Genomic DNA, 57,671 nt, shown 5'->3' with positions numbered 1-57,671 from the left:
ACGTTAATCATTTCTTTAATGCTGGCTCGCTGCCCAGTATCAGTACGCCCAATCGTGGTGAATTGGTATACAGTCAGCAGCAGTTACAGAAATGGCATATCACCTTGCCGAGCACGCTTGAAAGCCGAGCGAAAATCGTCCCTTAATCTTAATCGGTTTGTTTGTCACTAGTAATTAGACATACCTTTTTACACAATCTCACTTTAACAATCGCCACAATTCGATAACATGACAAGCTAACTATTCTTTCGCCTATATGCAGCTGGCCCATACTGGCCGCTGTTAGCTTCAAAAAGAGGACCTATTTGTGGCTACTCGTAAACAGATGATCTTACCTTTTGTGGTACTTGCCGTTGGGATCGGCGGTTTTATCGCAATTTCTTCGATGAAAAAACCACCTGCAGAAAAAGAAGAGGTCGACAATACCCCTATCGTGGCGGTTACTGAGATCAGTAAAGCACCGATGAATTACTCAGTGAGTTCTTACGGTTTAGTTAAAGCCAAGTACGAAACAGAGCTAGTCTCGCAAGTTAATGGTGAGATCCTATTCCTAGCTGAAGAGTTTGTTCGCGGTGGGTTTGTTAAAAAAGGCGCTATTCTAGCGAAAATCGACCCAAGTGATTACGAAGCCAATCTGCTAGATGCCGAAGCGGCCTTAGCCTCTGCCAAAGCCACATTAGTACAAGAACGTGCCTTTGGTAAAGTCGCAGAAGAAGAGTGGAAGCGTATCGAAAATGGCGTGCCAACTGAATTAAGTTTACGTAAACCACAATTAGCACAAGAACTCGCCAAGTTGAATTCTGCAGAAGCTGGTTTAAAGCGTGCTAAACGCGACTTAGAGCGAACCTTTATCCGCGCCCCCTATGATGCCTTAATTGAGTCGCGTCACATTGGGCTCGGATCATACGTGTCTAAAGGCAGTATGTTAGGCAAAGTATACAGTACCGATGATGCAGAAATTCGCTTACCTATTGGCGATAAAGAATTACGTTACTTGGATAACCGCGGTCAAAACGCCACGGTGACCATTAGCGGTGAATACTCTGGTGAGCAACATCAATGGCAAGCCACAATCGTCCGAAGTGAAGGCGTGATTGATGACAACAGTCGCATGACTTATCTGGTTGCTGATGTCAAAGATCCCTATGCCCTGCTAAGTGATAAAAAACAGCTGCGGTTTGGTACTTACGTAACAGCACAAATTAAGGGCTCACAAGCCGGTTCTGTTACCCGTATTCCTCGCCATTTGGTTGTTGCTGATAAAGTGGCTATCGTCAGTAGCGACAACAAGCTTAAGTATCAAACGGTCGATGTATTAAGACAAGTCGGTTCTGAAGTCATCATCGCTGATGGGCTAGAGCCTGGCATGAAAATCATCACCTCTGCATTGGACTATCCCGTTGAAGGTATGGCGGTAGCCTTGATGGGTGAAAAAGATAGCCTAATTGAGGATAAAAATACTGACACACAACTTGCCATGGACGATAAGGAGTAGTGCCAGTGAGTGATACTAATAAAGGCATCATCGCTTGGTTTGCTCGCAATAGCGTAGCTGCCAATCTGTTGATGATCATTATCATTGTGGGTGGCTTACTGACAGCTAATACCATAAGAAAACAGTTCTTTCCGCAAGTTGATATTAACTGGGTCGAATTTAGCGCCTTTTACCCCGGGGCGGCCCCCCAAGAGGTAGAAGAAGGCATCACTATTAAGGTCGAAGAAGCGCTAGAAAGTGTCCAAGGCCTTAAACGTGTCATCACCTATTCAGACCGCAACGCAGCCCGAGGCTATTTTCGCATAGAAGACTCCTATGATCCTCAGGTCGTACTGGATGAAATCAAGTCTGAAATTGATTCGATATCAAGTTTCCCTGATGGGATGGAGCGCCCGCGGGTAGAGCGAATTAAGATCCGTCAGGAAGTCTTCTATATTAGCCTCTATGGCGATTTGACCCACAAACAACTTAAACAATTGGGCGAAAACATTCATGACGAGCTAATGCAGTTACCGTCTGTGAATATTACCGATTTTTATGGTGGTTTGGGCCATGAAATAGGCATTGAGGTCAGTAAAGATAAACTACGAGAATATGGGCTTAACTTTAATGATGTGGCTAACGCCGTTCGTGGTTATTCTCGCAATATGTCTGCGGGGCAGATCCGCGCAGAAAATGGTTACATTAATTTACGTGTGCAAAACCAAGCCTATGTGGGTTATGAGTTTGAGAACCTTCCGCTGATAACCTTACAAGACGGTACCAATTTACTGTTAGGTGATGTTGCCACCGTGATTGATGGTTTCGAAGAAGGTATTCAATACTCTAAGTTTAATGGCAAAAACTCGGTGACCTTTTTTGTTGGTGCTGCCAAAGATCAAAGCATGACAGATGTCGCTGATATCGTTAATCGCTACATCGAAGGTAAACAAGCTGAATTACCTGAAGGCTTAAAACTAGAGACCTGGGTTGATATGACCTATTACCTTGAAGGTCGCCTAAACCTAATGCTCGACAGTATGAAGAGTGGTGCAGTATTGGTCTTCTTGATGCTGGCACTATTCCTACGTGTAAGGTTGGCTTTTTGGGTGATGATGGGCTTACCCGTCTGCTTCTTAGGTACGCTATTGTTCATGCCGATGTCGATGATTGGCGTCACCATTAACGTCATCAGCTTGTTCGCCTTTATTTTGGTATTGGGTATTGTGGTCGATGATGCCATCGTAATGGGAGAAAGCGCCCATAGCGAATGCGAAGACAAAGGGCAAAATATTGATAACGTCATCCGCGGTGTTCAGCGGGTCGCTATGCCAGCAACTTTTGGTGTATTAACTACGATTGCGGCATTCTTGCCACTGACACTTGGCGATGGTCCCTCCTCCGCTTTTGGTAAGGCTATTGGTTGTGTGGTTATTCTGTGTCTGTTGTTCTCTTTGGTTGAATCTAAGCTCATCCTACCCGCGCATTTGGCCAGAATGAAGCAAAGAACCATAGTGCAACCCGGTTCTAAGAATCCACTCGACTGGTTGCGTCTTGGGGTAAACTTTTTACAAACCAAAGTCGACAAAGGCTTGCAGCATGTTATCCAAAACATCTATCGACCAAGTTTGGCGGCAGGTGTTAAATACCGTTATACCGTCATCATGGTGTTTTTTGCCTTAATTTTATTGTGTGCCGGCATGTACAACGGCGGCATTATCCGCTATATCGGCCAACCGAAAATCCCCCATGATTTTCCTCGGGTTAATCTCGAAATGAATGTCGATGCCTCGGAGCGCGCCACACTTTCTGGTGCACTTGCCATTGAGAAAGCACTAATGAAAGTCGATAGCGATTTAGAAGCCCAGTATGGTCAGAAAATGATTTCTGACATCCAGGTTGATCTACGTGGACGCACCAATGCTGAGGTCATGACTAAGCTAGTTGACCCAGAATTAAGACCAATTGACACTTTCGAGCTGGCGGAGCTTTGGCGCCGCGCCATGCCGCTGATCCCGGGAATGAAGTCATTCACTATTCAAGATGATCTTTTTGGCGGCGGCAGAGACGATGGCGATATTAGCTTTAGATTGGAAGGTAAAAACGATATCCAACTCGTCGCAGCAGCCAAAGAGTTAAAAGATAAACTCAACACCCTGCAAGGTGTCGGTGATGTGAACGACAGCCGTCAGTCTAGCGCCAAAGAAGTGCAGTTTGAGCTTAAACCTCTAGCACATGGTCTCGGCCTTACGCTGGCAAATATTGCTTCTCAAGTTAGCCATAGTTTTTATGGTCTTGAGGCCCAGCGCATCATACGCAACGGCGAAGAGATCAAAGTGATGTTACGTTACCCCGAGGAGCAACGTAATTCTATCGCGCAAGTCCATGAGGTGATGATTCAAACGCCACTAGGCGCTGAAGTACCGCTGTCTGAAGTAGCGGAAATTCATGTCACTCAAGGCGTCAGTGGTATTCGCCGTGAAAATGGCAACCGCACCATCAATGTATGGGCATCGGTGGATGCCGATCAAGCTGAACCCTTTAAGTTGGCCCAGGAAATTCGAGATAATTTCATTCCGGATCTACTTAAGCGTTACCCCACAGTGAAAAGTGAAGTGGCTGGTAACATTCAAGAGCAAATGGAAAGCGCGAGCACCCAACTTCGCGACTTCTTTATCTCGTTAATGGTAATTTACAGCTTACTAGCAGTACCTCTACGGTCTTACTCGCAACCACTGATGATTATGGCTGTTATTCCTTTTGGGGTGATAGGATCAGTCATGGGGCATAAGATTTTAGGTATTGATTTAAGTGCCCTATCGCTATTTGGTATTATCGCCGCAGCAGGCGTAGTAGTTAACGACTCGCTGGTGATGGTTGATCATATCAACAAAGCCAGAGCCAGTGGCGTAGCGATGAAGCAAGCGGTACTTGATGCGGGTTGCCGAAGATTTAGAGCTATCTTACTGACGTCACTAACCACATTTATTGGTTTAGTGCCTATCATGACCGAAACCAGTATGCAGGCTAAGATGGTTATTCCAATGGCTGTGTCACTGGCGTTTGGTGTATTGTTTGCGACAGTCGTGACCTTAATGCTCATCCCTTGCTTATATCTGTTTATTGAAGATATTAAGCGTCAAATGGGCAGAATTGCTGATTTGTACCGTACAACGCCAAAGCATGCATTAGACAACCAATAGCGTCTAAGCATCTAATTTAGCGATGCTGTTTGCTAAACATTAAAGGGCGACTCCATTGAGTCGCCCTTTTTGTTCAAGTCAAAAATAGAAGTCCGCTTTATAACCAAGAGAACCCTAGGGTTCAATACCGCTAGAATGAAAAAAACCGCTACCTATCGATAAAGGGGTTATCTTAATATGGCGACGAGATACCCGACCTTGAACAATCGCAAACCTAGGGTTCATCGCTGTAGAACGAAAAAAGGCTACTCTTTCGAGTAGCCTTTTTTCTTAATATGGCGGAGAGATAGGGATTTGAACCCTAGATGGGCTATAAACCCATGCCGGTTTTCAAGACCGGTGCATTCGACCACTCTGCCATCTCTCCGAACGCGGCGAATAATATAAGCCTTACTCGCCATTGTAAAGCATTTATTTAAGCGATAGGTTTGAGTGGTTAACTTGCAATCAATCGCCTTTATTAACTTGATCTGACAGCGCAATTCTAGCCGGATCCGGTTTACAAAAATTCTGCTTAAGTTGTTGCCAGTGTTCGAGTTGGCTTACCTTAAATCCAAGTAGAACACCGATAGAACAGATAACTATGCCCACACCTATCGCGACCGTTGTATGTTCGGCAAACATAGCCACCACGCTTGATGCGCCAAAAGCGATGCTTATTTGTAAAAAGTTCTGTAACCCTGCTGCCTTAGTCGCATCATCCTTAAAGGTCTGCAGCGCATTATTAACAACGATTGGATAAATTGCACCGTTCGCCGCGGCCAATAGCGCAAAAATCACTAGCAAAGGCATCAAAGTAGCAACGGGCAACAGTAAGGTTACGCTGGCAATAGCAGCAACACACAAGAAAAACACGCCAAGCAACGCTTTTAACGCTACGCTCGCCCCGAGTTTTCTGATCAACAACTTACCACTGTAACCACCAACAATGAACATCACCGTTTGCGGAATAAAACTTAAGCCAATTTCGCTGGCACTGTAACCGTAATGCTCCATAGCAATGGGCCATACCGTTAAGTAAGAGAAAAAAGCACCGGAACAAGCACCAAAAATAATGACATTACCCAAGTAGCGTGGCGACTGCAGTAATTGTCGGTAGCTTTTACCTTTTTCACTGACCTTACTCGGATTAGGCTTTTCTTGACTGACAAAGCCGACTGTCGCTAATACCAATACCAAAGCCAATACCGCTAAAATCAAAAAGATAGTTTGCCAACCAGCGATGCCCAGAACAAATGCACCTAAAAGTGGCGCCAATGCAGGAGACAGTGCTACCAAAGGCATAATATTGGAAAACACCTTTTGGGCTTTATCTGCATCATATTTCTCAATGACGATCGCTTGCCAAATCACCCCTGCACTGCAGGCACCAATGGCTTGCACAAAACGAGCAAGGTTAAACACAAATATCGATTCAGCATCTGCAAGTATCACACTTGCGACAGCAAACAAAACCATGCCAACGATTAAACTGTAACGTTTACCTATTTTGGCAACTAACGGGCCATATAATAGCTGACCTATTGCAAGTCCGGCTAAGAAGGCAGTTAACGAACCGGCAACCTGTGCTGCACTAGCTTGCAACGAGACCTCAATAGATTTGAATGCAGGTAGGTACATGTCTGTCGCAACAAATCCCAACATGCTAAGTAATGCCAAATAGGCTAAAAACACGTAATATTGCGTTTTGGGGAACACTTTCATTGATTAAATACACTAACTAAAAAAACAGAACGCGCAGTCTAAAGACTTGATATATGAATGTGAAACGTTTATTTTTGCTTATAGCGTTCAAATATTCTCACAGCAAAAGGGATGATGCATATGTTCACCGAACAAACAATGCAACTAATTGATATGGTTGCCAGAGTCGGAAGTTTTACCGCCGCAGCTAATAAATTGCATAAAGTGCCCTCAGCAGTTAGTTACGCAGTAAAACAAGTAGAAGAAGAGCTTGGAGTCGTGTTGTTTGAGCGGCACCACCGCAGTGTCAGCCTCACCCCCGCGGGCGAACACTTTGTACAACAAAGTCGAACCATGCTCACCAATATGGCCAAGCTGAGAGAAAATACTCAACGCGTTGCCAATGGCTGGCAGCCTACTCTCTCCATCGCCCTAGATAACATAGTTAGAGCAGACAGGCTTAGCGCGCTAATTGCTAACTTCTATCGCAATTTTGATAATGTGGAACTGATCATTCGAATAGAAGTTTTCAATGGCGTATGGGAAGCCATCGCATCCGGGCGCAGTGATATTGCCATTGGTGCCACCACTGCAATCCCTGTTGGTGGTGATTATCACTTTAGAGACATGGGTGAAATTGAGTGGGCGTTTTTGGTCAGTAAAAACCACCCATTAGCGGCAATAGATACGCCACTAGAAGATGAACAGCTTAAGCAATATCCATCTATTTGCTTAGAAGATACTTCTAGAGAGATCCCCAAACGTATGACTTGGCTACTAGAAAACCAACGCCGACTTGTGGTACCGGATTGGATTAGAGCGATTAACTGTTTTAGAGAAGGCTTAGGCATAGGTTATATGCCGATGCATTTCGCAGCGCCATTTATTCAAAACGGCACCTTGATCCAAAAGCAACTTGTTCGCCCGAAAGCCCCTAGCCCCTGTTGTTTAGCCTGGAACAGCGCCAACCAATCTCCGGCTATGCAATGGGTCCTTGAGTATCTGGGCGATACCGAAAAACTGCAGCGAGATTGGTTTAACTAGTATTATGCTGGTTAGGCACTTTAAGTCATTGGGCAGCTAAGGTATGATTTAGCTAATCAATTGCATTTTGCTTACTTAACTAAACGATTGAGTTTGCACAGCATCGTCCGGTTTATGGAGACCACAATGAGACAAGAAACACTTCACGCTAGCCAAAGTTCAACAATGGAAGTGAACAAGCTGCTAAAAAACACCTACATGTTGCTGTCTATGACTTTGGCGTTTTCTGCAGTTTGCGCTGCATTAGCCATGGCGATGCAGATTGGGCCTATTATGTCGATTGGTCTATCGCTAGGCAGCCTAGTATTGTTGTTTGTGACACTTAAGAAAGCAGAAGGCGCATCAGGTCTAATCTGGATTTTCGCTTTCACCGGTATGCAAGGAGCATCACTCGGTTACATACTCAATCATTACGCAGGCTTGGCAAATGGCCCGCAGTTAATTATGCAAGCGTTTGGTCTAACATCAGTCGTTTTTGTCACCCTATCAGCCTATGCCATTACCACTAAGAAAGATTTCTCTTTCATGCGTGGCTTTTTACTTGCTGGTTTAGTTATCGCCATCGTAGCGGGTATCGCCAACATCTTCATCGGCAGCGGTGTGGTGTTTATGGCACTTAATGCAGGTATAGCACTTTTGATGACCGGTTTTATTTTGTACGATACCAGTCGCATTGTGAATGGCGGTGAAACTAACTATATCCGTGCAACCATCGCACTATTCCTAGATTTCTTAAACTTATTTGTTTCTATCTTGCATTTAATGGGTATGGGTAACGACGATTAATCCCAATTTTAAAAAGAGATAGTATAAAATGGCTCCCTTCGGAGCCATTTTTCATTACAGATACCTAAAGCTATATAAGTGACAATGAGTAAACTCATCATTCAAGTTAATCAACCCGCTTATGGCAAACAAACCAGCTATACAGCGTATAAATATACTGAAGCAGCGCTCAAGCAGGGCCATGAAGTGATTTGCGTGTTCTTTTATCTAGACGGCGTACACAACAGCTCAGCCTTACACCTACCCGCATCGGATGAATTTGATTTGGCAGGCGCCTGGCAGGAACTTAGCGAACGACACAATGTTAAACTAGTCAATTGTGCATCCGCTGCCCTACGCCGTGGGATAATTTCGCAAGCCGAAGCACAAGATAACCAGCTACCTCACTGGAACCTTCACAGCCGATTTACTATGGGCGGTTTAGGTGAGCTTGTCACTGGCATTGAGCATGCCGATCGTTTAATCAGTTTTTAAAGTAGGTTAACTTAGATGAAGAAGTTGCTAATCATTTTTAGACACAGCCCCCAAGGCAGCAGTGCCAGTCGTGAAGGGTTAGATGTCGCTTTATTGAGCGCGACATTTGAGCAGCAAGTCACTATTTTATTTTGTGATGAAGGGGTCTATAACTTACCCAAACAACAAGCTGCCTTAACGGGCAACCGTGATTTTTTATCTACTTTTAAAGCGTTACCTATGTATGATATTGACGACGTATACGCTTGCCAATCAAGCTTAAAGCGTTATGGCGTTGATGCGGCTCAAAGCCCCTTTTCTGTGGACGTTATCGATGAAGCGGCCATTAAACAGCAAATTAATCTGGCAGATGAGGTATTAGTATTTTGAATGTACTACATCATATCTCAACATCAACAAACCAAGACAATGCGTTAGCGGTTTGCCTTGCTTATGTTCAGCAAGATGACACCATTGTATTAAGTGGAGATGCAGTGTACCCATTAGCACAGGGTCTTCAACAGCATGACTCTCTGCATGAATATAGCGTCAAATTACTTGAAAATGATGTTGTGGCCCGCGGGCTTAGCGAACATTACCAAAACCATCAGCTTATTAGCTATGATGAGTTTGTATCATTAACCCTAGCTCATAAGAAGGTCATTAGCTGGTGAAGCATATCGAAGTTGCAGGACAACACCTAGCCACAGATAAACAAGGATACTTGCTTGATAGCCAGGTTTGGACTGAACAAGCCGCGCAAGTTATCGCTGCGAAAGAAAATATCACCCTAACGGAAGCTCACTGGGAAGTCGTTAATTTTGTACGGGAGTTTTATCTTGAATACAATACCAGCCCGGCAATTAGAGTGCTGGTTAAAGCGATGAAGCAGTCGTTCGGAGAAGAGAAAGGCAACTCCAAGTATCTTTATAAATTGTTTCCTGTTGGCCCTGCCAAGCAAGCGACCAAAATTGCTGGCTTACCTAAACCGGCTAAATGTATATAGCCAAGATATAAAAAAACCTAGCTATGGCTAGGTTTTTTATTAGGCACTTATGCCAGATTTTGTAATACCACCCATAAGGCTTCGCCAAAGGTGGCAAACATGATTCCGCCAAAGACACAAATGACCGCTACATAAGCAAGCCACTGAAAATAGCGACTTCCCTTATTCATCATTCATTCCACAACTACTCGACTAACACTGCCCCGATAGACCGTGATACATCACTTAACTGCCTTGTGATATATCACGAAGCTGGTTTTAACCAATAACGTCTGTACCGCCCATATAAGGACGTAACACTTCCGGTACTGTGATTGAGCCGTCTGCGTTTTGGTAGTTTTCTAATACCGCAACTAAGGTACGACCTACCGCCAAGCCTGATCCATTCAGTGTATGCAGCAAAGCAGGCTTCTTAGCTGATTTCGCTTTGTATCTTGCTTGCATACGGCGCGCTTGGAAATCTTGCATATTACTGCAAGAAGAGATCTCACGGTAAGTTTTTTGTGCTGGCAACCAAACTTCAATATCAAAAGTCTTAGCAGCACCAAAGCCCATATCACCGGTACATAACACCACTGTACGGTAAGGCAAGCCTAATTTTTGTAGTACGGTTTCTGCATGACCAGTCAGTGATTCAAGTGCAGCCATTGAGTCTTCTGGCTTAACCAACTGAACCAATTCAACCTTATCAAACTGATGCTGGCGAATTAGACCGCGGGTATCACGTCCATAAGAGCCGGCTTCACTACGAAAACAAGGAGTGTGCGCAGTGAGTTTTACCGGTAAATCTGCTTCATCGATAATCGTATCGCGAGCAATATTGGTCAGTGGGACTTCAGCTGTTGGGATCAGGCTTAGACCCTGCCCCTCTTCTGTTGCAGGCTGGGTATGAAACAGATCTTCACCAAATTTTGGTAGCTGGCCAGTACCCAGTAAGCTGTCTTCATTAACAAGCAAAGGCACATAAGTTTCAGTGTATCCATGCTCTGTGGTGTGCAGATCTAACATAAACTGGGCCAATGCACGATGTAGTCGCGCGATCTGCCCTTTCATGATAATAAAACGAGAGCCCGTTAATTTAACCGCATTCTTAAAATCTAACCCCTGCAGTGCTTCACCTAAATCAACATGATCTTTAACTTCAAAATCAAACTGTTTTGGCTCACCCCATTTGCGGATTTCCACATTGTCATTTTCATCAGCACCGTGTGGCGCCGACTCATCTGGAATATTAGGCACACTCATGGCAATGGCATTTAGCTCTTCTAGCAGCGTGGCTAATTCAGATTTTTTCGCATCAAGCTGCGCACCTAAATCACCCACCTGAGCCATGATCGGCGCAACGTCTTCGCCTTTAGCTTTTGCTTGGCCAATAGATTTTGAAATGGCATTACGTGAAGCTTGTAGCTCTTCGGTAGCAACTTGCAAAGACTTACGCTTCTCTTCAAGTTTGCTTAATTTGTCTACGTCTAAAATGAAGCCACGAGTTGCTAGACGTTCCGCTGTTGTAGCAAGTTCAGTTCTTAAGAATTTTGGATCTAACATGTTATTGTTTCTTATCTATTTAAATACGTGAAAATACTAATTGCTGACCGAGGTATACCATAAAAATACACAGGCTCAAATTCAGCGCAATGTTCAAAAATGCTTTTATCCACTGTGCCGATTGAATCAACAACAGCGTTTCATTCGAAAAAGTTGAAAACGTGGTTAGCGCACCTAACAGTCCAACTCCAATCATGGCTTTTATTTCAGGACTGACTTCGCTGACCTGACCAAGCGCATAGATGAGCCCCATCATAAAGGACCCTAAGACATTGACGATAAGTGTACCAAAAGGGAAACCAGAGCCAAATAGCGAAATCGCCAAAATTGAAATTAGATACCGAAAAACCGCACCTATCGCACCACCCATCGCCACATAGAGAACATTAATCATACCGTTTACGCTCACTAAGTTGATCTAACTCATCCAGTTGCGCCAATTTAGCACGAATACGTTTTTCAAACCCGTGCTCAGTTGGATGATAATATTGCGACGATTGGATCTCTTTTGGAAAGTAATTTTCACCTGCCGCATAGTGATTAGCTTCATCATGGGCATAGCGATAGCCTTCACCATAACCTAACTCGGCCATCAATTTAGTTGGCGCATTGCGTAAATGGTGAGGAACAGGTAGGTGCCCTGTTTCTTTAGCGGCCGCCCTAGCCGCCTTAAATGCACTGTAAACGGCGTTGCTTTTTGGGGCACTGGCCAGGTAAATGACTGCTTGTGCCAAAGCTCGCTCGCCCTCTGCGGGTCCAACCCGATGAAAACACTCCCAAGCATTAAGAGCTACAGTCATAGCAGTGGGATCGGCATTACCGATATCCTCTGACGCTATCGCTAATAATCGCCTACCGATGTAAAGCGGATCGCAGCCACCTTCTAACATACGGCAATACCAATAAAGGGCCGCATCGGGCGCCGAGCCACGAATCGACTTATGCACCGCGGAGATCAGGTCATAATATTGATCGCCGCTTTTATCAAAACTCGCCAACGATTCGCCGGCAACTTCTGCTACTAACTCTGCGGACAAGTTTTGGCCATCATCGACCATATCACTCATTAATTCGAGTAAGTTAAGCGCTCGGCGTGCATCACCATTGCAAGCATTTGCGAGCAACTCAGCGACATCATCAGCTAAAACTAAGCCCCTTTTGCCCAGTCCCCGCTCAGCATCATTGAGCGCTTGGTGCAAGATTTGGATAATCTCAGATTGCTGCAGGCTTTTAATAATGTAGGTACGCGCCCGTGACAATAATGCATTATTGATTTCAAACGAGGGATTTTCAGTGGTGGCACCGATAAAAATCACCGTGCCATCTTCAATGAAGGGTAAAAAAGCATCTTGCTGGCTTTTATTGAAGCGGTGGACTTCATCAACAAACAGCAAGGTACGTTGACCTCGAGATTGCGCTACACTTTTAGCGTGCTCAATCGCGGCTCTGATCTCTTTTACACCCGAACTTACAGCAGAAATCCTTTCAACATGGGCGTTGGTGTAGTGTGCTACCAGTTCGGCTAACGTGGTTTTTCCGGTGCCCGGCGGCCCCCAAAACATCATCGAGTGAGCACGACCAGACTCCAATGCCCGCCTTAGTGGCTTACCTTCAGCTAACAGGTGCGACTGACCAATATATTGCTCAAGTGTAAGCGGCCGCATTCTTGCCGCTAGCGGCCTAAAATCAGGTGCGAAGTCAAAACTTAGACTAGACAAGGCTTAATTAGTCCACTGACTTTAGACGTTGATCGTCAATATCTACGCCCTCTGGTACAGTAAAATGAAACAGCGAGCGATCATCATCGGCTAACGCTTGTTGTTCAGTTAAAGTAAACTGACTTAAGTTCCCTTGCTGATCTTCCAGCTCCATACTCGTAAGTGTCGTGTCGTTAAAACAGACAGAGACCTTAACTACGCTTGCGTCTAGCGATTTTGGCTTAATATCAAAACAATCATCACGTTGTACCACTTGATAAGCTTGCCATGTTTGCTCATCACGATGCACTAACAGAGCAATAGGCGATGCGTTGATGGCATCATTTAAATCAAGCACAGAGACTTCTTCGGCAAACGGGTTATAAATCCAAACATCGGTTCCGTCAGCAACGATGAGTGACTCGTCCGGTTGCTGCAAGTGCCAGTAAAATTGGTTAGGCACTGCGAGTGCAAACACGCCGCTGCCCTGTTGGATCAGTTTATCATTGACGTCAGTCACGATTTGTTGAAACTGAGACTGCAGGGTATCCAATGCAGCCAACTTATCTTTTAACGCTTGTGCATCTTCGGCAACAACCTGGCTAGCCCAAAGTACGGGCAATAATACACAGCAGGTTTTTACAAAATTACTCATGTTGGTTCCTTGGTAGCACTGAGTGCCGTTTAAATTCATTAGAAGTCTTTTGGTGGCGGAGGCGCGAGTACCTCTCGGTTACCGTTATGCCCTTGAGGACTTACCACACCCGCAGCTTCCATTTGCTCTATGATCCGCGCCGCGCGGTTATAACCAATCTTGAACTTACGTTGCACACTAGAAATCGAACCTCGACGGGTTTCGGTAACAAATGCCACCGCTTCATCATAGAGCGCGTCGGTGTCTTCATCTGATACTGGCGCCTCACCGGGTAGCAGCACTTGCTCACCTTCTGCACTACCTTGCAAAATCTCATCGATATACTGCGGTTTGCCACGTGCATGCCAATCAGCGACAACGGCATGTACTTCATGGTCATCAATAAATGCGCCATGGACACGGATAGGAACGCTAGTTCCCGGTGGCAAATAAAGCATATCACCCATACCTAACAAGGTTTCTGCACCTTGTTGATCTAAAATAGTTCTAGAGTCAATACGAGAGGATACTTGAAACGCCATACGTGTAGGAATATTGGCTTTAATCAAACCGGTAATCACGTCAACAGAGGGACGCTGGGTCGCCAAGATAAGATGTATGCCTGCCGCACGGGCTTTCTGGGCTATACGTGCAATAAGCTCTTCTACCTTCTTACCCACAATCATCATCATGTCGGCAAACTCATCAACAATTACCACAATTGATGGCAGCTTATCTAACTCTGGTGCGGTTTCTTCCATACCATCGCTAGCTCGCCAAAGCGGATCGGTGATCACTTCGCCATTATCTTTAGCTTGCTTAATTTTGGCGTTATAGCCTTTAAGATTACGCACACCTAGCGCCGACATTAGCTTGTAACGCCGTTCCATCTCACCCACACACCAACGCAGCGAGTTCGCCGCTTCTTTCATGTCGGTCACCACTTCACATAATAGGTGCGGTATCCCTTCATAAACCGATAATTCAAGCATCTTGGGATCGATCATGATAAATCGAACATCATCGGGTCCGGACTTATACAACAAACTGGTGATCATGACATTGACGCCCACGGATTTACCCGAGCCAGTAGTACCGGCTACCAGTAAATGTGGCATTTTGCCCAGATCGACCACTACCGGCTCACCGGCGATATCTTGTCCCAATACCATACTTAAGTGTGAGGGATGATCAGCGAATGCCTGGCTATCTAAAACATCGCGCATAAATACCGTTTCTCGGAATTTATTGGGTAACTCTAAACCGACGTATGCCTTACCGGGAATCACTTCAACCACGCGCACGCTTTCTGCTAGCAGTGAGCGGGCGAGATCTTTTGATAAATTGGTGATTTTTGAGGCCTTAACACCTGGCGCGAGTTCTAGCTCAAAGCGGGTTACCACCGGACCTGGAAATACCCCCACCACTTTGGCCACAATATTGAAGTCTGCCAGTTTGACTTCGACTAACCGCGCGACTTGATCCAACTCTTCTTGGCTAATCGGATTACTCTTACGATTAGGCACATCTAAAAGCGATATTTCTGGTAGAGGCGTAACGGGCTTAACTGGCACTTCACTGTCGCTACCTGGCAGCACGACAATGCCGTCGACTATTTTTGCACTGTCATTTTGCTTATCTTTTGCCGGTTTAGCGACGCTAAGTGCCCCACTTGATTGCTGCGAGTCAAAATCGATGGTGTCATCGTCTGTATCGGTAGTAACCGCAACCTGAGTTTCTACGCTTTCAGCGTCAGGCTCATTGGCGCTAAAAGGCACAATATCGTCATGATTAAGGGTAGGCTCTGCACGTCGACCCCGAGTGAAGTTGTCAACATCCACGGCATTTTCGCCGTTAATGTCGCCATGTTCTTGCTCGTCACGCGCTTGTTCATCATCTTGCTCTGAATAGTCGAGCTCGGCTGCCGCTTTTTCTAGTTTGCGTTGTTCGCGTTTTTCTTTGAACTTATCGACTACAGACATAAATCCGCGAGTATCTTCCGTTTCCTCGTCGTGATTTAACTTCTTAGGTAATGCAATAATGGATTTAATAAGCCATATGGTGCCAAAGCCGGTAAGTTCTACCACAGTTAGCCAGCTCACACCGGTTAATAAAGTGAAGCCTGCTCCGACAAAACACAGCAGCAATAAAGTTGTCCCTAGCTGGTTAAAATACGGCAGCATGGCCTTGCCTATGACATCACCACACACACCACCGGCTGAAAATGCGTATATATCATTGGCATTCATACTGGCAAGCGCCGCAAGGCTGAAAATGATGAGCAAGAAACCAATAAGCCTTAAGCCCACTGAAAAATAATCAATTTCCAATAACTTATGAGTACGTTTAAACAGTAACCAACCCGTAAGCGCCATAATGACTGGAATGATATAAGCGGTATAGCCAAACATGTAAAATAGTACGTCTGCCATCCATGCACCCACCGCACCTGTGACATTTTGTATGTCCCCATCAAAATTAGACTGACTCCAGCCTGGGTCTGACGAATGGAAACTACTTAATGCCAACAAAACATAGGTCGCGAGCATGCAGCACAGAATAAGGCCGCCTTCGAGTAGGCGTTGCACTCCGCTCAAGGTTTTAACACTATTTCCCTTAGACAAACGAAAACCATAGTAAATAAATGACAGGTAGGCTAAAGATACCAAAAAAGCCTTAAGATGTGCAGCGATTTAGCTTTTGTTAATCACAATTAATGGCTATTTTTAGGCAGTTGCAGATAAAACACACAATGTAAGCAAGCTACTGACAGGCATAAAAAAAGGAACCCTATAGGTTCCTTTTATTACTACAAAAGAAAGTTAAGATTCTAAGGTCACATTGATCGCGACTTTATTAGTTTGCTTAACTTCCTCCATTACCACGTAGGTACGGGTATCGGAGACAGAAGGTAATTTTAGTAACGTTTCACCCAAAAGGCGACGGTATGCTGACATGTCAGATACTCGAGTCTTCAACAAGTAGTCGAAGTCGCCTGATACAAGATGACACTCTTGAATGTCATCAAGTAACTGAACTGCGCGATTGAACTTATCAAACACTTCTGATGTATCACGATTAAGCGTAATTTCAACAAATACTAACAGTGAAGCGCCAAGAAAATGCGGATTCACTAGTGCAGTATAACCGTTGATATACCCTTGTTTTTCAAGTCTTTTAACCCTTTCCAAACAAGGTGTAGGACTAAGACCTACACGCTTTGAAAGTTCAACATTTGAAATGCGACCATCAATTTGCAATTCATTAAGTATGTTACGATCTATACGATCTAAGTCTTTTATAGGACTCTTTTTATTATTAACCATATTATTAACCTTGTTTTATCACTAAAACAATATTTATTGCTACGTATGTCAAAACTTCAGCAGCATTAACTGCTGAACTGATACTATACTAGATTTCCCTGAAACAATCACGTTCAGGACACGACAAAATAACAATTTGACCCACAAATCATGGGTTTTTATGCAATTTGAGGCTTGAAGATGATAATTGGTGTACCTAAAGAAATCAAAAACCACGAATATCGTGTTGGCATGGTTCCATCAAGCGTACGTGAACTGACCGCCAAGGGTCATGACGTGTTTGTAGAAACCAGTGCAGGTTCAGGCATCGGATTTAGTGACCAAGATTATATCAATGTCGGTGCAGTGATTTTAGATACGGCCGCTGAAGTATTCGCTAAATCAGAAATGATCGTAAAGGTAAAAGAACCTCAAGCAGTTGAACGTGCTATGTTGCGTGAAGACCAACTGTTATTTACCTACCTTCATTTAGCGCCTGATCTACCTCAAACAGAAGATTTGATTAAAAGCGGTGCAGTGTGTATCGCTTATGAAACAGTAACAGACGACCGTGGTGCCCTTCCCCTACTTGCACCTATGTCTGAAGTTGCCGGCCGCATGTCTATTCAAGCTGGTGCCATGGCACTAGAAAAGTCTGTTGGCGGACGCGGCATGCTACTAGGTGGCGTACCGGGTGTTGAACCTGCAAAAGTTGTCATCATTGGTGGCGGTATGGTGGGCACAAACGCCGCACAAATGGCAGTAGGCCTTGGCGCTGATGTTGTTATCCTAGATCGCAGCATTGACGCGTTACGTCGTTTGAACGCCCAGTTCGACAACAAAGTAAAAGCGATTTATTCAACTGCTGATGCTATTGAGAAACATGTACTTGAAGCTGACTTGGTCATTGGCGGTGTATTAGTTCCAGGTGCAGCAGCGCCTAAACTGGTAACCAAACAGCATATTGCTAGCATGAAGCCAGGCTCTGCGATTGTCGATGTGGCAATCGATCAAGGTGGTTGTATTGAAACCTCACATGCAACGACTCACCAAGACCCAACTTATATTGTTGATGATGTTGTTCACTATTGTGTTGCTAACATGCCAGGTGCAGTAGCACGTACCTCAACATTTGCACTAAACAATGCCACCCTACCTTATATCATTAAGTTAGCGGATCTTGGTTACCGTAAAGCACTATTGGCTGACAAGCACCTGCTAAATGGCTTGAACGTCATGCACGGTAAAGTAACCTGTAAAGAAGTTGCTGAAGCACTAGACTTTGAATTTGTTGAGCCAACAGTCTTGCTAAACTAATGCAATAATAATTCAGATTTAAAGGGAGCATCATGCTCCCTTTTTTCGATTAGCTTAATCTAAAAGAATCTAAAGCCAAGTCTTTACCGTTCCAGCTAAATTTCCTACAATCGCTGCAATTCGCTAAAGGCACGGAGAAAATAATGAGCCAAGCAAGACATTGTAATTTACTAATTTTGGGCTCTGGCCCAGCAGGTTATACTGCTGCGGTCTATGCTGCACGAGCCAATTTAAAGCCTGTTTTAATCACAGGTATTCAGCAAGGTGGTCAATTAACTACCACCACTGAAGTAGAAAACTGGCCAGGCGATGCAGAAGATCTTACCGGTCCAGCGCTGATGGAGCGTATGCAAAAGCATGCCGAAAAATTTGAAACTGAGATCTTATTTGACCACATCAATGAAGTTAATCTTCAACAGCGCCCTTTTCAATTGAAAGGCGATAGTGGCGAGTACACTTGCGATGCGCTAATCATTTCAACTGGCGCGTCTGCGATGTATCTTGGCCTAGACTCAGAAGAAGCGTTTAAAGGTAAAGGTGTGTCTGCCTGTGCTACTTGCGACGGTTTCTTTTATCGCAACCAAAAAGTGGCTGTTATTGGTGGTGGTAATACCGCGGTAGAAGAAGCACTTTATTTAAGCAATATCGCTTCAGAAGTTCACCTTATTCACCGTCGTGATACTTTCCGTAGTGAAAAAATCCTCACTAAACGCCTGATGGATAAAGTGGCTAATGGCAATATCATCCTTCACCTAGACAATACCTTAGATGAAGTTGTTGGTGATGACATGGGCGTTACAGGGCTTAAGATGAAGAGCACTAAAGATGACAGCATCAAAGAAATTGATGTAATGGGTGTCTTTGTTGCTATTGGTCATAAACCTAATACACAAATGTTTGAAGGCCAGTTAGAGATGAACCATGGCTACATTAAAGTACAAAGTGGTTTAGACGGTAACGCAACCCAAACAAGCATTGAAGGTGTATTTGCAGCAGGCGATGTAATGGATCAACATTATCGTCAAGCAATTACCTCTGCTGGTACCGGTTGTATGGCAGCGCTTGATGCAGAACGCTTCTTAGACGCGCAATAACTATTGCCAAAATAAAAAAGCAGGCTTAAGGCCTGCTTTTTTTTACCCTGCATTTATTAACGCTATTTATACCAATCAGTATAAACATTTAGTCACTCAGCGAGAGTTTAGCGGTTCTGAGGCAAGGCAACGAGTGAAGAGCATAGTTATTCTACGGTTAAGCTCGTTAACACAGCATCAGAATCGCTAAAACTCGCCATTCTGGCGCGTTTTAGGCTGCCTACTTCTGCGTTGAATAACCTCACAAGGGAGCAACCATTGTTTCAGTTATTCGCCTTGAATTAGTTTGCCAAAAGCGCGCTGAGTAGATCAAATTCTTATACTGATTGGTATTACAGGTATCTGGCACAAAAAAAGGGACCCTGAGGTCCCTTTTTTAAATCAGTCACATTAACTAATTACTTAGCTAGTGCTTCTTTTGCTTTTTCAACTAAAGTTGCAAATACAACTTTGTCGAATACAGCGATATCTGCCAAAATCTTACGATCGATTTCGATAGACGCCTTTTTCAGACCGTTAATGAAACGGCTGTAAGACAGACCATTTTGACGAGAAGCCGCATTGATACGTGCAATCCAAAGTTGACGGAATTGACGTTTCTTCTGACGACGGTCACGGTAAGCATATTGACCAGCTTTAGTTACAGCTTGAACTGCAACGCGGTAAGTACGGCTACGAGCTCCGTAATAACCTTTGGCTAATTTAAGTACTTTCTTGTGACGAGCACGAGCGGTTACACCACGCTTAACTCTAGGCATTGTTCTTTACTCCTCTAATTAAGCGTATGGTAGTTGACGTGCGATTGCTGGCACATCAGACTTTGCAACTAAACATTTAGCACGTAAGTGACGTTTACGCTTAGTGCTCTTCTTGGTCAAAATATGACGTAAATGGGCTTGTTTGCGCTTGAAACCATTAGCGGTTTTCTTAAAACGCTTTTGTACACCCTTGTCTGTTTTCATTTTAGGCATTGCTAAAACTCCGCATTGGGACAATTAATAAAACGCAAGGCGAGCAGAGACCTTAACAGACCCCTGCTACTTTTCTGGTTGCCCTACTATTTCTTTTTCGGCGCAAGAACCATAACAGCTTGGCGACCTTCCATTTTAGGGAAAGACTCCACGACTGCTAACTCAACCAAATCATCTTTAATACGATTCAAAAGATTCATACCAAGACTCTGGTGAGCCATCTCACGACCACGGAAACGCAGCGTTACTTTCGCTTTGTCGCCGTCATCAAGAAAACGCTTCAGGTTGCGTAGTTTTACCTGATAGTCGTTTTCATCAGTACCGGGACGGAATTTAACTTCCTTCACCTGTATCTGTTTCTGCTTCTTCTTTTGTTCCTTTTGGGCTTTAGCCTTATCAAAAAGGAACTTTCCGTAGTCCATTATGCGACATACAGGTGGCTCAGCATTTGGGCTAATCTCAACAAGATCAACACCAGCTTCATCAGCTAGATCTTGTGCTTCCCTAATGCTTAAAATACCAATAGCTTCACCGTCTAAACCGTTCAAACGTACTTCTGATACGCCGGTAATAAGTTCGTTAATTCTATTTGCAGCCGCCTGGCGTCCTGCTGTTTTTTTGATCTTTATGACCTAATCCTCCAACAAATTGAGACTACGGAGCGAAATTTGTTGTTTGACCTTAGCAGCGAAATCATCGATTCCCATCTTGCCTAAGTCAACACCGTCACGAGTTCGCACCGCAACTTCCCTATTTTCCATCTCTTGATCACCTACGACCAATAAATAGGGGACACGCCTTAACGTGTGCTCGCGTATTTTAAAGCCAATCTTCTCATTCCTCAAGTCTTTCGACGCACGAATTCCCTGATCTTTGAATAAATTGACCACTTCGTCTACATAATCAGACTGTTTATCCGTGATATTCATCACAACTGCTTGCATTGGGGCAAGCCAAGTTGGGAATTTACCCGCGTACTCTTCAATTAGAATTCCGAGGAAACGCTCTAATGAACCGAGAATCGCACGGTGAATCATCACAGGTGTCTGACGACTATTGTCTTCAGCAACATAAGTCGCACCAAGACGGCCTGGTAATGCATAATCAAGCTGCACTGTACCACACTGCCACGCTCTATCGAGACAATCATGCAAAGTAAATTCAATCTTAGGGCCATAGAACGCCCCTTCACCTGGCAAGATTTCATATTCGATGTCGTTGGCTTTAAGTGCCTGCATCAATGCTTCTTCTGCTCGATCCCACATCGCATCATCACCAATACGCTTTTCTGGGCGTGTCGACAGTTTGACAACGATATCTTTAAAGCCAAAGGTTTCATAAGTGTCATATACCATCTGGATACACGCACTCACCTCTTGCTGAACCTGATCTTCGGTACAGAATACATGGGCATCATCTTGGGTGAATCCACGTACGCGCATTAGACCATGCAATGAACCTGATGGCTCATTACGGTGACAACAACCGAACTCAGCCATACGTAATGGCAAATCACGATATGATTTGAGGCCTTGGTTAAAGATCTGCACATGACCTGGACAGTTCATCGGCTTAACCGCGTATTCACGGTTTTCTGAATTGGTGGTAAACATCGCTTCTGAATATTTATCCCAATGCCCAGAACGCTCCCAAAGTACACGGTCCATCATTAATGGGCCTTTCACTTCTTGATAAGTGTACTGGCTAAGCTTCTGGCGAATAAACTTCTCAAGCCCTAGGAATAGACTCCAACCGTCATTATGCCAAAACACCATGCCAGGTGCTTCTTCTTGCATATGGTAAAGATCGAGCTGCTTACCAATTTTACGGTGATCGCGCTTAGCGGCTTCTTCTAAACGATTAAGGTGAACCTTAAGTGCTTTCTTATCAGCCCAAGCGGTACCGTACACACGCTGCAACATCTTGTTGTCAGAATTACCGCGCCAATATGCACCTGCAACGCTCATCAACTTAAAGTGGTGACAGAATTTCATGTTAGGTACGTGGGGACCACGGCACATATCAACATATTCTTCATGATGATATAAAGCCGGCTTGTCATCTTGGCTGATGTTTTCATCCAAGATAGCCATCTTGTATGTTTCACCGCGCGCTTCAAATGTGTCGCGCGCTTCTTGCCAGCTCACTACCTTTTTGTCTACTGCGTAATTGGTTTTAGCTAAAGCCAACATACGCTTTTCTAGCGCAACAATATCTTCATCAGTAAGTTTATGATCTAAATCGATATCGTAATAGAAACCATTGTCGATAACAGGTCCAATCGCCATCTTAGTCTCTGGCCATAACTGCTTAATAGCGTGGCCTAATAGATGCGCACAAGAGTGACGAAGGATTTCTCCCCCTTCTTCATCTTTGGCTGTAATGATAGCCAGTTCAGCATCAGTCTCAATGAGATCGCAGGCATCTTTAAGTTCGCCATTAACACGACCGGCAATACAAGCTTTCGCAAGACCCGGACCAATATCAGCAGCAACATCATAAGTAGAAACAGCATCAGCGAATTCGCGCTTACTGCCGTCAGGAAGTGTAATTACAGGCATGAAAATTCCTTTATCCAGTGGTGACCCCTACGTAGGGCCACTTGGTTATGTAGTTAAGTGTGTCGCCTTCCTAGGAGCAAAACATACTGGAGTTTTGATAATCCTAGGAGCGAAGGCAACATTCTAAGGGTCATCATCACAATGCGCAAGGCTTAAGCTAGTTGAACACGGTATTGTGAGTATCTGAATTGCTTAACAACATTGCCCGCGACAACTTGTACTGAAATGCTTTTGTCACATCAGCGTCATTTTGGCGTTATACCCTAAGGCACAACTAGCAAGTTACTTTTATTAGGAGCACTGTAAATGGTCAATGCAATGATACTGACAGGAGCACTGATCCAAGGGTTACCGAGTCATAATGCAGTCATGGACCAGCAAACGATTGACGACTCAGCTTTGGTAGAAACAAATCTAACTGAAACACAAAAAATTGAAACTGCACCTAGCAGTGTAATGTTGGATATTGAAGCGTCTGTTGATCAGCAGTTGAACTCTCTTGTTGATAACCTCTATCCGCTGCCCACCAAAGAAGCGGCTGAAGTATTAGTGATAATGGATTGAAACCCGTCTAATATTCATCAAAGCCAATAACACGGCTGTGCAATCGTAGGCAGTTGCTACTTATTAAGCCCGCTAGCTATGCTAATATCCACCTAATCTACCTATTCGGATATTACACTATGCAAGCTTGGGCACTCATTACCGGCGCGGCGCGGCGTATTGGCAAACAAATTGCCACCCACGCCCACCAAAGTGGCTATAACGTTATTATACATTGCAACAATAACAGCCAAGCCGCTCAGGTATTAGCCCAACAACTTAATGGGCTGCGTGCTTACTCAGCGGTGGTTGAGCAGGCTGACTTATCTGTCGCTGCAGATTTAACAACGCTTATTGATAATGTGGCAAGTCGCTACCCGGCTTTATCGCTTCTGGTAAACAATGCCTCGGTATTCTATCCAACCGCTATTGTTCAAAGTACAACAGACGACATTGACAGTATGTTAGCCGTCAACCTCGTTGCACCTTATCGCTTAGCCACCGGACTGAAGCAAGTATTGGCGTCCAATAGCGGCTGTATTGTTAATTTAATCGATATTCATGCCGACAAACCTTTATCTGGTCATGGACTATACTCAATTTCTAAGGCGGGACTGAAAATGGCCACCTTATCTCTGGCGCAGGAATTAGCGCCTAATGTAAGGGTTAATGGTGTTTCACCTGGTGCCATACTCTGGCCAACAGAGGGCCAACAGTCTCAGATAGATAAAGTCATTGAAGATATCCCTTTACGTCACCCGGGCCGTGCAGAAGATATAGCGGACGCCGTTATGTTTTTAGTTAATGCATCATATATTACCGGTCAAATCATAGCCGTTGATGGCGGCAGAAGTGCTGTGGGGTATCAAGGAGCGGTTGAATGAAACTCATCAATAAATCGATCAGTTGCCCCCACTGCGGCCACAATCAACATATAGAGATAGACACAAGCGGGAACGATCAAGAATATTACCAAGATTGTAAAATATGCTGTAACCCTATCCATTTTCGTACTCAATTAGACAGAGTCCATCAAAAACTGACCGTATTTGTGGATAGCGATGATGAGCAATACTATTGATGGCTAGTCAATATAAAACCATCTAACAGCTCTGTAAAAGTGGGCCGTATTCGTCTTGTCCAGTAAAATACGGCCAACTTTATGCTCGTGACTAAACAGCAATACCAAGCATGTGTTAAATCAAGTTACGTTTAGCCAATACCCGCTCAACGGTGTCGACAATCGCTTGGGTTTGACTATCAATTTCGATGTTAAGTTGATCGCCAACTCGCGCTTCATCTAAATTGGTTAGCAATAAGGTCTCGGGTATTAAATGTAGCCAAAACCCGTTATCTGTCACCTCTCCTACTGTTAAGCTACAACCATTAACGCCAACAAAACCTTTATAGAGTATATAGGCCATCCATTTAGGTGCTACTTCAAGATAAAGATTGTAATGTTGCTCGGTTGCACTCACTTTTACTATCTGTGCTTGGGTATGAATGTGTCCCGATAAAATGTGGCCACCAATCTCGCTACCAAAGCTCAATGAGCGCTCAATGTTTACGGGACTACCAATTGTCAATTTTGAGAGATTGGTCACACTCAGAGTCTCTTCCATTACATCGAAAAACACCCTATCATCTGCGATTGCTGTGACTGTTAAACAAACACCGTTATTAGCCACGCTCGCCCCTGTTTTTAATCCCTCTCTTAATTCAGCTGGCAAGGAAACCTCAATGGTGTTTAGACCGTTTTTCTGTGTAATCGCTGCCACTTGACATGTGGCTTGCACAATACCTGTAAACATAATTTATTAACTCGCTATATAAAGGCGTTACATTCATGAATCAATTCGGCTTTCAAGCCAAAAAATTGGTACAGCTAGCACTACCTGTACTTATTGCCCAAGTCACCCAAACCATGATGGGTTTTATCGATACCGTTATGGCTGGTCGGGTCAGTGCGGTCGATATGGCTGCAGTGGCCATTGGCACCAGTTTATGGCTGCCAGCATTACTTTTTGTCCAGGGGCTACTTATTGCATTTACGCCTGTTTTTGCCCATGAGCACGGTGCAGACAATCAAAAAGCGATTCAACCTTTGGCATTTCAAGCTGCCTATATTGCCATAATTGGTAGCTTAGGTGTGCTCGCATTTCTCACATTTTCTGGCGATATTTTCCGGCTGATGGCTTTAGATGAAGATTTGGCCAATCTTAGCGAACAATACCTTAATGGCTTCATGTGGGGAGTACCTGCTTTTGTGCTTTATCAAGTATTAAGGGGATGTGCCGAAGGTATCTCTTATACTTTGCCGACTATGGTCATCGGGTTTGTTGGCTTAGCCGTCAACATTCCGGCCAACTATATATTTATCAATGGACATTTAGGCGCCCCCGCAATGGGCGGGGCTGGGTGCGGTATTGCAACAGCTTTAGTTTTCTGGGCAATGTTTATCGCCATGGTTATCTATATGCAATGGCATAAGAAATTTGCTGAACTCGCCCCATTTAGTGCGTTCCATAAACCTAAATGGGACACAATGTGGACGATGACAAAACACGGCTTTCCTATCGCTATGGCGCTGTTTTTTGAAGTCAGCTTGTTCGCCATCATCGCGCTATTATTAGCCCCCCTTGGGGCGAATGTCGTTGCTGGTCATCAAATTGCGCTTAACTTCTCCTCCATCGTGTTTATGTTGCCACTATCTATAGGTATTGCGGTTTCAATACGAGTTGGCTATTACTTGGGTCAGGATAAACTGGTGATTGCTAATCTAGTCACTAAGGTTGGATTATTGCTAGCGTTTGGCTTGGCCGCGATTACAGCGATTATCACCGTGATATTCAAAACAGAAATCGCACTATTATACAATGATCACCCAGAGGTCATTACCCTCGCGGGTAGCTTAATGTTCTTAGCTGCGCTATATCAATTGTCTGACTCAATTCAGGTGGTTGCCGCGGGTGCATTACGTGGCTATAAAGATACGCGCAGCGCGTTGTATATCACCTTAGTGTCTTATTGGTTGATTGGTATGACATTAGGCTACATGCTGGCAATGACAGATATTTTAGTTCCCGCCATGGGAGCGCATGGATTTTGGATCGGCTTAATCGCAGGCTTAACCAGCGCCGCCATTATGTTTGCCATTCGGTTACGCTATATCCAAAAGTCTGAAAAGCTTGGCACTCGACTTATCGAAGACTAGCCAGAATAAAATTCGGGCCGCTGATATGGACATCGGCAAACCAATTCGGCTGATTAGAAATCAAGTTGAACATCAAATAGCCATTTGGTTACAAAATTAATATTTTTACTTGCAACGGGCGCTGTATCCCGTAATATAGCGCTCGTTCTCTAGCACAGATGTTAGAAAACAAGATAAAGACAATACAACCGTAGCTCAGTTGGTTAGAGCACCACCTTGACATGGTGGGGGTCGGTGGTTCGAATCCACTCGGTTGTACCATGCTTTATTGTTATGGTTGCTGTCGCTCAGTTGGTTAGAGCACCACCTTGACATGGTGGGGGTCGGTGGTTCGAATCCACTCGGTTGTACCATGCTTTATTGTTATCCGTAGTTTTGCTCAGTTGGTTAGAGCACCACCTTGACATGGTGGGGGTCGGTGGTTCGAATCCACTCGGTTGTACCATGAAATTTTCAGGCCAGCTCACGCTGGTTTTTTTATGCCTGCTATTCCCTCCTCTTGTTATCTATTGGTCGCATATCGGCGCTTTAAAGCACCATTTTGTTTTCCTTTAATGTACACTGACTTAGCCCTGTATTTGATCGGAGTACTTGATGAGCCAGCGAACATTAAACAGCCTGTTTAACCCTAAGTCCATTGCCATCATTGGCGCCTCTAATGCTGATAGGAAGGCCGGCAATGTGATCATGAAAAATCTACTCGCAGGCGGTTTTTCTGGGCCCATTATGCCCGTCACCCCAAAATACCAGGCTGTTCAAGGGGTCCTTGCCTATCAAAACATTGAAGCCCTACCCCTGATACCTGATCTTGCCGTCATTTGTACTGCAGCACATCGCGTTCCCGCCATCGTTGAAACTCTTGCGCAATTTGGTTGTAAAGTGGCTATTATCAACGCCTCTGGTATGGCTCAAGAAATCGATAGCTCAGGTATAGACTGTTTAACCCAAGCCAAACAGTACGCCAAAAAATATGGCATGCGTTTATTAGGGCCTAACAGCTTGGGGATGATTTTACCAACCCTTGGTCTGAATGCGAGCTTAGCCCATACCAGTGCCCTGAGCGGTAAAATTGCCTTTGTGTCCCAATCAGCTGCCATTTGCACCACAGTATTGGATTGGGCCAACAATAAGGGCATCGGCTTTTCATCTTTTATCTCCCTAGGCGATGCCACAGATATCGACTTTGATGAGCTACTTGATTATTTAGGCCGAGACAGCAAAACCAGTGCAATCATGCTGTATATCGACTCCATCAATGAGAAACGCCACTTTCTGTCAGCTGCTCGAGCAGCTGCGCGCAATAAACCTATTTTGGTGATCAAATCGGGCCGCAGTGTTGAGGGCACCACAGCCGCAAAATTACACACAGGCGGCGTCGTGGGCAATGATGCCGTGTATGAAGCGGCATTTCGACGAGCCGGTATGCTAAGAGTCAACGATTTAATTGAGCTGTTTGCGGCAGTTGAAACACTCGCCCATTCATCTGCTTTGCAAGGTGAGCGTCTAGCCATTATGACTAATGGTGGTGGGCCTGCGGTACTAGCGTTGGATGAGCTCATGCTCGGCGGCGGTAAAAGTAGTGAGTTAGATACTCAAACCTATGACAAACTCAATGCCCTATTGCCATCTACTTGGTCTGGGCAAAATCCAATTGATATTGGCGGCGATGCCGATGCCAACCGCTATACCGCCGCACTTAAAATATTGATGGACAGTGATATCGCTGACGCCATATTGGTACTGCACTCACCCTCTGCAATTGGCGACAGTGTCGACATCGCTAAGGCTATGTCAGCCATGATATCAACTCACCCCAATCGAAATCGGGTTAATATTCTTACTAACTGGAGTGGAGAAGATTCATCCTATTTAGCCCGAAAACACTTTAACCAAGCCGGTATCCCCACCTATCGCACACCCGAAGGTGCTGTAGGGGCGTTCATGCATATGGTTGAATACCGCCGAAACCAAAAGCTACTGCAAGAGGTGCCGCAGTCAATCCCGGTCGATATTCCCACTGATAGTCAACGAGCACGAGGGTTACTACAAAAGGCCCATGGCGCAGGAAAACGTATTCTAGAGACCCATGAAGCCAGTCAAATTTTGCATGCTTACGGCCTCAAAACCATTGATACGCACTTTGCCGACAACACGGAAGCCGCCGTCGCCATCGCTAATCGAATTGGTTACCCTGTGGCAATCAAGGTGCAATCGCCGGATATTCACCATAAATCTGATGTCCACGGGGTCATGCTGAACTTAGCCAATGCCGAAGAGGTCGCCAGTGCCACAGATAGAATTATCGATCGCGTCAAAGGCCTTAATGAGCATGCACGTATCGAGGGAGTCATTGTGCAGAAAATGGCATTAACTGCCGGTGCGCAAGAGATTCGGGTGGCAGTGATCAACGATCCAGTTTTTGGCCCAGCAATCTTATTAGGCGAAGGCGGATCAGAATGGGAGCCCACGAAAGATGCGGCGGTTGCCCTGCCCCCGCTAAACATGACCTTGGCTCGTTATATGGTGATCCAAGCGCTAAAAACCAACAAACTTAAGGATAGACATCTGCCCTTAGGCTTAGACATGCATTCGCTGTGCGTGATGCTCACTCAACTTAGTCACTTAGTGATTGATTGCCCCGAAATTGCCAGCCTAGATTTAAACCCTGTACTGTGTGCAGGCGTCGATGTCACCTTACTTGATGTCAATATTCAACTGCATGATTGCCTCGAAGAAAATAACAACCGCTTGGCTATTCAGCCCTACCCAAAAGAACTTGAACAACACGCAGTATTGAAGAATGGTGACCCAATCATGCTGCGGCCAATTCTGCCTGAAGATGAGCCAAAACATCTCGCTTTTGACAACAGTTTAAGCGATGAAGACCGTTATAAGCGCTATTTCGGTGTGCGCTCAAAGATGACCCATGAAGAGATGGCAGTACTCACCCAGATTGATTACGCCAGAGAAATGGCCTTTATTGCTACCGCCAAACAGGACGATGGTGATGAGATCACCTTAGGCGCAATACGGGCTTCCATTGACCCGGACAATACGGAAGCGGAATTCGCTATGGCTGTACGTAGCGATCATCAAGGACAAGGTTTAGGCCGGCTATTGCTGGAGAAACTGATTGCTTATTACAAACAAAATGATACCGAAAGGTTGAGTGGTTTTACGATGTTTGAAAATCGCTCCATGGCCAGCTTGGCAAAACGATTAGGCTTTACCGTCACGTTTGACATGGAAGAGCAACTTATTCGAATGGACATGGACTTAAAGCAGTAACCTAGCTTGCATTGAGCGTATTGCTGTATAGACAAGACGCCCTGTCTATACAGCAAGATTAAATCCCTGCCCCTTAACCCATCACGCAATTTCGCCCTGATGACTTAGCGCGATAAAGCGCTTCATCGGCCCTAACAAAATAGCTATCTTTGTCATCTTCCGCTTTTAAGCTGGCCACACCCACAGATACGGTAATATTGCCCAGTGACAGCTTCTTATCTTTACCTATGGTGAGCTTTTTGTCTGCGATGCGTTGTCGTAGCTGCTCCGCAACCACTAGCGCTCCTGAATGATTGGTGTCTGGTAATAGCAAAACAAATTCTTCACCGCCATAGCGCGCGACAAAATCTTCACCACGTACACCGTGTTTAAGGGCCAGTGCCACATACGCTAACACTTTATCGCCGACCACATGGCCATGGGTGTCATTAAAGGCTTTAAAATGATCTATATCGACAACCAATAAACTGCTATCGACACCTTTTTTCCTAAAGTCTTGTATATGCGATAGAATTTGCTCTTCAAATGCTCGCCGGTTGTGCAACGAAGTTAATTGGTCGGTCATCGCGGCCAAATTGAGATTTTCCATTTCCGATTTAAGCGAGTTAACCTCTTCGTCCATCGCTTTTAAGCTTTGCGCTAATTCGGCATTATTATTAATTACCCCTGTGACTTCTTCGGCTAAGCCGTCAATAAGCCGCATGAGTGTTTCTTCGTCGGGCGATTGTGCTAATTCCTGCTGAACACCCGATAGCGATGCACTCAGGGTTTCTGTACCGTGACTCATTTTGGCAATTTTAGTGATTAGATTATTAATCAATAATTGGGTTTCAATTTGTACATTTTCTATTACTTCAGGGGACTTCTCTTGTACAAAGTTACTATGTAATCCAGCATTGACTTCGGGTGTGAATGTCACCCCATTGGCTAACAACCCATCGATCGCGCGTTTTAGATCTAAATTGACGCCTCGATAATACTCATACCAGACAGAATAATTATCAGGTGTCACCGGAATATTCAGCTCCGACATTTGTGGAACGGCATGTCGTAATATTTTTGCGGATAGTTCTGTATCAGATATGTGCTTAGCCAAATTCATATAGGGTCGCCATGCTCAAGAAGTGATAACTGACGATCATAAAGCTGCGTTATGATCACCCAAAGGTATAGAGTTTATATAAGCATAACAAAAAGTTGCTTGCCAGCACTTTTGATTAATATTTCAGCAAACCGGAGCAAAACATTGTTATCAAGCCATAGGACAATAATAATGTGCTAAAAGATAACCCAAGCACCTAACCCAACAACTAAACCACTGACAATTCACCACAGAACTGACGTATTTTAGCCGCTAGATAAAAAATCGAAATAAAAAAAACCTTTTTAGGATCTCACCCGTTTATATCAGTAAAAGCAGCTTAATTTGACTTTAATAGGAACAAGCAACAATGAAAACACATCACACAGGTAACACCACCATGACTAAATTGGCAATAGCAACATTAATGACCGTCACCCTGGCATCAAGCGTTGTGACTTTTGGCGCAGCAGCGACCTCTCCTAAAAAACCACAGGTAGAGCAAATGATAAGCTTAGATACTTTTCACCCCGATAGTTATGAAAATACCGAACAAACTAAGATGTATCCTGCGCCCGACTCGGGAATGAAACAAGTGGTTATCACTTTACCTAAACATGTAGATGAGCAAGACTATAAACTGGAAATAGAGATTGGCCAGTGGCAACAACAAGATTGTAATAAGCAGCGTTTAGGCGGAGAAATCCAGCAACAAACGGTACAAGGTTGGGGTTATAGCTACTATCAAGTTGATCGCATTAGCGCCGGACCTAGCACATTAATGGCTTGTCCTGACGCTGCGACTACTCGAGAGTTTGTTACTTTGATGAACTCATTAACACTTGATTACGATAGCCGTCTTCCTAAAGTGTTTTACATCCCAGAAAGTGCGCAGTTACGCTATAAAGTTTGGCAGTCTAATAACCAACATCAATATAGCAATTAATTCAGTATACCTCGCCCGGGTCGATTTAAGCCGGGGCGAGACCGTAAGCTATTCACCTTAAAAACGTTTTTCTACCAAGCTGGTTTTTACCTAACCGATGCCCTTTTGCCCCCCCATTTCTGATACAATTTACAGGTCTGTAACCAATATTTCACACTGATGAACCTAACTACAATAATAAACTGGGGTACCCAACAGCAGCCATTTTCATCGGCCAACCGGATTAGAATGACTAATATTATCGGTCTAATCACGGTGTTGATTTCGCTGCTGTACTCTACAAACTATTTACTGATCATTGGTAACTATGCCGTCGGTTTTATCAACCTCATTTTTACCTTTGCTTATATCATCACCAATGTCCTAAACAGGTTCAATCGGCCAAAAGCCGCACGAATTTGGTTTTTTAGCATATTAATGGTCCACCTTTGGGTCTGTACTAACATTTATGTGACCAATGAAAGTGGCTTTCACTTGTATTACTTCCTGGTACCAACCGGTTCGTTTTTGTTGTTCGAGTTAAAAGAGCGCAGAGAGCAATTAATCTTAAGTGGCTTAGCGATCATCCTATTTTTTGTTTGTGAAAATACGCCCAATAATGCCCCCTTGATTCACCTAACCGATGAAATGAACCGGCTGCTTTACCAATCGGTAGTGCTGTTTACTATGTTGGAAGTGATCGTTGTCTTGTATCTATTTGCCAAGCAAGTTGACCACCATGAACAACGTCTTATCAAACAAGCAAGCACGGACTCTTTAACCAAACTTGCCAACCGCCACTGCTTTTTTGATGAAGGCAAAGCATTGTTTTCTCAATCGCGGCAAAACAGCCAGCCGTTTTCTTTGGTGCTACTCGATTTAGATTTTTTCAAAAACATCAATGATGAATACGGCCACCTTATCGGCGACAAATGCTTAATTGGTGTCACTGATACGTTGCGTTCATTATGTCGAGAGCAAGATCTATGCGCTAGAATTGGAGGTGAGGAGTTTGTGATTGCTATGCCCAATACATCGTTATCTGATGCTCGAAATGCGGCAGAGAGAATGCGAAGAGAAATTGCATTACAGCAAATTCCCATCAGTGACAGCGAGTCTCTAGCTTGTACCGCAAGTTTTGGCATAGCCGATAACCAGTCAGAAGACGCTGAGTTACGTGACCTGTTGATACAAGCAGATAAAGCTTTGTACCTAGCGAAAGAAAGTGGCCGCAATTGCGTGAAAGTAGGCTGCAATCAGGCTGCTTAAAGGGCGATACAAAAAAGGCTACCCTTAGGGTAGCCTCAGTTTTTGTCAACAATTTACAACTTAGATACCAGCAATCGCTTCTTTACACAAATCGGTAATACGCTGCCAATCCCCTTGCTCCATCGCATCTGTTGGCGCGATCCAGCTTCCGCCAATACAATCGACATTTTTAAGTGCTAAATACTCTTTATAGCTATTTGGGGTAATACCGCCTGTCGGGCAGAAACGTACGTTTGCTAGCGGACCAGAAAACGCCTTAAGTGCATTTACACCACCTGACGCTTCAGCTGGGAAGAATTTAAAGTTGCTATAACCTAAACTCATGCCTTCCATTACTTCAGAAATACTGGCCACACCAGGTATGAGCGGCACGGTACCTTTCATGGCTGCTTTCAACAAACCCACTGTCGCACCAGGAGTGATAATGAATTGCGCGCCTGCTGCAACGGCTTGATCCAGCTGTTCCTCGTTCAAAATGGTACCTGCACCCACCACTGCCTCTGGCACTTCTTTCGCTATCTTAGTAATAGCCTCTAATGCGCAAGGCGTGCGCAGCGTGACTTCTAACACACTGATCCCGCCGGCAACAAGTGCTCTAGCTAGCGGTACCGCGTCTTCAATTTTATTAATCACCATTACAGGAACAATTGGACTGCGTTTAAAAATATCCTGTGGCTGTATTGACCAGTTATTCTCAACCATTACGTTATTCTTCCTCTAAAATTAATAAATTTCGTCAGCTGCAGATGTGCAGCGAGCACCGGTTTCGGGGCTACTTAAATTTGAACGTAAGGCGCTAAATAATTCTCGGCCCATACCATAACTTGTGCTGCGCAAATCGACTTTATCTGCTTCACGAGCGGCTAGTACTTGCTCATCAACCAACAGCGTCAACTCTCCAGTCAATGCATTCACTCGCACTAAGTCACCATTTTGGACTTTGGCTATCAATCCGCCATCTAACGCTTCGGGCGTTAGGTGGATAGCCGCAGGTACTTTACCTGATGCACCAGACATACGACCGTCAGTTAACAACGCAACTTTAAAGCCTTTATCCTGCAATGTACCCAAGATTGGCGTGAGTTTATGTAGCTCTGGCATCCCTACCGCTTTGGGTCCTTGGCCTTTCACTACAACCACACAATCTTTATCAAGATCGCCTGCTTTAAACATCGCATCCAGTTTGTTTTGATCGTCAATCACAATTGCTGGTGCTTCAACAATGCGGTGCTGCTCTTGTACCGCTGAAACTTTGATCACCGCTCGGCCTAGATTACCTTTTAGCAGTTTAAGGCCACCATTGGCTTGGAAAGGTTTATCAACAGTGGTTAATGCTTCGCTGTCTAAACTTGCGGTAGGACCATCAACCCACACCAGCTCACCATCAATAAGAAGAGGCTCTTGGGTGTAACGGCGTAAACCTGATCCCGCTACCGTACTCACATCTTCATGTAGTAAGCCAGCATCTAGTAGCTCTTTAACCAGCAATGCCATACCACCTGCAGCGTGGAAGTGGTTAATGTCTGCATGACCGTTCGGGTAAACTCTTGCCAGCAAAGGCACAGAATCTGAAAGCTCGGAGAAATCGTCCCAATTAACGATAATACCGGCCGCGCGAGCTGCAGCGACAATGTGCATGGTTAAGTTAGTCGAACCACCAGTAGCCAGTAACGCGACAATGCCATTAACGACAGACTTCTCGCTTACCACTTCACCGATAGGCGTATACTGGGTACCGAGCTCTGTTAGGCGACAAGCTTGCTTAGCGGCAGTTTTATTTAGCGCTTCACGCAGTGGATCATCAGGATTCACAAACGATGAGCCTGGCAACTGTAGGCCCATGACTTCTAGCATCAACTGGTTACTATTGGCCGTACCGTAGAACGTACAGGTGCCTGCACTGTGGTAAGACTTTGATTCAGCCTCCAGCAGCGCCTCACGGTCAACTTGCCCTTGAGCAAATTTTTGACGAATTCGTGCTTTTTCTTTGTTTGGAATACCAGACTTCATTGGTCCAGCGGGTACAAACAACATAGGTAGGTGACCAAAGCTAAGTGCACCAATTAATAGTCCTGGGACGATTTTATCGCAGATACCAAGCAATAATGCACCGTCAAACATGTTGTGAGATAAACCCACAGCAGTCGACATCGCAATCACTTCTCGGCTCAGTAAGCTCAGCTCCATACCCGGCTGGCCTTGGGTCACACCATCGCACATCGCTGGCACACCGCCAGCAACTTGCGCCACACTGCCGACTTCGGCACACGCCGCTTTAAGTAAATCTGGATATTCACCATAAGGTTGGTGCGCAGACAACATGTCATTAAATGCAGTCACGATACCGATATTAGCTTTAGTTAAACCACGAATGGCATCTTTTTCACTGGGGCTACACGCAGCAAAACCATGGGCTAAGTTACCGCAGCTCAAACTACTACGGTGCACACCTTTAAGGCGGGCTTCTTTCATGGCTGCAAGGTACTTCGCGCGCGATTCCTTACTTCTTTCAATAATTCTGTCTGTGACAGCTTGTACTACTGCGTGCATGATATCTCCTTAAGCGCTCCAGTAAACGTCGACGGGGGTTTTGTGCTGAGCCAACACGGCACGTATTGGCATCGACTTGGCGTCTTCATTTTCTAACGCTTGGCGGTAAACAGTCAGCTTCTGCTCACCCACTATATGTAAATAGATCTGTCTGCTGGCTAAAATCGCGGTTTTCGACAGCGAAATGCGAGCATGAGGCGCTGCGCCGGGATTGACTGCCACACAAAGTGATGATGTAGAAAGCGCATCATCAATTTCTTTAGAACACGGGAACCAAGAACACGTGTGACCATCATTGCCCATACCAAGCACAACGACATCAAACGGTTTTGGAAAGTGACCGAGCTGCTCAATAGTCATCGAGCAGCCTTCTTCTGGTGTAGCAAACATATTTTTCAAACTGGTAAACTTGGCACTACTGGCATAGTTCTGCAGCAGATGTTCTCTAACTAAACGCTCGTTAGAGTCAGCGGCATCAGCCTCAACCCAGCGCTCATCAGCTAAAGTAATACAGACATCTTTCCACTCAATCGCCTGCTTGCTTAGAAGCTTAAATAGCTGCAGCGGCGTAGAGCCGCCTGACACAATAAGGCTGGCCTTACCACGACTATCAATCGCATCTTGTAGCTGACCTGCAATGCGTTTAGCCAACTGTGCTTCTAACGCTGCTTTGTCATCAAATGATTTGAATACAGATTCTTTAATCATGCTTGGTTTTCCTTATTCGTCCCACGAACGGCCGTCTTTGGCTATCAAAGCTACTGAAGCCACAGGACCCCAACTGCCGGCTGGATAGGGCTTAGGTTTTTCATTACTTTGTTCCCAAGACTGGATAATGCCATCGACCCAACTCCAAGCTTGCTCGACTTCATCGCGTCTAACAAACAATGCCTGATTACCTAACATGGCTTCTAGCAATAGACGCTCGTACGCATCAGCGATACGATCATTTTTAAAAGTATCCGAGAAACTTAAATCTAATTTGGTGGTTTGTAAGCGTTGCTTTTGCTCAAGACCCGGCACCTTATTCATCATTTGAATTTCAACGCCTTCATGGGGCTGCAAACGAATAGTCAGCTTATTTGGTGGCAGGTTGCGGTAACTAGAGCGGTATAAGTTATGCGGCGGATTTTTAAAATACACCACAATCTCAGAACTCTTGGTTGGCATACGTTTGCCACTGCGTAGGTAAAACGGTACACCAGCCCAACGCCAGTTATCGATATCTACGCGTAAAGCAACAAAAGTTTCCGCATTAGATTGGGTATTCGCGCCCTCTTCTTCAAGGTAACCAGGCACTGGTGCACCTTTTAAGAAACCCGAGGAGTATTGACCGCGCACGGTATTTTCATAAATGTTGTCAGAATTGATTTCACGTAATGATTTAAGCACTTTGACTTTTTCATCACGAATACTGTCTGCATCTAGATTGACTGGGGGATCCATCGCTACCAAGGTTAGCACTTGTAATAAGTGGTTCTGGATCATGTCGCGCATCTGGCCCGCTTTATCAAAGTAGCCCCAACGCCCTTCAATACCGACTTCTTCTGCAACCGTGATCTGTACATGATCTATGGTGCGGTTATCCCATTTGGATGCAAACAATGAGTTAGCGAAACGCAGCGCAATAAGGTTTTGTACCGTTTCCTTACCTAAGTAATGGTCAATACGGTAAACCTGATTTTCATTGAAGTAAGCCGAGACCTGATCATTAATCACTTTAGACGAGGCGAGATCTGAGCCAATTGGCTTTTCGAGGACAACACGTGTATCAGGAAGGATAAGGTTTTGTTCGTGAAGGCAGCGACAGATATCGCCGAAAATTGCAGGTGGTGCGGCAAAGTAATTCACCATAACCCGCTTTTCTGGTTCTAATACGTCATGGAAAGCAGCGTAGCCATCGGCGTCGGTAAAGTTAGTGCCTATATAAACACAACGTTTCATAAAGCGTGGTAGCGTGTCGTCACATAATGGCTCTTTAACAAAACTGTTTAACGCTTTACTGACTAACTCTTGATACTCTTCTTGGGTAAATGCGTCTTTAGCGACACCCAATATTTTTGTTTCTTCGCTTAACAAACCCGCTTTATCCAACTGGTAAAGCGAAGGCAGCAACTTACGTCTAGCCAAATCACCCTTAGTACCGAATAGCACAAAATCACAAGCTTTGGCTTCTGGTGTTGTTATGCCCATAGCTGCTAAATCTCCTATTTCGCTGTGTCCACATTTCAATGAGGTTTTCACATGTTTGTTGTAATATAACAACAGAAACTGTTAATTGCATCTAAATTTTATAAAAAAACGCTGTTTTGTAAACTAGCAACAAGCGGTCAAAATCTGATATGCTTTTTGTGATTAAATTACTATATCTAGTAGAAACTTTGACAAGTAGTTAAATCATAATTCGCCATACAAGCCAAACTTTAGCACTTTCTTGTTTGGTTCGTTAATGACATAAAAGAATAAATATAATTACATTACTATCGAGTGGATGTACGCATATGAATACCCTAGAAAAGGTTCAAAAGAGCCTAACCCATTTTAGTAAGTCTGAACGCAAAGTGGCCGAGGTTATTTTGGCTTCACCGCAAACAGCCATTCACTCAAGTATCGCCACCTTAGCCAAAATGGCTGATGTCAGCGAGCCCACTGTGAATCGATTCTGCCGCCGCCTGGATACTAAGGGCTTCCCTGACTTTAAGCTGCATCTAGCGCAAAGCTTGGCCAACGGTACGCCCTATGTCAGCCGCCATGTAGAAGAGGACGATAGCCCGGATTCTTATACCACTAAGATATTCGAATCTTCCATGGCATCGCTAGATACAGCCCGCCAAAGTATGGATACCGCAGCCATAAATAAAGCGGTTGATATTCTTACTCAGGCTAAGAAAATCTCATTCTTTGGCTTGGGCGCGTCTGCTTCTGTCGCCCATGATGCACAGAATAAGTTCTTCCGCTTTAACGTACCTGTGATCTGTTTTGATGACGTATTGATGCAGCGTATGAGCTGTATTAACAGTGCAGAAGGTGATGTTGTGGTGTTGATTTCCCACACAGGTAGAACTAAGTCATTGATAGACATAGCAAGGTTAGCACGTGAAAACGGCGCTGCGGTCATTGCAATTACTGCACGTAACTCTCCGCTCTCAACCGAATGTACACTGCCAGTGACCATGGAAGTACCAGAAGATACCGACATGTACCTGCCTATGGCGTCTAGATTGGCTCAATTAGTGATTATTGATGTACTCGCGACCGGTTTCACCCTAAGACGTGGACCTCGCTTCAGAGAGAGTCTCAAGCGCGTTAAAGAGGTGCTAAAAGAATCTCGTATCGATAAAGATCCGATAATTTAAGTCAGTTTAGTAACAAAAATAAGGCGCAAGGGGCTTCCCTTGCGCTTTTTTTTACCCAAATGAATGAATCACGTCACAAAACTATAATATTGAAATAGATCAATTTGTTCGTAATTTTCCTACAAAACTTAATATTGTCTGTTAAGATAGGGTTAGATTAATTAAAACTTAACGGAGTATGTCATGTTCCGCAGAACCAAAATTGTTACGACTTTGGGTCCCGCAACCGACAGAGATGATAACCTTAGACGTATCATCAAAGCCGGCGCTAATGTTGTTCGCTTAAACTTCTCTCACGGCTCACCAGAAGATCATTTAAAACGCGCGACAGATGTTCGCAACATCGCCAAAGAGCTCGGTGTTCATGTTGCTATTCTTGGCGATCTACAAGGTCCAAAGATCCGCGTATCTACCTTTAAAGATAACAAGAAAGTTCAACTTGAATTAGGCCAAGCTTTTGTCTTAGATGCAGAGCTAGATAAAGGCTTAGGTGATGAAAACCAAGTTGGTATCGACTACAAAGCACTACCAGATGATGTAGCCATTGGCGATATCCTGATGTTAGATGACGGCCGTGTACAACTTAAAGTTGAACGCGTAGAAGGTAAAAAGGTCCATACCTCAGTTACCGTTACCGGTCCCCTATCTAACAATAAGGGCGTTAATAAGAAAGGCGGCGGACTTTCAGCAGCTGCACTGACTGAAAAAGACAAACGTGACATCGTGACTGCGGCGCAAATTAAGGTGGATTACCTAGCAGTATCATTCCCACGTAGTGGTGCCGATCTTAATTATGCTCGCGAGCTGGCACAACAAGCCGGCAGCCAAGCACTTATCGTCTCTAAAGTTGAACGTGCAGAAGCCGTTGTCAGCGACGAAGCGATGGATGATGTCATTCTTGCATCTGACGCGGTAATGGTTGCTCGTGGTGACCTTGGTGTTGAAATTGGAGATCCTGCACTTGTTGCTGTGCAGAAAAAACTAATCAGCCGCTCTCGCCAACTGAATAAAAGCGTCATTACTGCCACTCAAATGATGGAGTCAATGATCACCAGCCCGATGCCAACTCGTGCAGAAGTCATGGATGTAGCTAACGCGGTACTTGATGGCACAGATGCCGTAATGCTCAGCGCAGAAACAGCAGCAGGTGACTTCCCAGAAGAAACCGTTCAAGCGATGGCAAATGTTTGTCTTGGTGCTGAAGCGCACCCAAGTGTACAAGTGTCGAAACACAGACTGGATGAGAAATTCAGTTCGGTTGAAGAAACCATTGCGTTATCGACTATGTATGCAGCTAACCATTTAGAAGGTGTCAAAGCGATTGTTGCGCTAACTGAATCTGGCGCAACGCCACAACTCATGTCTCGTATTAGCTCAGCATTGCCTATTTATGCCTTATCGCGTCATGACGTTACCTTGGCTAAAATGGCACTTTATCGCGGTGTTAAGCCAGTGCATTTTGATTCAACCCAATATGGGGCTGATGAACTGGCGCAAAAAGCGCTTGATGCCCTAGCCTCTAGCGGTGATCTGCAAAGTGGCGATATGGTATTGATGACCAAAGGTGATGCAATGGAAACCATTGGCGGCACCAATACCTGTAAGGTGCTTATCGTCGCTTAATCAAGCTAGCGCTTTGATTTAAGTTTGACTGACATTAAGCCATAAAAAAAGGAACGCATTGCGTTCCTTTTTTATTATTGTTTTACTTAAAGTGATTCAAAGTCATCAACATGAATAGCATCGAGACGTAACTCGTTAGCGATTAGCAATTGCTTGTGCTCATCCTCACTAATGATATTTTGCGCTTTTGCGGCTTCAAATAGCGCTAAGTTAGTGAGCTTTCTAGGCAGCGAACCTGCTTTTTGGCCTTGCTTCAATTTGGCATAAATGCTCTTACATTGATGCTGTGCGATAAATGCCGCTTCAACTTCGGCAATTCCGCCCTTATCACCTTCAAAGTCGGGACAAAGAAAGGTAAGCCGATCACGCGCAGGCCCAGGTTGCAACATAGATTGGCAAAGCTCAGTCGCTAATGCATCGCTTGGACCATTAAAATGATTACCAAGTGGGAACATAACAATCCGCATTACCCAAGCAACAACAGGGTTAGGGAAATTACGTATCGCCCCTTGCAGTGCACTTGCCGCATTCTTTAGACGCAGTTGCATCACATAATGTACTACCGGTAAATCGTCGTGCTGACGGCCGTTATCTTCAAACAGCTTTAACGTTGCTGAGGCTAAGTAGAGTTCACTGAGTACATCGCCCATTCTTGCAGATAGCATCTCTTTGCGTTTTAAATCTCCACCCAACATTAACATTGATAGATCGGTCATTAGCGCTAGCGCTGATGAAACCCGAGTCATATCTTTATAATACTGTTTAGTCACACCAGAGACTGGTGCAGTATTAAAGCGGCTACCAGTTAATGCACTGATAAAGGCACGCACGCCATTACGTGACGCATAACCCATATGACCTAACAGCAACGAGTCAAAACGCTCTAACGCATCAGCCTCATTGTCCATCGCAGCGGTTTCCATTTCTGCAAGTACATAAGGATGACAACGTGTCGCACCTTGGCCAAAAATCATCAAGCTGCGGGTAAGAATATTGGCGCCTTCAACGGTAATTGAAATCGGCGTAGCCATATGTCCGTGACCAAGATAATTTTTTGGCCCTAACTGAATGCCCTTACCTGACTGAATATCCATCGCGTCATTAATCACATCACGGCCTAACTCTGTCATATGATATTTGGCAATCGCAGTCACAACTGATGGTTTAACTTTCAAGTCAATACCAGTAGTGGTCAAGCGTCGAGCCGCCTCAAGCTGGTAGGTATTAGCAATGATACGAGCAAGCGCTTCTTGTACGCCTTCAAACTGACCAATTGCAAGGCCAAACTGGTGCCGAACATAACTATAAGCAGTCGTTGTTTTAGTCGCCGTATGACCCGATGCTGTGGCTAATGCAGGTAAAGAGATCCCCCGTCCTGCTGACAAACATTCAACCAGCATGCGCCAACCACGTCCGGCATATTGTGGGCCGCCAATAATCCAATCCAATGGAATAAAGACATCTTCACCCTTTGTTGTGCCATTCATAAAGCCCATATTTAGCGGGTTATGGCGACGGCCAATTTCAACGCCGTCATGATCGGTAGGAATTAAAGCGCAAGTAATGCCTAAATCTTCATCGCCACCCAGTAAGCCTTCAGGGTCGCGCATTTGAAACGCTAACCCTAATACAGTCGCCACTGGCGCTAGCGTGATATAACGTTTATCCCAAGTCAGTGACAAGCCTAATACCGACTCACCATTTACCTCTTTGCGACAAACAATACCTTCATCTGGAATGGCACCGGCGTCGCTCCCCGCTTCAGGACCAGTTAACGCGAAACAAGGAACGGCTTCACCTGTTGCTAATAATGGCAACCAATGATCGCGCTGCTCTTGGGTGCCATAATGAGTCAGCAGTTCTCCTGGCCCCAGTGAGTTGGGTACCATAACAGATACAGCAGCACTGACACTGCGGCTTGCCAGCTTACTGACAATCGTAGAATTAGCATAAGCTGAAAAAGCGCGTCCGCCATACTGCTTAGGAATAATCAGCGCAAAAAAGCCCTCTTTCTTAAAATATTCCCAAAGTTCCGGTGGTAAATCTTTACGATTTTGAACAATATCAAAATCATCGATCATCGTCAGTGCGGTCATGACTTGATTGTCGATGAACGCTTTTTCCTCAGCACTCAGTTGAGGCTTACCATAACTGTGTAATGTATCCCAGTTAGGCTTACCTCTAAACAGCTCACCTTCCCACCATACATCACCCGCTTCCATCGCCTCTTTCTCAGTAGCCGATAACGGTGGTAGCACTTTTTTAAAAAAACTAAACACCGGACGCGTGATGAACTGCATACGGATATTCTTTACCGTAAACAGCACAATAATAATCAATAGCACTAAAATAAACAGGGTCATACAAGCACTCCTAAGCCGTTTTTGTTGCTATAGGAACAGCAACACCCGCAGATAGATAGGGAATAACCTTGCGGATCACATCTTCGATATCATTATGTTCACCAAAATCAGCTTCAGCGATCTCTGTTAACGCATCAGCCGATGCCATAGTGAATACAACAGTACCTAAGGTAAAGTGTAGTCGCCAAAACATCTCTGCTGGGGGAATATGTGGTGCACTATCCGCGACGGCTTTAACAAACTCTGATAAGTACTCGCCATAGTGGGTGGTAATGAACCAACGTAAGTGACCTTGGCTTTCAATATAGCCACGGCCTAGCAGTTGTAAGAAGGTACGAGTCCCTTCTGTCTTAAAATCATTAAGATCTAACAATGGCTGCACCAAGCAGGAAAATATATCGTCCAAGCTGGCGGTGTTGTCCTGCTGCAACTTGATAATCTCTGCCGCAGCCGCAGGCATAAACCTATCTAAATAGCGAGCAAGCACCGCACGAATAAGCTCTTTTTTGGAACCAAAATGATAATTGACAGACGCTAAGTTAACTTCCGCTTTACTGGTGATTAATCGTAAAGATGTTTCAGAAAAACCACGCTCAGCAAATAGCTTTTCAGCAGCATCCAATATTCTTGTTTTTGTGTCGGATCGATTAGCCATTCCGTGACCTTGTAGATGTTATTTAAAACGTGCGTTTAAATTAAACACTAGTTCACTTATTGTCAAACTTAATTGCTGCTTAGCGGGTGCTTTAGCTAGGTAAATACGTTTTTTGTTGTACAGACTCGGCAAAAGCTATTATCCAGTCTAAAAATAGGTAAACTATTTGTGAAAAGAATAACAAGGATGAAATAAACATGATGCTCCCATCAAAACTGACCTTAGTCAGCGCTGCAATTGCGCTTAGCTTAGTCTCAACAGCTTGCTCAAACAATAAAGAAAATAGCGATCAAGGCCAAATTGAAAACCATAGTGAAAAACCGACAATTGCCGAGGCTAAAGCCTTTATTAACAGCGCTGAGGCGGAACTGGCCGCAATCTCCATTGAACAAAACCGCGCCGAGTGGATATACAGCAATTTTATTACCGATGATACGGCAGCGTTGTCAGCTAAAGTCGCTGAGAAGCAGATTGCTACCTCCGTTCAGTTTGCTACTCAAGCTGCACAATATGCCGAACTGCCTCTAGATGAGGTTAATAAACGTAAACTCAATATTTTACGTAGTTCTTTAGTGCTGCCCGCTCCATTAGACCCTGCCAAGAATGCCGAGCTGGCAAAGATCAGTTCAGAGCTGAATGGCTTATACGGCAAAGGTAAATATTGCTTTGAGGATGGTCGTTGTTTAACCCAGCCCGAGCTTTCTGCCATTATGGGTGAATCCGCCGATCCGGCACTTTTGTTAGAGGTGTGGCAAGGTTGGCGTGAAATCGCCAAACCGATGCGATCTTTGTTTGAACGCGAAGTCGAGCTCGCCAATGAAGGGGCAAAAGATCTCGGTTACGCTAACCTCTCAGAACTTTGGCGTAGTCAATACGACATGCAACCCGATGAATTCTCAGCCGAGCTTGATCGTCTTTGGGGCCAAGTGCAGCCTTTATATGAGTCGTTACACTGTTATGTTCGCGGAGAGTTAAACCAAAAATATGGTGATGACGTTGTGGCTGAGCAAGGCCCGATTCCCGCTCACCTGTTAGGTAATATGTGGGCCCAGCAATGGGGCAATGTTTATAATACTGTCGCGCCAGATAATGCCGATCCCGGGTATGATGTCACTGAGCTATTAGCTCAACATGGCTATGATGAAATTAAAATGGTACAACAAGCCGAACAGTTTTTCTCATCGCTTGGTTTTGAGCCATTACCTGAAACTTTCTGGCAACGTTCGCTGTTTGTGCAACCTCAAGACAGAGATGTCGTCTGTCACGCGTCAGCTTGGGACCTGGATAATCTAGACGATATCCGTATTAAAATGTGCATTCAAAAAACAGCTGAAGACTTTACCGTGATACACCACGAACTGGGTCATAATTACTATCAACGCGCCTACAAATCTCAGCCCTTTATTTTTAAAAACAGCGCTAATGACGGCTTCCACGAAGCGATCGGCGACACCATTGCCCTAAGTATTACCCCTAGTTATTTAAAACAAATTGGCCTGCTTGATGATGTGCCCGACGCCTCAAAAGATATTGGCTTACTATTAAAACAAGCACTCGATAAAGTCGCATTTATGCCATTTGGTTTGATGATTGATCAATGGCGCTGGAAAGTGTTCAGTGGTGAAATCCAACCCCAAGACTACAACAAGGCTTGGTGGGAATTACGACAAAAATACCAAGGTGTGATGGCGCCGACTGAGCGTAATGAAACTGACTTTGATCCCGGCGCTAAATATCATGTACCGGGTAATGTGCCCTACACTCGTTACTTCCTAGCCCATATTTTGCAGTTCCAATTTCACAAAGCGCTATGTGATATTGCCGGCAATGAAGGCCCTGTGCACCGCTGCAGTATCTACGGCAATGAGCAGGCAGGCGCGAAGCTTAATACCATGTTAGAAATGGGACAAAGCCAGCCTTGGCCTCAAGCGCTAGCCGTCGTCACCGGTAAAGAAGAAATGGATGCGTCGGCTGTACTTGATTACTTTGCGCCTCTACAAACTTGGTTAGATGAACAAAACCAAAACGCAAACCGCCAATGTGGATGGTAGTTTAAAACGATAGCCTGCTGATTAGCAGGCTATCTTACTCCAGCACCTTTGTAATTAGTCTCACGGGCGATCATTTTTTGATTCGCTGATTTTTCCAACATCACTAATAATGCACCCGTTGCCCCCATCAGTTGTGGGGCACTGTGAAACGCCATGACTCCCTCGATATTCATCAGCCAGTCATTGACAAAAGATTTCATCAAACCTGGAAAAGGTCGACTTTTTTCACCTTTACCGTGAATCACCAGCACATTGCGCCATTCCATCTGCTTTGCATGGGTTAAAAATTCTAGCAACTCACTGCGGGCCTTAATAACGCTGAATTGATGAATATCGATACTCGCCTGAACCGGGTAGTGTCCTAACCTGAACTGTTTAAATACTGCTTTTTGCACACCTTGGTTTTTAAAACTCAAAATGTCATCGGGCTTGGTTGGGGCGATCGAACCAGGTTCTATGGTTAGCTTTTGTAACTGCAACGCCAGCCGTGAACGCTGTAATTTTAATTGTTGAGCGCTGTTATCGACCTTAGTCTGTGGCAAGACAGAGCCATCTTGTGTTAATGGCTTTACATCAGCCATTTCAGCTAGAAATAGCGCAGCATCATCTTTCATAATCGGCCTCTTAATACAACGGAGCTAGGACAATATACGCTAAATTAAACGGCAAGGGCATTAATGTAAGGTTAACTGCCTTAAATACACACTTTGTTAAGATCTATAACTTTAGATCAATTGCACCATCCATTATAGTATCAATAGTATTGGCAACTTTGAAAACTTAATGACCGCTTTTAAACCCTTGTTAAGCCTATTTGTCCTCGCAACACTATTCAGCTCTGCTCTACAAGCTGGCAATGATGAGCATAAAGCGCTTAATCATTTTTATGTGCAGTTTACCGAGGCATTTGAGCATTTAGATACTGATAAGCTAGCCAGTGTTTACGATGACAATGCCTGCTATATACCAGAAAGCCAAGGCAAAGAAATTACCATGGGGAAAGAGAACATTCTCGACCTGTACAATAAGTTCTTCGGTAAGATTAAACACAAAAATGCGCGAATTGAAGTGGATTTCAGAGTCATTGAACGACAAATGGAATCGAAAAATGCCACCGATATTGGCTACTACCTTATTCGCTTCCATCCGCCAGTCGATGCGGGTGAGCCAGTAAGCGAGTTCTCTGGTAAATTTGTCAATGTATCGAAGAAAAAACAAAATGGTCAATGGGTCCTCACCGTTGATACAAGTAACCGCTCTGACCCGTCATTTTATTTCAATGCAAAGCCAACACCTAACCTTTATTACGGTCGCCAATTCAGTGCGTTACCCTCTTTGGAAAGTGCCCAATCAAAGTGAATCAAAAGCCTCTTTTATGCCCTTGCGGTCAACAGCAACAAGGGCAACGAACACCCTACACCCACTGTTGTGAGCCCTACCATTTAGGTCATTCATTAGCCAACAACCCAGAAACGTTAATGCGCAGCCGCTATAGTGCTTTTGTGTTGCAGCAACATCAATATCTAATCGATACTCACCATGGAGACTATTTAGGTGGGTTAACCAAACAGGTATTAGATGAGCAAGAAGCAACTCAATGGATTGGTTTACAGGTGATAAGTTCTGCTAACCAGCAGACAAAAGGCAGTGTGACCTTTCAGGCTTGGTACCTTGCAGAACATGGATTGGATGCCATTCATGAGCAATCAGATTTTGTATTTGAGCAGCAGCGCTGGTGGTATACAAGTGGTAAACAGTTCAAGGCGGTGCCGCCAAAACGCAATATGCCTTGTGTCTGTCACAGCGGCAAAAAGTTTAAACAATGCTGTATGAATAAAGGCTAATAAGCCTGCCGTTCACTACCTAGGTGTTAATGAACTAACATCCCCTGCTCCTGGCTAAGAAAGGCACTAAAATCAGCTTCTCTTAACGCTGGGCTATACAAAAACCCTTGAGCCTGATGACAAAGGTGATCGGCCAAGAAGGCTTCTTGCTCTTGGGTTTCCACCCCTTCGGCCGTTAAGGAAATATTCAACGCAGATGCCATTGCGATAATAGCACTGACAATTTCGCGGCTTTCATGGCTGACGCTTAAATCAGAAATAAAAGAGCGATCAATCTTAAGTTTGCTAATGGGGAACTGCTTTAGGTAGCGCATTGAACTGTAACCGGTACCAAAATCATCAATAGCGAGCCCTACTCCTAGATCCGAGAGCTCCTTACACAAATTAGTCGCGTAGACGATATCTTCCATTAACTCAGTTTCAGTGATCTCCAGTATTAAGGTGCCAGGCTTAATACGATAACGCGTTAGCATTTCCCACACTTGATCATACAAATTGCCGCTAAAGAACTGCCGCGCAGACACATTCACATGCATAGAAATGGTGACATCATGATGTTGCCACAAATTAAGCTGGCGACAAGCGGCTTCTAGCACCCATTCCCCAATGGCGGTGATCATGCCTGTTTGCTCAGCAATATCGATAAATGCACCTGGATACAACACGCCTTTTTTGGGGTGATGCCAACGAATCAGCGCCTCAGCACCAATGTAGCTCTGACTGCGTAAATCTTTTAACGGTTGATAATAGAGTTCAAATTCTCGACTGCGCAGTGCAGTTTGTAAGTCGCGCTCTATCTGCGCATCTTCTTTAAAGGCATTAAGTAACGCATTGTTAAATACTTGAATCGCATCTGACTGCTTCTTTTTAGCATACTGCAGCGCGATATCAGCGCAGGTTAACGGTGCGAACAGTTGCTCAACTGATGCAATATCCACTATCGCGATGGCAGGTTTAGGATCGACATTATCTCGGCCAATTAGCACCGACTGCGATAGCTGGTGGTAGAGACGTTTTAATAAGTAGTCTAAGTCACCTGCTTGAGCTGGCGACTTGACGATGAGTGCAAATTCGTCACTTCCTACACGGGCCAGCAGCTCAGTTTTATTTACGCGAGCAAAATGGCGCAAGCGCCGCGCTATTTCTATGAGTAACTCGTCCCCCTTCTCATGGCCATAAGTATCGTTAAATCGCTTAAAGCCACGTAGATCGACAAGAAATAGATGCCCTTCAGTGCATTTATCCAGTTCTTTATTAAAAAATGAGCGATTGTACAAACCGGTTAGCGAGCAGCGCCAGGCTAAACGCTCCAAATCCGTTTTATAACTCATCTCCTCAGAACAATCTTCAGCGCAGATCAATGCATAATGATTACCGCGTTGAGTAATAAACTGTTTTGCACTGAACCTTAGCCAATAGCGCTCGCCATTAGAGCGGGTGATCTCCGTCTCCCCTTTGGCAACTATGCCCTCTTTTACTCGGCTCAGTGCGGCATTAGCCATTTCAGGGTGTTGTCTAAAAAAGTCTAAGCGTAAAACCGATTTACCTTTGACTTTACTCAGCGGCGTGCCGGATATCACTTCATGGGCTTGATTGACATACTCGATAATATCGGTGCGCAAATTAACTAGCATGCTAATTTGCTCTGATTGTTCCATGGCGCTTGAAAGTAAAGTGAGTCGCTCATCTTTCTCATAAGCATTATGGGTGGCTAATGTCAGCGCTAATTGGTCCGCCACTTGTGACGCGATGTGTATTTCGCTTTCAGTCCAAGCCAAGAAATCCTTGCGCTCAAGATACAAGACGCCCTCTAAACGGCCATTAATGCGAATAGCGACTTCAAGGCTAGCATTGATACCACGAGGCTTAAAATAGGCTTCGGCAAATTCACTCAGTCGTGGATCTGATTTAGTATCATCGGAGGCAATATGGCGCTTAGATTTTAACTCAAGCAGATAGTTTGCACATAAGCTTGGCTGAGGGCGAACCACTTGGTGTTTAAACTGTGGTCCGTAGGTCGCAATTTCTGTGGTTGCATCGGTATCACTGCAGATTGCTGACACGCCGACATGCTTAACGGCGAGTTGCTGACACAACAACTCCGTCGCTAATTCGGCCGTTCGGGTAAAATCACCTTCTTGCTTCGCAGTGGAGTTAACGATCAACTCCAACAAGTGTTGATAATCTCGCGTCTTCACATGTATCCCTAAAAAATGACAAGTCAAAATACGCTCGTCAGTCACTTTATCCTTATTCAATGACGGTAAAGTGTTTAATAATTATATTATTTATTGATAAGTGAACCAGCCTACACGATTTATTTACATAATGGCAACTCTAGGCGGTATCAATATGCACTAAATATGATTTTCTAACTGAAAAATCATTTTTTCGGCACTAAATTGAAATTGTAACTTTAATGTCAACATAGCGTCATCTTGGGTGATATCTGCCCTGACGTCGTCAAAACGAGACTGAGCCTTAGTGACTAATTCATCAACAGTTTGCTGCTGTTCAAGGCTGTACTGTAATATTAACACCGTATCATGTTCGTCTATTACTGCACCAATATCGGCATAACTACCACAGTCATTGCAAGTATCATTAACTAAGTCAGATTGGCGTTGCTGAATATTTTTCATCGTACTCTCCGAGATATTGACCTGACCAAGTATATCGACTATTTGCCACTCTATCTAATTCAAGCTCACGAAATCACACTATTAATTCTGCAAACTGACGTTGAGCAATTAGTTGTTCTGAAAAATGGGGGACTTGAGAATATATTTCACTTTTAGCTTGATTGGGGTTGAGATAACCCATTCGCGCACTAGGGTCGGTATTAGCCAACACTTCTACCATTGCAGATTCTACCTCACCACGGTTAACCAAAGCTTCTGGTCGCAGGCTTTGCTTTAAACGAAAGGCCGCTAAACCAGCCCGTTGATACTCGCCGCTATTATCTATCACTTGCGCTTGTTCAAAATGGGTCACTATTGGTTGCTCTGGCCCCAATTCAAACTGTGCCCTTAGCTTGTTGGTATCGGCGTCGTCATTGCTCCGGGCCAAAAATTGCGCCATATCGCGCGCATCACTCGACATTAAAGCCAACAGCAGCGCAAACTCACCGCGACGAGCACCGGATACTGCCCCATTTAAGCGCGTACCTAAATGTGACTCATTGATTAATAACTCATTAGTTCGCATAAAAAAACATCAACAAAACAACTCTTTGGTATTTTATCGACCACTTGATAGCGAACTTTAGTAAAAAGTTTAAATTGGGTCTTTACAGCAGCGACGTTTCTGACTACTATTGCCGCCGCAATTGAGGAGGGGTTCCCGAGTGGCCAAAGGGATCAGACTGTAAATCTGACGGCTCAGCCTTCGAAGGTTCGAATCCTTCTCCCTCCACCATCTTTACTACAATTGAATAGAAAATCTGTGGAGGGGTTCCCGAGTGGCCAAAGGGATCAGACTGTAAATCTGACGGCTCAGCCTTCGAAGGTTCGAATCCTTCTCCCTCCACCATTTTTCTCTTGCTTGGCTCCCTTACCTTTAAGTAAATCTCTTACGCAACAATTTTCTGCTTCATTTTCCACGCTCGCTACATTGCAAAACATACCATTGTTCACAGTTAGTCATCGCTGCATAATCTTATCTTGCTGTTTGACGTCTATAAAGCCATTAGCCCGCTATAAACCATTCGCTACGTATAAAAGCCATTACTCCTGTATAAAGCCATTAGCGCTGTAAAAAGCCATGAGCCCAGTAAAAAGCCTTTAGCAGTTAATAGAAGTTCACGCTCGAGATATCGCTATTGCCACCCCTTTCACATTAATCACTTCCTGGTGCGTTGCATTAGCCTCTGCGCCTTAATCTCAATCTGCCAACAAAAATGCAAACTTTTCTAGCTTTCTTAGGTCGTAATTAGACTATGGAGTGCTTATACTCATTCCCATAGGTTATTACATATAGCTTAGAGCTATATTTAAGTGTCAATTTTTGAATAAGAGGTAGTAGATGGCAAATCAGTGGGTCAATCAAGCGATAGGCAAAATAGAAGCGGACTTTCAACGTAGTGCTGATACACATTTAATTAAGCTAACTCTACCTGCACTTTCTGGCATCGATATTTATCTAAAAGATGAAAGTACCCACCCAACAGGCAGTTTGAAACACCGCCTTGCCCGCTCACTCTTCCTTTATGGACTGTGTAATGGGTGGATCCAAGAGCAAACCACCATCATAGAATCATCCTCAGGTAGTACGGCAGTCTCAGAAGCCTACTTTGCAAGATTACTAGGCCTGCCTTTCATTGCCGTTATGCCAAAAAGCACAGCCAAAAAGAAAGTACAACAGATAGAATTCTATGGCGGCCAATGCCATTTTGTTGACCATTCAAGCGAAATCTATGCTGAATCACAACGGTTAGCCAAGGAGCTCAATGGTCACTATATGGACCAGTTTACCTATGCTGAACGTGCAACTGATTGGCGTGGTAACAATAACATTGCCAACGCCATCTTTGATCAAATGCAAAAAGAGCCCCACCCAACGCCAACGTGGATTGTCATGAGTCCCGGTACTGGCGGCACTTCGGCGACCATTGGTCGCTATATTCGCTACCAGCAAGAGACCACTCAGCTATGTGTAGTCGACCCCGAAAACTCGGTGTTTTTTGATTACTTTAAAACTGGGGATACCACACTGACGTGTGATAATGGTAGTCGAATAGAAGGTATCGGCCGCCCTAGAGCTGAGCCGTCTTTTATTCCTGGGGTGGTCGATCATATGATCAAAGTTGACGATGCCGCTTCTATCGCCTGTATAAGATTGTTGGAAAAATCCATTGGCCGCAAAACCGGCCCTTCAACTGGTACCAATTTATACGGCGTATTAATGTTGGCGAAACAGATGCAGCAAAATCAACAACAGGGTTCCATTGTAACCTTGCTCTGCGATGCCGGAGAGCGTTATCTCGATACCTACTATAACGACGAATGGGTAGCTAACAATATTGGTGATACTAGTGAATACGAAGCGCTGCTTAGCCCATTTTTTAACGAAGACTAATCAATATTAAGGTATTTGTGGGTCTGAATTGATAAACGCCAATTGCGATCAATACAGACCTGCATAGCCAGCTCAGTGGCTCTTGCCTTCTGGCTAATAGGCTGCAAGCACATGACCTTATCGGTGGTATCAATGTCTGCTACTAAAGCATCCAACTCTTCAACATGACGCATCAACCCAACAGGGTGTTTAATCTCGTTGGCACGCTGCAACGCATCTTGGCGCACAATCATACCCGCTTTCATATTGATCTTAGGCGATACTGTCACCCAAGTATCTGCGCTGCAGTTAACCTCAAAAGTCCCACTGGTTTCAATCTGGCAGCGGTAACCTGCCTGCTCGAGCGCTGTAGTTAAATCTTGCAAATCATACATACAAGGCTCACCACCGGTGATCACTACATGTCTGGCGCTAAATCCCATTCTAGTGAAATGGCCGATGAGCGCTTGCGCTGTCATTTCTGACCAACGACCTATGCTGCCATCAACCTGAATTACCTGCTCTGGCGACACTTGGTTTTGGGCAAGCTTTTCCCAGGTATGCTGCGTATCGCACCAAGCGCAACCTACAGGGCAACCCTGCAAGCGAACAAAAATGGCGGGGACGCCGGTAAACATACCTTCGCCCTGAATGGTTTCAAATACTTCGTTAACAGGATAATTCATAGTTACCTCAAACACTGGGGCGGCTTTTATAGAAGATTTTAAGGCAACAAGCAAGTCTTTAGCCTAGATCACTCGGCTATTTAGTACCCGCGCTAAGCAAACAAGGATAGTTACAAGGCCATAGCGGTCAGTTACACTATAGGCAAAATTTCTACCCGTGAGTCTGTATGTCGAAAGTTGTCGTGGTATTTAGTGGAGGTCAAGACTCCACAACCTGTCTAGTACAAGCATTAACCCAATATGATGAAGTACACGCTATTACCTTTGATTATGGTCAACGCCATCGTCAAGAAATTGAAGTTGCCAAAACACTCGGCCAACAGTTGGGATTAAAAAGCCATAAAGTGCTTGATGTTACCATGCTCAACGAATTGGCGATTTCAGCACTGACCCGAGATGATATCCCAGTATCCAATGAGTTGATGGATAATGGCTTACCAAATACCTTCGTTCCTGGCCGTAATATCCTGCTTCTTACCCTAGCGGGCATATATGCCTATCAAATTGGCGCGCAAGCTGTGATCACCGGTGTTTGTGAAACCGACTTTTCTGGTTATCCCGATTGTCGTGACTCATTTATTAAAGCCATGCAATCAGCGCTAGAACAAGGCATGGACCGAAAGCTGGCACTCGTCACTCCGTTAATGTGGTTAAATAAAGCAGAAACTTGGGCATTAGCTGACAAATATCAACAACTGTCATTAGTACGAGATCAAACTCTCACCTGTTACAACGGGATTATTGGCAGTGGTTGTGGTACCTGCCCAGCTTGTTTGTTACGCCAAAAAGGCTTAGATGATTACCTCAATAATCAAGCGCAAGTCATGCAACAGCTTGAGCAAAAAGGCTAACAGTTGAAATCGATACCAGCCAGTGTGCTTAGCGTTGTCATTATTACGTTGTTCAGTGTATTGATGTATTTTATGCCGGTAAGTGACTTGCTTAATTACCAGCGAGTACAAATCGATAGCGGCCAATGGTGGCGCCTGATTAGTGGTAACTATCTGCACACCAACCATTGGCATCTAATAATGAACTTAGCTGGTATGTGGGTGATTACCGCCCTGCACTATCATTTTTATAATGGCAAAGGGCTACTTATTCTATTCGCCTCACTATCACTGTTAGAAGGCTTAGGCTTGCACCTGTTTTACCCAAGTCTAATTGGCTACGTGGGCTTAAGCGGCATTTTACATGGCTACTTTACGTTTGGTGCCTTGAAAGAAATTCAACACAAAATGAAAGCTGGCTACCTACTGTTACTAGGAGTGATTGCAAAAGTCACCTATGAGCAGGTCAATGGTGCCACCGAACAGGTATCAAATTTAATCAACGCAAGAGTTGCAACCGAGTCCCATCTCATTGGTGTGCTAGCAGGCGTGTTAGTTTTCATCGGTTACCTGGCCATAACACGCTGGCCTAACCCCACCGCTAAAAGCTAGCTTTTAAAGGCGTTCCTAGAAAGCTCGCTTACTCCAAACAAGAAAACTTTGAGCACGACTATTGATAGCCGTGCTCAGGCTTGTTTATGCACTAATAAGTGCTTCACGCAGTTGTTTGACTTGATCCCTGAGCGCCGCTGCTTGTTCAAATTCAAGGTTCTTAGCATGTTCATGCATTTGCTTCTCCAACGCATCAATACGATGACTGAGTGAAGCGGCATCATCCACTTGATAGTGGCCTTGCGGGCTAGCGACTTTAGATGCCTGGGTGCGAGCGGTTGCATCTTGCTGCTCACCACTATCCCCCACATCCATGACGTCAGTAATTTTCTTGACCACGCCCTTTGGAGTTATGCCGTTATCAAGATTGTGTTGATGCTGCTTAATACGGCGCCGCTCTGTTTCTCCCATCGCTTTTTTCATCGAATCGGTAATGCGATCAGCGTACAGAATCACTTTACCGTTTACATTACGTGCCGCGCGGCCAATCGTCTGAATTAGTGAACGCTCTGAGCGCAAGAAGCCTTCTTTATCGGCATCTAAAATACACACAAGCGATACTTCTGGCATATCTAAGCCTTCACGTAGCAAGTTAATCCCGACGAGTACATCGAATTTACCCAGACGTAGATCACGAATAATTTCTACCCGTTCTACCGTATCAATATCGGAATGCAAATAGCGCACTTTAACGCCATGTTCATCAAGATATTCGGTGAGATCTTCTGACATGCGTTTAGTTAACGTGGTCACTAATACGCGCTCATTAACCGCCACCCGCTTGGCAACTTCGCTAAGCAAGTCATCAACCTGTATCGCAACTGGCCTAACTTCTATTTCCGGATCTAACAATCCGGTCGGGCGCACCACTTGCTCAGCAATTTCACCTTCACTCTTATCAATTTCATAAGCACTGGGTGTGGCCGAAACAAAAATGGTTTGCGGCATTAAGGTTTCGAACTCTTCAAATTTAAGCGGTCTATTATCTAATGCAGACGGCAAGCGGAATCCATACTCGACTAAGTTGGTTTTTCGAGAGCGGTCACCTTTATACATGGCACCGATCTGCGGCACGGTAACATGACTTTCATCAATGATCAGTAACCCGTCCGCTGGGAGATAATCAAGCAAGGTCGGTGGACCTTCCCCCGGCCGACGGCCAGAGAGATAGCGAGAGTAGTTCTCAATGCCGCTGCAATAGCCTAACTCGGTCATCATCTCTATATCGTATTGCACCCGTTCAGAGACTCGCTGCGCTTCGATAAGCTTATTGTTGTCAAGTAGCTCCTGGCGACGTAACCGCAACTCCTCTTTTATCTCTTCGGTGGCGGCCAGCACTTTTTCACGCGGCGTAACATAATGGCTCTTAGGATACACAGTCGTTCGCGCAATGCGTTGGTTGATATGACCTGTTAACGGGTCAAATAAACTTAAGCGTTCAATTTCATCATCAAACAACTCGACTCTAATCGCATCGCGGTCCGATTCGGCTGGAAAAATATCAATCACTTCACCACGTACCCTAAACGTACCACGTTGCAGTTCGATATCATTGCGGGTGTACTGCAGCTCACTCAAGCGAGTTAAGATATCTCGCTGTCCCATGTAATCGCCCTGACGTAGATGCAGCAGCATCTTCATATAGGAGTCAGGATCGCCCAAACCGTAAATTGCCGACACCGAAGCGATTAACACAACATCTTTTCTTTCTAATAGTGCCTTAGTCGCAGATAGGCGCATTTGTTCAATGTGGGCATTTACCGATGCATCTTTTTCAATAAAGGTATTAGTAGAAGGCACGTAGGCTTCAGGCTGGTAATAATCATAGTAAGAAACAAAATACTCTACCGCGTTATTTGGGAAAAACTCTTTCATCTCCCCATACAGCTGCGCAGCCAGCGTTTTGTTAGGCGCCATAATAATAGTGGGCCGAGCCATCTGCTGGATCACATTGGCAATAGTGAAAGTTTTGCCTGAGCCTGTTACCCCGAGCAGCGTTTGCCGCGCAATGCCATCTTCCAACCCTTCGACTAATTTTTTAATCGCCGTTGGTTGATCGCCAGCAGGCGTATAATGAGATGCTAACTGAAACTGAGAATCGCTCACGTACCACCACTCCTTTAAAATCAAGTGCATTAGTTTAATCGACACCATCGACGAAAGCCAAACCTTTACTACCCTTGAGAGATGACATTTTGATGATAGAAAAATGAAAGTTTTACACAACACGAAATAAGCACTCAAAAGCTCAAAAAACAGCCACAAACCCAATAAAACAAGCGAATTAATACACAGAAGTGACCGAGAAACTGTTACATATTGGCAACAGCTTACAGCGGGAAATTAAATTGTTATTGATTTTTCTAATCGCCTGTTTTTAAAAGGATTAAAAAATAACCAGTAAAAGTGTGCAATTTAAGTCCAATGCCCTTGTTACTAGGGTTTGAAACACATTTTTAAACATAACTCACAGGTTTATCCACAGATTTAGTGGATAAGTGCCACAAGGCCAGTTATCACGGGACTTTAACGACCATTAGCGTTTATTGAACTTGGTTATTGCTATGGTGTAATTTAATTACATTTGAAACTTTGCTTACAGTGAAAGCGCTTTCCTAGTTGAGTGCCTGCGCGATTAAAGCTGACTAAAACAACCACACGCTACTGAAGTTGATCCATACAAATGAATCAAACTATCTATCTCTAACCACTAAAGAAAAGTATACTTGATGACCAAATTGCCTGTTAAGACGTCAGGATGCGCATTAGATGAGCACTTAACAGCATAATTACACTTTTTTTTGGCTGCTGAGTTGACTCGAATTCAAGAGCGCTTTAATATGCGCTCCGTCTTCAACGACGAGTTGCTTTAACGATTCCCCTGTAGTTCAGTTGGTAGAACGGCGGACTGTTAATCCGTATGTCACTGGTTCGAGTCCAGTCTGGGGAGCCA

Annotated in this window: 52 protein-coding genes and 5 tRNA genes (1 of these 57 running past the window's edge); 30 read left to right on the top strand and 27 right to left on the bottom strand. The window is 44.6% G+C overall.

Annotated features, from left to right (window positions below; genetic code table 11):
- The 3 genes from L865_RS0121710 to L865_RS0121700 all read left to right on the top strand — a co-directional run.
- On the top strand, positions 1-146 hold the 3' portion of the coding sequence (locus L865_RS0121710; protein ID WP_028775144.1) for an ABC transporter substrate-binding protein. The gene continues 832 nt to the left of window position 1, outside the view; 146 of the gene's 978 nt are visible here — the last part of the coding sequence; its start codon lies off the left edge, out of view; the stop codon is at positions 144-146.
- A 161-nt stretch (positions 147-307) separates the two neighbouring features.
- Positions 308-1,495 (top strand): efflux RND transporter periplasmic adaptor subunit, encoded by a 1,188-nt coding sequence (locus L865_RS0121705; protein WP_028775143.1) that lies wholly within the window; start codon positions 308-310, stop codon positions 1,493-1,495.
- Positions 1,496-1,500: 5 nt separating this feature from the next.
- The gene (locus L865_RS0121700; RefSeq protein ID WP_051484743.1) at positions 1,501-4,677 is read left to right on the top strand and encodes an efflux RND transporter permease subunit; all 3,177 of its coding nucleotides are present in this window, start codon (positions 1,501-1,503) and stop codon (positions 4,675-4,677) included.
- A 276-nt stretch (positions 4,678-4,953) separates the two neighbouring features.
- Here the strand turns inward: L865_RS0121700 and L865_RS0121695 are convergent.
- Positions 4,954-5,044 (bottom strand) — tRNA-Ser (locus tag L865_RS0121695).
- A gap of 80 nt (positions 5,045-5,124) precedes the next feature.
- Positions 5,125-6,381, bottom strand: coding sequence for a purine nucleoside transporter PunC (gene punC / locus L865_RS0121690; protein WP_028775141.1), 1,257 nt, complete (start codon positions 6,379-6,381; stop codon positions 5,125-5,127).
- 120 nt (positions 6,382-6,501) lie between these two features.
- On the opposite strand from punC, the gene punR reads away from it, so the two are divergent.
- From punR to L865_RS0121660, 6 genes are all read left to right on the top strand, one after another.
- Positions 6,502-7,404 (top strand): DNA-binding transcriptional activator PunR, encoded by a 903-nt coding sequence (punR, locus tag L865_RS0121685; protein ID WP_028775140.1) that lies wholly within the window; start codon positions 6,502-6,504, stop codon positions 7,402-7,404.
- A 126-nt stretch (positions 7,405-7,530) separates the two neighbouring features.
- A complete protein-coding gene (locus L865_RS0121680; protein ID WP_028775139.1) occupies positions 7,531-8,190 on the top strand; it encodes a Bax inhibitor-1/YccA family protein in 660 nt (219 codons plus the stop codon).
- 84 nt (positions 8,191-8,274) lie between these two features.
- Positions 8,275-8,664 (top strand): sulfurtransferase complex subunit TusD, encoded by a 390-nt coding sequence (gene tusD / locus L865_RS0121675; protein WP_028775138.1) that lies wholly within the window; start codon positions 8,275-8,277, stop codon positions 8,662-8,664.
- A gap of 15 nt (positions 8,665-8,679) precedes the next feature.
- Positions 8,680-9,033, top strand: a complete 354-nt coding sequence (gene tusC, locus L865_RS0121670; protein ID WP_028775137.1) for a sulfurtransferase complex subunit TusC — start codon at positions 8,680-8,682, stop codon at positions 9,031-9,033.
- Entirely contained in the window at positions 9,030-9,317 is a 288-nt protein-coding gene (gene tusB, locus L865_RS0121665) for a sulfurtransferase complex subunit TusB (RefSeq protein ID WP_037471763.1), read from the top strand. The genes tusC and tusB overlap by 4 nt, the downstream gene beginning before the upstream one ends.
- Positions 9,311-9,649, top strand: a complete 339-nt coding sequence (locus tag L865_RS0121660; protein WP_028775135.1) for a TusE/DsrC/DsvC family sulfur relay protein — start codon at positions 9,311-9,313, stop codon at positions 9,647-9,649. The genes tusB and L865_RS0121660 overlap by 7 nt, the downstream gene beginning before the upstream one ends.
- A gap of 47 nt (positions 9,650-9,696) precedes the next feature.
- On the opposite strand, the gene L865_RS26055 is transcribed toward L865_RS0121660, so the two are convergent.
- The 7 genes from L865_RS26055 to lrp form a co-directional block, all read right to left on the bottom strand.
- A complete protein-coding gene (locus L865_RS26055; protein WP_028775134.1) occupies positions 9,697-9,819 on the bottom strand; it encodes a hypothetical protein in 123 nt (40 codons plus the stop codon).
- A gap of 88 nt (positions 9,820-9,907) precedes the next feature.
- Positions 9,908-11,194, bottom strand: coding sequence for a serine--tRNA ligase (gene serS, locus L865_RS0121650; protein ID WP_028775133.1), 1,287 nt, complete (start codon positions 11,192-11,194; stop codon positions 9,908-9,910).
- Positions 11,195-11,213: 19 nt separating this feature from the next.
- The gene (gene crcB / locus L865_RS0121645; protein WP_028775132.1) at positions 11,214-11,588 is read right to left on the bottom strand and encodes a fluoride efflux transporter CrcB; all 375 of its coding nucleotides are present in this window, start codon (positions 11,586-11,588) and stop codon (positions 11,214-11,216) included.
- Positions 11,581-12,912 carry a replication-associated recombination protein A gene (locus L865_RS0121640; protein ID WP_028775131.1) on the bottom strand — a complete coding sequence of 444 codons (1,332 nt, stop codon included), beginning with the start codon at positions 12,910-12,912 and terminating at the stop codon, positions 11,581-11,583. Before L865_RS0121640 ends, crcB begins: the two co-directional genes overlap by 8 nt.
- 7 nt (positions 12,913-12,919) lie before the next feature.
- A complete protein-coding gene (gene lolA / locus L865_RS0121635) occupies positions 12,920-13,546 on the bottom strand; it encodes an outer membrane lipoprotein periplasmic chaperone LolA (RefSeq protein ID WP_028775130.1) in 627 nt (208 codons plus the stop codon).
- A 38-nt stretch (positions 13,547-13,584) separates the two neighbouring features.
- Positions 13,585-16,149, bottom strand: coding sequence for a DNA translocase FtsK (locus L865_RS0121630; RefSeq protein WP_028775129.1), 2,565 nt, complete (start codon positions 16,147-16,149; stop codon positions 13,585-13,587).
- 198 nt (positions 16,150-16,347) lie between these two features.
- The gene (gene lrp, locus L865_RS0121625; protein WP_028775128.1) at positions 16,348-16,851 is read right to left on the bottom strand and encodes a leucine-responsive transcriptional regulator Lrp; all 504 of its coding nucleotides are present in this window, start codon (positions 16,849-16,851) and stop codon (positions 16,348-16,350) included.
- 180 nt (positions 16,852-17,031) lie between these two features.
- Between lrp and ald the strand changes: the two genes are divergently transcribed.
- Both ald and trxB read left to right on the top strand, forming a co-directional pair.
- On the top strand, positions 17,032-18,147 hold the full coding sequence (gene ald, locus L865_RS0121620; RefSeq protein WP_028775127.1) for an alanine dehydrogenase: 1,116 nt from the start codon (positions 17,032-17,034) through the stop codon (positions 18,145-18,147).
- Between the two features lie 143 nt (positions 18,148-18,290).
- On the top strand, positions 18,291-19,241 hold the full coding sequence (gene trxB / locus L865_RS0121615) for a thioredoxin-disulfide reductase (RefSeq protein ID WP_028775126.1): 951 nt from the start codon (positions 18,291-18,293) through the stop codon (positions 19,239-19,241).
- A 398-nt stretch (positions 19,242-19,639) separates the two neighbouring features.
- Here trxB and rplT read toward each other — a convergent pair whose 3' ends face one another.
- The 4 genes from rplT to thrS form a co-directional block, all read right to left on the bottom strand.
- On the bottom strand, positions 19,640-19,999 hold the full coding sequence (gene rplT, locus L865_RS0121610) for a 50S ribosomal protein L20 (RefSeq protein WP_028775125.1): 360 nt from the start codon (positions 19,997-19,999) through the stop codon (positions 19,640-19,642).
- Between the two features lie 18 nt (positions 20,000-20,017).
- Complete coding sequence (gene rpmI, locus L865_RS0121605; protein WP_011865828.1) at positions 20,018-20,212, bottom strand: 50S ribosomal protein L35; 195 nt, start codon at positions 20,210-20,212, stop codon at positions 20,018-20,020.
- 86 nt (positions 20,213-20,298) lie between these two features.
- Entirely contained in the window at positions 20,299-20,841 is a 543-nt protein-coding gene (gene infC, locus L865_RS24350) for a translation initiation factor IF-3 (protein ID WP_037471760.1), read from the bottom strand.
- A gap of 3 nt (positions 20,842-20,844) precedes the next feature.
- Positions 20,845-22,773, bottom strand: a complete 1,929-nt coding sequence (gene thrS, locus L865_RS0121595; protein WP_028775123.1) for a threonine--tRNA ligase — start codon at positions 22,771-22,773, stop codon at positions 20,845-20,847.
- A gap of 306 nt (positions 22,774-23,079) precedes the next feature.
- Here thrS and L865_RS0121590 point away from each other — a divergent pair, with 306 nt between their 5' ends.
- From L865_RS0121590 to L865_RS0121580, 3 genes are all read left to right on the top strand, one after another.
- Positions 23,080-23,337 (top strand): hypothetical protein, encoded by a 258-nt coding sequence (locus L865_RS0121590; protein WP_028775122.1) that lies wholly within the window; start codon positions 23,080-23,082, stop codon positions 23,335-23,337.
- 119 nt (positions 23,338-23,456) lie between these two features.
- On the top strand, positions 23,457-24,200 hold the full coding sequence (locus L865_RS0121585) for a pteridine reductase (RefSeq protein WP_028775121.1): 744 nt from the start codon (positions 23,457-23,459) through the stop codon (positions 24,198-24,200).
- Positions 24,197-24,397 (top strand): CPXCG motif-containing cysteine-rich protein, encoded by a 201-nt coding sequence (locus L865_RS0121580; protein WP_028775120.1) that lies wholly within the window; start codon positions 24,197-24,199, stop codon positions 24,395-24,397. Before L865_RS0121585 ends, L865_RS0121580 begins: the two co-directional genes overlap by 4 nt.
- A gap of 115 nt (positions 24,398-24,512) precedes the next feature.
- On the opposite strand, the gene L865_RS0121575 is transcribed toward L865_RS0121580, so the two are convergent.
- Complete coding sequence (locus L865_RS0121575) at positions 24,513-25,127, bottom strand: riboflavin synthase (protein WP_028775119.1); 615 nt, start codon at positions 25,125-25,127, stop codon at positions 24,513-24,515.
- A gap of 35 nt (positions 25,128-25,162) precedes the next feature.
- Here L865_RS0121575 and L865_RS0121570 point away from each other — a divergent pair, with 35 nt between their 5' ends.
- The 3 genes from L865_RS0121570 to L865_RS0121550 all read left to right on the top strand — a co-directional run bounded on the left by L865_RS0121570 (position 25,163) and on the right by L865_RS0121550 (position 29,818).
- The gene (locus L865_RS0121570; protein WP_028775118.1) at positions 25,163-26,530 is read left to right on the top strand and encodes an MATE family efflux transporter; all 1,368 of its coding nucleotides are present in this window, start codon (positions 25,163-25,165) and stop codon (positions 26,528-26,530) included.
- A 184-nt stretch (positions 26,531-26,714) separates the two neighbouring features.
- A tRNA-Val gene (locus tag L865_RS0121565) sits at positions 26,715-26,791 on the top strand.
- Positions 26,792-27,124: 333 nt separating this feature from the next.
- On the top strand, positions 27,125-29,818 hold the full coding sequence (locus tag L865_RS0121550; protein WP_028775117.1) for a bifunctional acetate--CoA ligase family protein/GNAT family N-acetyltransferase: 2,694 nt from the start codon (positions 27,125-27,127) through the stop codon (positions 29,816-29,818).
- Between the two features lie 73 nt (positions 29,819-29,891).
- Here L865_RS0121550 and L865_RS0121545 read toward each other — a convergent pair whose 3' ends face one another.
- The gene (locus L865_RS0121545; protein ID WP_028775116.1) at positions 29,892-30,920 is read right to left on the bottom strand and encodes a GGDEF domain-containing protein; all 1,029 of its coding nucleotides are present in this window, start codon (positions 30,918-30,920) and stop codon (positions 29,892-29,894) included.
- A gap of 349 nt (positions 30,921-31,269) precedes the next feature.
- On the opposite strand from L865_RS0121545, the gene eco reads away from it, so the two are divergent.
- Both eco and L865_RS24695 read left to right on the top strand, forming a co-directional pair.
- Positions 31,270-31,845 carry a serine protease inhibitor ecotin gene (gene eco, locus L865_RS0121540; RefSeq protein WP_245608479.1) on the top strand — a complete coding sequence of 192 codons (576 nt, stop codon included), beginning with the start codon at positions 31,270-31,272 and terminating at the stop codon, positions 31,843-31,845.
- 159 nt (positions 31,846-32,004) lie between these two features.
- A complete protein-coding gene (locus L865_RS24695; RefSeq protein ID WP_084632615.1) occupies positions 32,005-33,093 on the top strand; it encodes a diguanylate cyclase in 1,089 nt (362 codons plus the stop codon).
- Between the two features lie 60 nt (positions 33,094-33,153).
- On the opposite strand, the gene L865_RS0121530 is transcribed toward L865_RS24695, so the two are convergent.
- From L865_RS0121530 to zwf, 4 genes are read right to left on the bottom strand one after another with little or no spacing between them, the layout of a single operon-like run.
- Positions 33,154-33,795: a bifunctional 4-hydroxy-2-oxoglutarate aldolase/2-dehydro-3-deoxy-phosphogluconate aldolase gene (locus tag L865_RS0121530; RefSeq protein WP_028775114.1), complete on the bottom strand. Its 642-nt coding sequence runs from the start codon at positions 33,793-33,795 to the stop codon at positions 33,154-33,156.
- 21 nt (positions 33,796-33,816) lie between these two features.
- Positions 33,817-35,643 carry a phosphogluconate dehydratase gene (gene edd, locus L865_RS0121525; protein WP_028775113.1) on the bottom strand — a complete coding sequence of 609 codons (1,827 nt, stop codon included), beginning with the start codon at positions 35,641-35,643 and terminating at the stop codon, positions 33,817-33,819.
- A gap of 9 nt (positions 35,644-35,652) precedes the next feature.
- A complete protein-coding gene (gene pgl / locus L865_RS0121520; RefSeq protein WP_028775112.1) occupies positions 35,653-36,351 on the bottom strand; it encodes a 6-phosphogluconolactonase in 699 nt (232 codons plus the stop codon).
- Between the two features lie 12 nt (positions 36,352-36,363).
- Positions 36,364-37,836, bottom strand: a complete 1,473-nt coding sequence (gene zwf, locus L865_RS0121515) for a glucose-6-phosphate dehydrogenase (protein WP_028775111.1) — start codon at positions 37,834-37,836, stop codon at positions 36,364-36,366.
- 308 nt (positions 37,837-38,144) lie between these two features.
- Between zwf and L865_RS0121510 the strand changes: the two genes are divergently transcribed.
- Both L865_RS0121510 and pyk read left to right on the top strand, forming a co-directional pair.
- Complete coding sequence (locus tag L865_RS0121510; RefSeq protein WP_028775110.1) at positions 38,145-38,999, top strand: MurR/RpiR family transcriptional regulator; 855 nt, start codon at positions 38,145-38,147, stop codon at positions 38,997-38,999.
- A gap of 183 nt (positions 39,000-39,182) precedes the next feature.
- Positions 39,183-40,622 (top strand): pyruvate kinase, encoded by a 1,440-nt coding sequence (gene pyk, locus L865_RS0121505; protein ID WP_028775109.1) that lies wholly within the window; start codon positions 39,183-39,185, stop codon positions 40,620-40,622.
- 86 nt (positions 40,623-40,708) lie between these two features.
- On the opposite strand, the gene L865_RS0121500 is transcribed toward pyk, so the two are convergent.
- Together L865_RS0121500 and psrA are read right to left on the bottom strand one after the other, a co-directional pair.
- Entirely contained in the window at positions 40,709-42,985 is a 2,277-nt protein-coding gene (locus L865_RS0121500; protein WP_028775108.1) for an acyl-CoA dehydrogenase, read from the bottom strand.
- Between the two features lie 10 nt (positions 42,986-42,995).
- Positions 42,996-43,640, bottom strand: a complete 645-nt coding sequence (psrA, locus tag L865_RS0121495) for a TetR family transcriptional repressor PsrA (protein WP_028775107.1) — start codon at positions 43,638-43,640, stop codon at positions 42,996-42,998.
- 197 nt (positions 43,641-43,837) lie between these two features.
- On the opposite strand from psrA, the gene L865_RS0121490 reads away from it, so the two are divergent.
- Positions 43,838-45,691 (top strand): M2 family metallopeptidase, encoded by a 1,854-nt coding sequence (locus L865_RS0121490; protein WP_028775106.1) that lies wholly within the window; start codon positions 43,838-43,840, stop codon positions 45,689-45,691.
- A gap of 29 nt (positions 45,692-45,720) precedes the next feature.
- On the opposite strand, the gene smrA is transcribed toward L865_RS0121490, so the two are convergent.
- The gene (gene smrA, locus L865_RS0121485; RefSeq protein ID WP_051484738.1) at positions 45,721-46,305 is read right to left on the bottom strand and encodes a DNA endonuclease SmrA; all 585 of its coding nucleotides are present in this window, start codon (positions 46,303-46,305) and stop codon (positions 45,721-45,723) included.
- Between the two features lie 169 nt (positions 46,306-46,474).
- Between smrA and L865_RS0121480 the strand changes: the two genes are divergently transcribed.
- Positions 46,475-47,050, top strand: coding sequence for a YybH family protein (locus tag L865_RS0121480; RefSeq protein ID WP_028775104.1), 576 nt, complete (start codon positions 46,475-46,477; stop codon positions 47,048-47,050).
- Positions 47,047-47,535, top strand: a complete 489-nt coding sequence (locus L865_RS0121475) for a YchJ family protein (RefSeq protein ID WP_037471758.1) — start codon at positions 47,047-47,049, stop codon at positions 47,533-47,535. Before L865_RS0121480 ends, L865_RS0121475 begins: the two co-directional genes overlap by 4 nt.
- A gap of 26 nt (positions 47,536-47,561) precedes the next feature.
- Here L865_RS0121475 and L865_RS0121470 read toward each other — a convergent pair whose 3' ends face one another.
- The 3 genes from L865_RS0121470 to L865_RS0121460 all read right to left on the bottom strand — a co-directional run bounded on the left by L865_RS0121470 (position 47,562) and on the right by L865_RS0121460 (position 50,742).
- The gene (locus L865_RS0121470; protein WP_028775102.1) at positions 47,562-49,733 is read right to left on the bottom strand and encodes a sensor domain-containing phosphodiesterase; all 2,172 of its coding nucleotides are present in this window, start codon (positions 49,731-49,733) and stop codon (positions 47,562-47,564) included.
- A gap of 159 nt (positions 49,734-49,892) precedes the next feature.
- The gene (locus tag L865_RS0121465) at positions 49,893-50,177 is read right to left on the bottom strand and encodes a DUF406 family protein (RefSeq protein ID WP_028775101.1); all 285 of its coding nucleotides are present in this window, start codon (positions 50,175-50,177) and stop codon (positions 49,893-49,895) included.
- Positions 50,178-50,250: 73 nt separating this feature from the next.
- The gene (locus L865_RS0121460) at positions 50,251-50,742 is read right to left on the bottom strand and encodes a VC2046/SO_2500 family protein (RefSeq protein ID WP_028775100.1); all 492 of its coding nucleotides are present in this window, start codon (positions 50,740-50,742) and stop codon (positions 50,251-50,253) included.
- A gap of 125 nt (positions 50,743-50,867) precedes the next feature.
- Here L865_RS0121460 and L865_RS0121455 point away from each other — a divergent pair.
- From L865_RS0121455 to L865_RS0121445, 3 genes are all read left to right on the top strand, one after another.
- Positions 50,868-50,952, top strand: a tRNA-Tyr gene (locus L865_RS0121455).
- Between the two features lie 29 nt (positions 50,953-50,981).
- Positions 50,982-51,066 (top strand) — tRNA-Tyr (locus L865_RS0121450).
- Between the two features lie 492 nt (positions 51,067-51,558).
- Positions 51,559-52,611 carry a PLP-dependent cysteine synthase family protein gene (locus tag L865_RS0121445; RefSeq protein WP_028775099.1) on the top strand — a complete coding sequence of 351 codons (1,053 nt, stop codon included), beginning with the start codon at positions 51,559-51,561 and terminating at the stop codon, positions 52,609-52,611.
- Here L865_RS0121445 and queE read toward each other — a convergent pair.
- The gene (gene queE / locus L865_RS0121440; protein ID WP_028775098.1) at positions 52,608-53,276 is read right to left on the bottom strand and encodes a 7-carboxy-7-deazaguanine synthase QueE; all 669 of its coding nucleotides are present in this window, start codon (positions 53,274-53,276) and stop codon (positions 52,608-52,610) included. The genes L865_RS0121445 and queE overlap by 4 nt on opposite strands.
- Before the next feature lie 167 nt (positions 53,277-53,443).
- Between queE and queC the strand changes: the two genes are divergently transcribed.
- Together queC and rrtA are read left to right on the top strand one after the other, a co-directional pair.
- The gene (gene queC / locus L865_RS0121435) at positions 53,444-54,127 is read left to right on the top strand and encodes a 7-cyano-7-deazaguanine synthase QueC (protein ID WP_028775097.1); all 684 of its coding nucleotides are present in this window, start codon (positions 53,444-53,446) and stop codon (positions 54,125-54,127) included.
- A gap of 3 nt (positions 54,128-54,130) precedes the next feature.
- Positions 54,131-54,718: a rhombosortase gene (rrtA, locus tag L865_RS0121430; RefSeq protein ID WP_028775096.1), complete on the top strand. Its 588-nt coding sequence runs from the start codon at positions 54,131-54,133 to the stop codon at positions 54,716-54,718.
- Positions 54,719-54,802: 84 nt separating this feature from the next.
- Here the strand turns inward: rrtA and uvrB are convergent, their stop codons facing one another.
- The gene (gene uvrB / locus L865_RS0121425) at positions 54,803-56,824 is read right to left on the bottom strand and encodes an excinuclease ABC subunit UvrB (RefSeq protein WP_028775095.1); all 2,022 of its coding nucleotides are present in this window, start codon (positions 56,822-56,824) and stop codon (positions 54,803-54,805) included.
- Positions 56,825-57,595: 771 nt separating this feature from the next.
- Here uvrB and L865_RS0121420 point away from each other — a divergent pair.
- Positions 57,596-57,671, top strand: a tRNA-Asn gene (locus tag L865_RS0121420).

This window comes from Shewanella waksmanii ATCC BAA-643, assembly GCF_000518805.1.
Classification (GTDB): Bacteria; Pseudomonadota; Gammaproteobacteria; order Enterobacterales; family Shewanellaceae; genus Shewanella; species Shewanella waksmanii.
This window is presented reverse-complemented; position numbering and strand designations above follow the sequence as displayed.

Bases quoted from the DNA above. Each gene is read 5' to 3' on its own strand.
- pyk (WP_028775109.1), top strand. From the start codon at position 39,183: ATGTTCCGCAGAACCAAAATTGTTACGACTTTGGGTCCCGCAACCGAC.
- eco (WP_245608479.1), top strand. From the start codon at position 31,270: ATGAAAACACATCACACAGGTAACACCACCATGACTAAATTGGCAATA.
- crcB (WP_028775132.1), bottom strand. From the start codon at position 11,588: ATGATTAATGTTCTCTATGTGGCGATGGGTGGTGCGATAGGTGCGGTT.
- L865_RS0121445 (WP_028775099.1), top strand. From the start codon at position 51,559: ATGGCAAATCAGTGGGTCAATCAAGCGATAGGCAAAATAGAAGCGGAC.
- L865_RS0121680 (WP_028775139.1), top strand. From the start codon at position 7,531: ATGAGACAAGAAACACTTCACGCTAGCCAAAGTTCAACAATGGAAGTG.
- L865_RS0121570 (WP_028775118.1), top strand. From the start codon at position 25,163: ATGAATCAATTCGGCTTTCAAGCCAAAAAATTGGTACAGCTAGCACTA.
- pgl (WP_028775112.1), bottom strand. From the start codon at position 36,351: ATGATTAAAGAATCTGTATTCAAATCATTTGATGACAAAGCAGCGTTA.
- lrp (WP_028775128.1), bottom strand. From the start codon at position 16,851: ATGGTTAATAATAAAAAGAGTCCTATAAAAGACTTAGATCGTATAGAT.
- thrS (WP_028775123.1), bottom strand. From the start codon at position 22,773: ATGCCTGTAATTACACTTCCTGACGGCAGTAAGCGCGAATTCGCTGAT.
- tusD (WP_028775138.1), top strand. From the start codon at position 8,275: ATGAGTAAACTCATCATTCAAGTTAATCAACCCGCTTATGGCAAACAA.
- L865_RS0121530 (WP_028775114.1), bottom strand. From the start codon at position 33,795: ATGGTTGAGAATAACTGGTCAATACAGCCACAGGATATTTTTAAACGC.
- ald (WP_028775127.1), top strand. From the start codon at position 17,032: ATGATAATTGGTGTACCTAAAGAAATCAAAAACCACGAATATCGTGTT.
- lolA (WP_028775130.1), bottom strand. From the start codon at position 13,546: ATGAGTAATTTTGTAAAAACCTGCTGTGTATTATTGCCCGTACTTTGG.
- tusC (WP_028775137.1), top strand. From the start codon at position 8,680: ATGAAGAAGTTGCTAATCATTTTTAGACACAGCCCCCAAGGCAGCAGT.
- L865_RS24695 (WP_084632615.1), top strand. From the start codon at position 32,005: ATGAACCTAACTACAATAATAAACTGGGGTACCCAACAGCAGCCATTT.
- serS (WP_028775133.1), bottom strand. From the start codon at position 11,194: ATGTTAGATCCAAAATTCTTAAGAACTGAACTTGCTACAACAGCGGAA.
- rplT (WP_028775125.1), bottom strand. From the start codon at position 19,999: ATGCCTAGAGTTAAGCGTGGTGTAACCGCTCGTGCTCGTCACAAGAAA.
- queE (WP_028775098.1), bottom strand. From the start codon at position 53,276: ATGAATTATCCTGTTAACGAAGTATTTGAAACCATTCAGGGCGAAGGT.
- L865_RS0121590 (WP_028775122.1), top strand. From the start codon at position 23,080: ATGGTCAATGCAATGATACTGACAGGAGCACTGATCCAAGGGTTACCG.
- L865_RS0121500 (WP_028775108.1), bottom strand. From the start codon at position 42,985: ATGACCCTGTTTATTTTAGTGCTATTGATTATTATTGTGCTGTTTACG.
- L865_RS0121460 (WP_028775100.1), bottom strand. From the start codon at position 50,742: ATGCGAACTAATGAGTTATTAATCAATGAGTCACATTTAGGTACGCGC.
- smrA (WP_051484738.1), bottom strand. From the start codon at position 46,305: ATGAAAGATGATGCTGCGCTATTTCTAGCTGAAATGGCTGATGTAAAG.
- zwf (WP_028775111.1), bottom strand. From the start codon at position 37,836: ATGGGCATAACAACACCAGAAGCCAAAGCTTGTGATTTTGTGCTATTC.
- punC (WP_028775141.1), bottom strand. From the start codon at position 6,381: ATGAAAGTGTTCCCCAAAACGCAATATTACGTGTTTTTAGCCTATTTG.
- psrA (WP_028775107.1), bottom strand. From the start codon at position 43,640: ATGGCTAATCGATCCGACACAAAAACAAGAATATTGGATGCTGCTGAA.
- L865_RS0121575 (WP_028775119.1), bottom strand. From the start codon at position 25,127: ATGTTTACAGGTATTGTGCAAGCCACATGTCAAGTGGCAGCGATTACA.
- L865_RS0121480 (WP_028775104.1), top strand. From the start codon at position 46,475: ATGACCGCTTTTAAACCCTTGTTAAGCCTATTTGTCCTCGCAACACTA.
- punR (WP_028775140.1), top strand. From the start codon at position 6,502: ATGTTCACCGAACAAACAATGCAACTAATTGATATGGTTGCCAGAGTC.
- rpmI (WP_011865828.1), bottom strand. From the start codon at position 20,212: ATGCCTAAAATGAAAACAGACAAGGGTGTACAAAAGCGTTTTAAGAAA.
- queC (WP_028775097.1), top strand. From the start codon at position 53,444: ATGTCGAAAGTTGTCGTGGTATTTAGTGGAGGTCAAGACTCCACAACC.
- L865_RS0121545 (WP_028775116.1), bottom strand. From the start codon at position 30,920: ATGAATTTGGCTAAGCACATATCTGATACAGAACTATCCGCAAAAATA.
- edd (WP_028775113.1), bottom strand. From the start codon at position 35,643: ATGCACGCAGTAGTACAAGCTGTCACAGACAGAATTATTGAAAGAAGT.
- L865_RS0121490 (WP_028775106.1), top strand. From the start codon at position 43,838: ATGATGCTCCCATCAAAACTGACCTTAGTCAGCGCTGCAATTGCGCTT.
- L865_RS0121510 (WP_028775110.1), top strand. From the start codon at position 38,145: ATGAATACCCTAGAAAAGGTTCAAAAGAGCCTAACCCATTTTAGTAAG.
- L865_RS0121465 (WP_028775101.1), bottom strand. From the start codon at position 50,177: ATGAAAAATATTCAGCAACGCCAATCTGACTTAGTTAATGATACTTGC.
- L865_RS0121585 (WP_028775121.1), top strand. From the start codon at position 23,457: ATGCAAGCTTGGGCACTCATTACCGGCGCGGCGCGGCGTATTGGCAAA.
- L865_RS26055 (WP_028775134.1), bottom strand. From the start codon at position 9,819: ATGAATAAGGGAAGTCGCTATTTTCAGTGGCTTGCTTATGTAGCGGTC.
- L865_RS0121550 (WP_028775117.1), top strand. From the start codon at position 27,125: ATGAGCCAGCGAACATTAAACAGCCTGTTTAACCCTAAGTCCATTGCC.
- L865_RS0121580 (WP_028775120.1), top strand. From the start codon at position 24,197: ATGAAACTCATCAATAAATCGATCAGTTGCCCCCACTGCGGCCACAAT.
- trxB (WP_028775126.1), top strand. From the start codon at position 18,291: ATGAGCCAAGCAAGACATTGTAATTTACTAATTTTGGGCTCTGGCCCA.